Origin of the sequence: Candidatus Halocynthiibacter alkanivorans, from assembly GCF_003333265.1 — a bacterium.
Lineage (GTDB): Bacteria > Pseudomonadota > Alphaproteobacteria > Rhodobacterales > Rhodobacteraceae > Halocyntiibacter_A > Halocyntiibacter_A alkanivorans.
This window is the reverse complement of record NZ_QOLB01000032.1, coordinates 56757-114427: the sequence shown is the minus strand read 5'-3', so window position 1 is coordinate 114427 and position 57671 is coordinate 56757. Positions and strand designations below refer to the sequence as shown.

The following is a 57671-nucleotide window of genomic DNA, read 5'->3' as shown; positions in this document are numbered from 1 at the left end:
CACCGCCCCTACGATTTCGTCGTATTGGTCGGGGCCATAGTTGGTCGGCACATAACCAAGATTGAGCAGTTTTTCCTGCACATCGTCGCGGGCCAGTGCCGCCGCCATGGCAGTACGAAGGGTTTCGACCACATCCGCCGGTGTGTCCTTGCGCACAAGCCACCAATTCCAGCCCATCGGGGACAGGCCGCTCATGCCAAGATCATACCCATAGTCCTGAACACGCGGTGCACCGTCATAAATTGCGACAACCTCTTCCAGTTCACTCAGCACGGCAAGAACACGAACATTGTCTTTGTTTGCCTTATAGGTGCCGGGATTTGTGATAATGAAATCAAACACGCCACCGCGCAGGTCTTTCATCGCCTGCTCGCTTTCATCGAACGGAATCACGGTTCCATAGACATCAGCAGTCTGCAGCACCTTGGCCAGCACCATATGCGGCAAGTTGTTGACGGCGCCGGTTGAGTAGCGCGCTTTACCCGGGTTTGCTCTCATATAGTCAAACAAGGCCGGAAGGTCCGGAAAGCGATTGTCATCGGGGCGCACTATGATGGCAAACGAGTTGGATGTGGCTGAGTAAAGCGGCGTGAAATCTTTATATGACCAGTCGGCATTCCCGAGCAGGGGGGCAAGCACAAGCGGCGCAACATAGCCATCGAAAATCGTGTATCCGTCCGCTGGTTTTTCCAGCGCGGTTTTGAAGGCTTTCACACCGCTGGCGCCAGGTGTCGATACAACCGGAATCGAAACATCCAGCTCGTTGCCCATAGCATCGGCGATGATCTGGCTGATGGCCATGGTGGTGCCCGGCCCCCAGGGGTAGATATTTTCAATGTTTCGATCTGGAAACTCAGTCGCTCCCGATGCAGTGACCGAGACTGCCAAGACAGCCAGGCCCTTTGTGATGGATCTGAATAGGGTCATATTGTTCTCCTGTTGGTTTTTTTTCTTGAGTTATGCGATCTCAATGCGCCACCGGCAACGCTTGGGCCTGGCGCAAGCCCGAAGTGTGCGTAGAGTTCCTTTGGTGCGTCGTGCTGTGCGAAGTGACCGGAAATTTGTGCGGTAAGGCGATCAACCGTTGTGGGGTCGGACAGCGGCGTTTCCTGCGCTGGATCAGCGTCAAGATCAAACAGCACACTCTCGCATTCCGCCAGCGAAGTGCCATCCGCCCCGACCTGGCTGTTTTTGGGATCCATGCGAATTTTCAGAAGTGGCACACCTTTGGTAAAGTCAAAGGGTTCGACAAGCTCGCTGGTTTTCAGCTCATCAATGTCGAAATGGGACGTCATATGTGTCGGCATCAGCGTATAAAGGTTAAGCCCTTCCCTCGCCGGGTTGTCGGGATAGCGGAAGTAGCTGTAATGCCCGTCAGTGACACAAACCGGGCCTGCGAACATTCCAAGTGCAAGACTTTCATGCACGGTCACCTCATCGGCCAGCAGCGGCAGCAAAGAAGCGCCCGTTACGCTTGTGGGAACCTTGCAGCCGTGGAAGTCCAGAAACGTTGGCATCAGATCAGGGGTCTGGGTGAGGCCGGAGCGGCGTGAACCGGCGGCCCCACCGTGATCAGGATGCCGGATCATCAGCGGAATATGAGAAATCTCCTCATAATACGGCGTCCGGTTCTTGCCCCACCACTCGTGTTCAGACAACAGAAATCCATGGTCGGTCGTCAGTACCAGAGCGGTGTCTTTCCACAGGTCATGGGCGTCGAAATAATCGAGCAACTTGCCGAAATATTCATCACACATTGCGATCAAAGCCGCATAATTTCCGCGAATTTCAGCAATTTCTTCAGCGGAGTTTGTCACCTTTTCATAGACCGGCCAGTCCAGTATTTTACCGCTGTAGCCGCTGTCATAAGCCGCGCGGAACCGCTCCGGCGCGACAAAGGGCTCGTGCGGGTCAAAACACTCCAGTTGCAAAAACCAATCGTCTGCTGCCGCATTCAGATCAAGGAATTCGAAAGCGGAGGCGAAACACTTGGCAGTTGGAAAATCCGCTTCCTCTTTCAGAAAGTCACGGTTGACCGCGGCGCGGGACTTTTTCCACGCCATTTTTTCGGAATTGTGACGGGTCATGGTCTTGCCCGGCTTCAGCCCGGCGAACGGATAATGCCGTTCGTCATATTTCTCAATGATGCGGTCGACAGGCGGAACGACAAGCGCTTTGACCGGATCGTACTCCTGCCCTCTGATAAAATCCCAGCTGTCGAACGCGTTGGCATATCCCCAGCCGCCGTCTTCAAAATAATGCAGATGATCAGAAATAAGATGGGTGTAGACGCCGTTTTGGCTGAGCGTCCGGGCAAAGGATTCATCAAATGGCTCGAGCGGCCCCCAGGACCGGTGCATGAAATTCAGACGGCCCGTATGCAAATCCCGCCGCGCCGGCATGCAAGGAAGACTGCCAACGTAATGTTTGTCAAACGTCACAGCCAGTTTTGCAAACCGGTCAAAATTCGGCGTTTCAATCGCAGTGCCACCATAGGCGCCGAGTGCAAGGCGATTAAGCGAGTCAAACAGAACAAATACGGTTTTCATGGTTCCCTTTCATCCGGCCCGGTGCAGGTCAGCTTGTCGTGCTAACTTGATCATTCGTTATCATTCTGTAAAATTGATTTATTGAAGAGTCCCATTTAAAAAAGGAATGCCAAATGGACCGGAATCTGGATGCATTCCTCGCGGTTGCCCGGGCTGAAAACCTGACACAGGCGGCAGAACGTCTCAATTTAACGCAGCCGTCGGTGACCAAACGCATTGCGAATCTGGAAGCAGAGCTTGGCAGCGCTTTGTTTGAGCGGCACCGGCGCGGCATGACGCTGACACCAGCGGGAAAGCTGTTCTATGCGCGCGCAAAACGGATTGAGTCAGAGTATAACCAGGCGCGCGAAGAGGTCGCTGCGATCAGCGCGGCAGGGCTGTCGGTGCTGCGCGTCGGGGCGGGTCCGCTTTATCACCTCAACTACGTCGCCGGTCTTTTCAAAACACTGAAACTGCAATTTCCAAACCTCAGGCTGGAACTGATAACAGATTCAACCAGCCGGGCCCTGCCGATGCTGGTCGAGCAAAAACTGGATGTTTATCTTGGCAGAATGGACTCTGAAATATTTGGCGACGAACTTTGTTTCAAATATGTGACAAGCGTCGAACACGGCATTGTCCTGGCGCCAGACGATCCGTATGCCAGCCTGGACAAAGTCGACCCGGCGCTGCTGTCGGGCTACAGCTGGATCATCTACACCGATGACTCTGAAATGGAACGGAAAATTCACGGTTATTATCTGCCAAAAGAAGCGATTTCGCCGACGGTTGATGTGCGCCCAACCTCGTTCGCCGCGGGTCTGCAACTCGTCAGTCAGGGCAATTTCGTGATGTCTGCGCCCCTGCAGCTTGCTCGGGTGATTGAAAAGGAAGGGCTGAAAATCCGGCCATCACTGAACGGTATGCCGAAGCGGAAAACCGGAATTCACCTGAGAAAAAGCTCGCTGCAATACCCGGTGATTCAGAGCCTGCTGAGCTTTTTCAACGAAGTGGGGCCTGGCATTCAACGCTGACAAATTTCTCAATACCGGTTGAAAACTGAACCGGACCTGTGGTGGTATTGTTCCGCACTTGAAGTGTGAACCGGCATCCAAGATTGGCCCACAAAGGTGGGTAGTGAGCCTTTAAAACTGGCCCGTCTGCGTCTGGTGTCAGCGTGCACAGGTCAGCTTTGTCCCTGAACAAACCGGATGAAAATACAGCTGACGTACACGCAGGAAAACGAGGATCCTGGTGGGCACTCGAATGCAAGAGTATGCCGCACTCTACTTCTACTCAGGCCGGAGAATGTCAGGCAAAACATTGGATAACAGAGTGCATGCGCTCAGCGCGGAAACCGGCCCGTCATTCGTTTCAGATGTCCGCTGCCACGACGCGCGGAAAGACGTCTCAGAGAACACTCTCGCAGACCGCATCCGCGCGACGCGAACTGCAATCGGCACCCCGGAGCCGACAGATGAGAGGGCGGATATTATTTTGAGACCCAATCACTGACCTTTGGTGGCCCTGGTCAGGCCTCGCGGGCGGCATCGATCTGCTTCTCCCGCCCGGTATCGGCCTTGTTGCCAGTTGCGGCCAGACGTTCACAGCTCGCCGTTGGATCCGGGTTCTTGAACAGGCTGTTGGCCACGGGCGCCTTGTCAGTCTGCTCCCACACCGCCCCTAAGAGCGGAGACCCGCCGCTGTCTGTGCTTTGGCGTTGGTGAACTTTCCGCAGTGTCCAGGGGCAGGCATCGCGCAATTCACCAAGGGTGAAATAGCGGAACCAGTGACCACGCCACTTTTCAGATGCGCGCCCGCGACAGGGCAATATGATGATCGGGCGGCAGATCCATCCGACCTCAGAACCAGAATAACTGGTTGTCGATCAACTCTGTCTTTCCAGTTCAAAATTCAGCCGGAACCGGTTCTCAGGATGAATGGAACAGGTCACCAGGTAGATTTCACCCTTGGCGTTACTGTAGCGGCGTATGATCCCCAGCGCCGGCGCGTCTTGCGGCACCCCAAGCTGCGCAGAACGTTTCTGATCAATGCGAGTGACGAAAACCTCAACCCGCGCCAGCGCTGCGTGTTGGTCATGGGTCTGTTCAATCTGCTTCAGAAGCGATGCTCCGGTGGGATTGGGCAGATCCAGCACATTTGCAAATGCAGGTAAAATATAGGCATCCAGCCAGCTGAGCGGCGCCTCTGAATGCCGGGTCAGCCGCATGGCCTGCAGCCAGACCCATGGCTGCCCGCGCGCGCATTGCAACATCGCAGCCAGCTCTGCTGTTGCCGTGATGTTTTCTGTTTCCAATTGCTTCCGGAACGTCTCTGCCGGGTATTGCAGCAACTCCTCAAAAGAAGTCAGCGTCTGGGTGATCCTCGATTGCGGCTGATTTGAAATCACAATCGTACCGACGCCGGAGCGCGCCTCAACGAGGCCGATTTCACGCAACCCGCTTATGGCTTTTCGGATGGTGAACCGGCTGGCGGAAAACCGGTCGCAGAGTGCGTGCTCAGTCGGCAGGCACTGGCCCGGCCGGTGCAGACCGTCGGCTATTTCCTGCTGCAACGCGGTTTTGATTTCCTGATAACGCGTTGTTTTTTTGGCGACTGGCGACCTGGTCATATTCAGCTTCCGATCTTGCAGTCAGCATGTTGTGGACATCAGCGCCGCAGCAGGCCGTCACTGTGACTCCGGGTGAAGTTAGGCCTCTGCTCGCGCCCGGGCAATGGCCAAAATGATCGCGGAATTGTCGAAATCACCCTCTGCATGGTCCAGACAGTCCTTAAGCATGTCCTGATAGATCTCGGCAAACGGCAGACGCTGGTTTTTGCTCTGCGCCAGGTTCTGAATAATGGCGAAATCTTTCAGCGATTGGCTGACACGGCCCTGGGCCTCAAACGATCCGGCGACCATCAGCGGCCCTTTGGTAGCCATGACCTGTGAATGTGCCGCGGAGTTTTGTGCCAGGTGCAGCACTGCGGCGGGATCAAGACCCAACCGCTCTGCGAACACCAGGCCCTCAGCCAGCGCGGCCCGGTTCAGCCCCAGGATCAGATTGATCACCAGTTTGGCGCGGTTGCCATTGCCGATGGCGCCCAGATCAAAATGAGCCCGCCCCAGCGCGGCGAAAAGCGGCGACAACCGTTTTGTCGCCGCCGCATCACCGGCGATAAAAAACACCGCTTCACCGCTGGCCAGTTGCGCACTGGTGCCGGACACCGGCGCTTCGCACAGGATCCAGCCTTTCTGCTTTGCCCTGGCCTCCAGCGCGGCCATCCGCTCCGGGTCACAGGTGCTCATGGACACAAGTATGCCGCCGGTGCCGTGTGGCGCCGCGTCAATCAGGCGTTCCAGCTGGTCGGTGTCAAACACCGCAGAAAAGACAATATCAGAACGCCAGACTGCGCCCGGATCCACCGCGACGCCGCCGCCCTCCTCAAACAGGGACACACGCCCGGCATCCGGGTCATAACCGCGCACGGCGTTGCCCGCCGCCAGCAGCCGCCCCGCCAAAGAGGCGCCGATCAGCCCAAGGCCGAATATTCCGATACTGTCGGTCATGAACTCTCCTTATCAGCCGTTTGCTTCCAATGCCTCACACCGCGTTCCGCCCGCGCATCACCCCGAAGTATCGCCGTGGTTTTTCGCATTCATATCTGCCAGCTTCGCCAATGCCAGATTGGACAGCGGCAGACTGACAGGGTCATTGGTCTCAGCCGAAATATCTGCGGCCGTATAGGTTTCCATCACAGTGCGGGCGTGTTCCGGCGAGACCATAACATCCCGGTCCAGCAGCACCGCTTCGAGGAAATGAAGCGTCTCCGGCCCCATCTGTCCGGCAAAAACATGATCGACCTGTTCCCCGGGCATCGTTGACATTGGATACTGAGTGCCCTCGGCCACGGTGTTCAGCCAGTTGTCCCGGCTGGTATCATCCAGCATGAGCGCGCCATCGGTGCCGGTGATTTCGATCCAGGTGCCACAATAGTTCGGATAGCTTGGCGGCAGGTTCCAACCGCCACCGACCACGACCAGAGTGCCATCATCCATGGTGATGGTGCTCCACATACAGTCATAAGACCCGTTCAGCTCCTCCATGTACCCGTAGGCGCCCTGGGAATACACCCGCACAGGTTTGGCGGGCTCCAGCAGCCAGAAGACAAAGTCCAGGTCATGGGTTGATTCCATCGCTGCCGGCGACAGTTTGACCCGGTTGGCGATCTTTTTGCCCAGATTGCGCGACAGGTGCCGGCTGACCATGACATTGACCACCTTGCCCAGAGTTCCGTCTTTGATTGCTTTTTTGGCGTAAGCAATCTTGGGGTTAAAGCGCTGGGAATAGCCGATGGTGAATTTGACGTTATTTGAGTGCGACAGCGCGATCAGCTCGTCGGCCTGTGCCAGTTCCAGCGCGATTGGTTTTTCCAGCAACACGTTTTTACCGGCTTTCAGACACGCTCGTGCAATCAGGTAATGGCTCTGTTCCGGCGTGGTCGAAATATAGACCACTTCGATCGCCGGGTTGTTGACGATATCCATATAGTCTGCGGTTGCTGTCGCCGGGTTGGTTTCCTGGCGGACCTCAGCCAACCGTTCAGGACGGATTTCACATATGTGCAGCTTATCGACCAGCGCTGATCTGGACAGGGTGACCGCCCGAATGCCGCCACACCAACCTGCCCCGATAACCGCAACTTCAACTTGTCTCATCTGACTGCCCCTTTAGCGTCTCATTGTCAGGGCAATTATCTGTATATGTCCGGACATTTGTCAATGCTTGTCAGAAACTCACCGCACTTAATGTGATAAACACCCTTTTATTAAGACTCTATCACTCAGATACGGCGAATTTCAACACAGAGGGAAAACAGTTCATTTGTCCGGACATGCTAAATCAATGCGTTTCGAATCGACCCCAGACACCTCACGGCAGCGGTATGTCGCCCACATCTTTTGGCTGCCGGTAGCCGCGCTGAACCGCCGGGCGCTCCGCGATACGGAGATACCAGTCAAGCACATTGGGATAGGCCTTCAGGTCAACTTGCTGCCAGTCAAAACGCGACACCCAGGGCCAGATCGCCATATCAGCAATGGTGTATTGCCCCTGCCAGCGACCGGCGACATAGTCCCGCCCGCTCAAGCGCGTCTCCAGCACTTTGTAGAGCCGGTGCGCCTCGGTGGAAAACCGCTCCTCAGCATAAGCAGATTTGCCCGGGTTGTATTTGACGAAGTGATGCACCTGACCAAACATCGGCCCCAAGCCGCCCATCTGCCACATCAGCCATTCCACCATGCGCCAGTGCTCCTCCCCTTCACAGCCAAAGCGCTGATATTTGTCGGAGAGATACATCATGATCGCCCCGGTCTCCATCAGGCGCATGCCGGTCTCATTGTCCACAATCGCCGGTATACGGTTGTTGGGCGCGATTTCCAGAAACGCCGGCGCGAACTGCTCGCCTTTGCTGATGTCGATGGAATGGGCCACATAGTCCACCCCCAGCTCTTCCAGCAGAATAGAAACTTTGCGCCCGTTTGGCGTCGTCCAACTGTACAGATCAATCATTCTTTTTCCTCAAATCCTGACGGCCGGCTTTTCAGCCGCCTGCGGTCATCGCCGCGATTGTTGATTTCAAATGCGCCGACATTGCCGCCCGGGCCCCTGTATGATCCCGGCGCTCCAGGGCGGAGACGATGTCATCATGTTCTTTAAAGGAGTGATAGCCGCCCTGAGGCGCCCCGTCTGACGGGTTCAGACGTTGCCAGACGACGATCCTGCGCACCCCGTTCACGATCCGGTGCAGATCGTATAGCAGGGGATTGCCGGCGCTTTTGGCGATCAGATCATGAAACGCCGCGTCCAGATCCTCATAAACACTCCAGTCCGGCGCCGCGCGCATCTCGCGTTCCAGCCGGCGCAGCTCCAGCAACTGTTTCGGGGACGCATGCAGCGCCGCCATCTGCGCCAGTTCAGGCTCCAGCGCCACCCGCGCTGCCATCGCCTCCAGCGGACCGGTCCGGCCGGCCAGCACATTCACATCAGTGCTGACGGAGGTGGCGAGTTCAACATCTGAGGCCTGCCGCAGATAGGTTCCGCTGCCAACTTTCCGCTCCAGCCGCCCCTCGGCCTCCAGAACCAGAAGCGCTTTGCGCAGCTCCGCGCGACTGAGCCCCAGCTGCGGCGCAAGTATCCGCTCTGGCGGCAGCCTGAAATCTTCAGCCCGCCGCTCTGATGCCAACCAGCTGCGCACCCTGGACAATGCACCGCCGCTCATTGGTCAACCTCTTGAACCGCAGGCACCCCATCAAGAAATGTGATTATCATGTGCATTTATTCGCTATATACAAACCTGAAACCTTTGCGTAACACTTTCATCAGAGATTGGTTGCACACTTGCCGCAATTGGTCAACCAAATTTTTGAAAGATGTCAGCATGGATCATACGACAATGGAGCAGGCTTCGGACTGGGACAAGGTCACCACTTCCCCCGCGATGCCGGTGCCAGAGGTAATGAACGCCTGGGTATTAGGCGATCCGGAACAACTTACCCTGTCAACAAAGCCAGTCCCCGCCCCCGGCCGGGCAGAGGCACTGGTGCGGATTGATGCGGTTGCTATTTGCGCCACCGATCTGGAAATCCTGAAATATGGCACACCGGCGCTGATCGAAGGCGGCGCACCGTTCAACAAAGATTTCACCCCCGGCCACGAATATATGGGCACCATTGCAGCGCTGGGGCCAGGCGTTGACGAGTTTGAAATCGGCGACCGGGTTACCGTGGAGATCCACGCCGGCTGTGGTCAGTGCAAACGCTGCCGCATGGGCATGTACACCTCCTGCCACAATTATGGCATGAACTACGGCGCGCACGATAAAGGCCACCGCGCCAACGGGTTCACCACCAATGGCGGCTTCGCCGAATATGCGGTGAACAACATCAATACAATGATCCGCGTGCCCGACACGATGACAGATGAAGAAGCCACCCTGGTGGTGACCGCAGGCACATCGATGTACGGGCTGACCGAGCTTGGTGGCCTGGTCGCCGGTGAAAGTGTCGTTGTCATTGGCCCCGGCCCGATCGGCCTGCTGGCGGTGGCGGTGGCAAAAGCGCTTGGCGCGTCCCCGGTTATCCTGGTCGGAACGCGCAAGAACCGAAACGACATCGGGCTGAAACTTGGCGCCGACATCACCATCAACCCGAATGACGAAGACGTGGTCGCGCGCGTCAAAGAACTGACCGGCAAAGGCGCCGATTATGTTGTCGATTGTGCCGGCAATGAAACCACGGTGAATCAAGCGGTTCAGATGACCAACCGCGGCGGTAAAATCTGCCTGGCAGCCTTTCCCAAGACGGCGGTCAAATTTGACCTTGGCGCCCTCGCCGTCAACAATATCTACCTCTATGGCATTCGCGGCGAAGGCCGCTCCGCCACCCACCGGGCAATGGCCTTCATGGCGGAAAAACGCTTTGATGCCAGCCTGATCCACACCCATACATTTGCGATGGAAGAGTTGCCAACCGCGCTGAAATACGCGCGCGAACGCATTGATGACGCGATCAAAGTCGTGGTGACAACACGAAGCCCCCAAAGCAAAACAGACAATTCTGAAGAAAGCAGCACCTCATGAGCAAAGCAAAACGCGGCATCTACGCAGCGGCAATCTCCCCCCTGAACGCGGACGGCTCTCTTAACGCCGCCAAACTGGTGACCTACTGCCAGCACCTGGTAACGGACGGCGGTTGTGATGGTGTCGCCCCCACCGGCACCACCGGCGAAGGCACCTCGCACGCGATGCAGGACCGGCTGGCGCTGCCAGCTGCGTTCCAGCAGGCCGGATTCGCCGCCGACCGGGTGATTTTTGGAACCGGCGCTCCGGCAGCAGGCGACTGTGTCGCGCTGACACGCGCGGCAGTGGAAGCCGGCTATAACAATGTGCTGGTGCTGCCGCCCTATTATTACAAAAACGTCTCTGACGAAGGGCTGTTTGCCTATTACGCCAACCTGGTCGAACAGATCGGCCGCGATGATCTGCGTGTCTACCTGTATCATTTCCCACAAATGTCCCAGACGCCCCTGTCGCCAACACTGGTGACACGTTTGCGTCGCGAATTTGGCGCCATCATCGCCGGGCTGAAAGACAGCAGCGGTGACTTTGAACAAAGCCGCGCCATTGTCGAGGCAACCGGCGGCATTGCGGAGGACTTCGACGTCTACCCATCCTCGGAATCCATGCTGTGGGACGGGCTTGCAATCGGCACCGCCGGCATTATTTCCGGCTCCACCAATGCGTTCGGCGCCCGGGCCCGGGCCGCTCTTCATACGGCTGAAGGCCCCGAGCGGGATGCCGCGATGGACGAAGTCAGATCCACGCGCGACCTTGCCTCCAAATACCCTATGATGGCCGCCATGAAGCAGATTGAAGCCTGGCGCAGCGGCGATGACGACTGGACGCGTATGGCGCCACCTCTGGTCGGCCTGAGCGCGGCGCAGAAGACCGCACTCAGAGCCGATCTGGACGCTTTAGCCCAGGCCGACGTGTAAATCAGCGGCCGGATGCCGTACTTTCAGGAGAATACCCATGGCTGAAACCACATCAGTAACTCATGGCCCGGATCATGTTGAAATGGCGCAGGACGCCGCAGCATTTGCCCACTGGCCCGACGGCATGCGGGACGAAATGCTGCAATATCAGAACAACGGCGTTGTCGGATCAGTTCTGGTATCGGAAACGGACAATGTCCGGGTCTGGCACCTGCATATCGCGCCCGGCAAACGCTGTGCGTTCCACCGCCACGTGAATGCCTATTTCTGGTCTTCACTGGCCGATGGCAAAGCGCGCGGATATTTTGCCTCAGGCGAAATCCGTGACGTGAGCCATTATTTCGGTGAAACCAAACACTTCGCCTATGGCAGCGAGGACTCTATGGTGCATTCGGTGGAAAACATCGGCGACACCGACCTGCGGTTTTGTACCGTCGAGTTTCTTGACGGACCCAATTCGCCGCTGCCAATCCCCGACGAGTACCGGTTGGAAAATCAACCCGCTTCGTGATCCCCCTCATCGCCTTCACCCGTCACTCAGGTGAAGGCGGTTCTGCCTGTTTGTCCTGGTCACCCCGGGCGAAATCAACTCAGCGACAGGATATGATATGAAAATTGAAGTGATTGAAATTGCCCGGCAGGGTGCGCCCGAAGTTATGTCACTGACCCACGCCGAGCTGGATCCGCCCGCGCCCGGTGAAGCGCAGATCAAACATACGGCGATCGGGCTGAACTACATGGATGTGTATCAGCGGTCAGGTCATTATCCGCTTGCCCTGCCCAGCCGCCTGGGGCTTGAAGCTGCCGGTCAGGTGACGGCTGTTGGCGAGGGGGTCACCGGTCTGGCTGTCGGGGACCGGGTCGCATATGCCGCTGTCCTTGGCGCCTATGCCAGCCACCGGAATGTTCCCGCATCCCGCCTGATCTCCCTGCCCGACGACATTTCAGACGACGTCGCCGCGGCTGTGCTGATGAAAGGCATGACGGTAGAGTATCTGCTCAACCGGACCCGCAAAGTGTCTGCACAGGACACGGTCTTGTTCTGGGCAGCATCCGGTGGTGTGGGCCAAATCGCAGGTCAGTGGGGCAAACACCTGGGTGCACGCATGATCGGCGTGACCTCCGGCGCGAAAAACTGCGCTGAGATTCAGTCTCTGGGCTATGACGCTGCCATTGACCGCACTCGCGAGGATGTCGCTGCCCGGGTCGGGGAATTGACCGGTGGCAAAGGCGTTCAGGTCGTTTACGACAGCATTGGTGCGGCGACATTTGACGCTTCGATCAACAGCCTGGCGACTTATGGCCTGTTTGTTTCTTTTGGCGCCACAACCGGGGAAGCCCCGGCGGTCGCCCCGTCCCTGTTGCAAAAAGGTGGCTCGCTCTATTTCACCCGCCCAACCCTGGGCGATTATGTGAAACAGAGCGAAGACCTGCAACATTCTGCTTCTGAAGTGTTCCGGCTGGTGCGGGAAGGCGTCCTGTCTGCCAATATCAACCAGCGCTTCAAATTGTCCGAGGCCGCATTGGCACACGCGGCGATTGAGCGAGGCACGACCACAGGCTCAACGATCCTGATCCCCTGATGCCAGCCGCCGGTACCAGCGGTGCGGCGGTATCGTCGCGCGTCAGTTTATACCTGATCGCGCGGCGACATATGCGGCACCGTTTCGCCGGTTTCAGTAAAGGTGCGGGTGACATCCTGCGCCCCGTAGATCCAGAGAATGACAAGCGGCTCATTGCCGGTATTGCGGAAATAATGCGGCGCGTTGGCGGGCACAAAAGACGTGTCCAGCGCGCCGAGCTGAATGGTTTTTCCGTTGATCATTGCCTCGGCAGTCCCCGAAAGTATGGTCACCTGTTCCGCGCAATTGTGAGAATGCAGCGGCGCGGCGCATCCCTTTGGAAAAACCGTGGTGCCCGTGGTGAAGGGCGTATCTGCGGCATTGCCTTTGCCCACCAGCAGGCGGGTCTCGACCCCGTCCCCGCGGCTGAACACTGCTACGTCACTGTATTTAATCGATATTCCGTCCGACATGTCTCACCTCTTGTCAGTTCTGTTTTCTGTTCAATGTGTTTCTCTTCAGAAAGGTAACAATAATGCCCCCTTCAACTGCACCTGTGTCTTTTGATGACCTGCGCGCCTTCATCGAGCGCAGTTTTATCTCTTGTGGCATGCCGGGTCCCGACGCGCAGAAAGCGTCCGCACTGATGGCGCGCGCCGACCTGATCGGCCAGGACGGGCACGGCGTCTTCCGCCTGCCCCAGTACATCCGCCGCATCCGCGCGGGTGGGATGAACGTTGCGGCGCAGATCCGCACCGTCAGCGATCGGGCCGCAACGGCGCTGATTGACGGCGACAATGGGCTGGGCCATCTGGTGATGCGACATGCCACCGAACTTGCGATGGAAAAGGCCGCCACAACCGGCGTGGCCTGGGTCGGGGCGCGCAATTCCAACCATGCGGGTCCTGGCTCGCTTTATGCGGCGATGCCGGCACAGAAGGACATGATCGGGATCTATATCGCAGTGGGCAGTGCCAACCACATGCCACCCTGGGGCGGCAGTGAAATGCTGCTCAGCACCAACCCGATTGCGGTGGCCATTCCTTCGGCCAACAGGTCCCCCATTATCCTGGACATGGCGACCACCGTGGCCGCCTATGGCAAGGTGAAAACCGCTGCACAGCGCGGCCAACAGATGCCTGAGGGCTGGATGATCGACAAAGAGGGCCGGCCATTGACCGATCCCCAAAGGGCGTCTGAAGGCTTTTTGCTGCCCATAGGCGGCGCCAAAGGATATGGGCTGTCGCTGATCTTCGGCATTCTGGCTGGCACGCTGAACGGGGCCGCATTTGGCCGCGATGTGATTGATTTTAACGCCGACAGCAGCACCACCACCAACACGGGTCACATGATTATTGCGCTTGATATCAAGGCCTTTACGGACCCGGAGACGTTTAAGTCGGGGATTGACCGGATCTGGGAACAAATGAAGTCCTCGCCACGTTTGCCGGGGTTTGATGAGATCCGCCTGCCGGGGGAACGTCTGGCCCGGGTCACTCAGGAACGGTCGGAAAACGGCATTCCGTTGCCGCAGACTTTGCGCAAAGCGTTGAATGATCTCGCAGATGAACTTGCGATTGCGCCGTTGTGATTGCAGTTGCGGCACTGTGTCTCTTATAGCGGGCGCCCGGCAGGTCCTGCCGGGCGCGTGCGACAAGGCAGGGGGCGCGGCGCGAAATCGCGCCGCGCCCCCTGCCGCCCCGCCTTATTGTGAGGTCAGCTGTTTGACCAGTTCTTTATACGCGACGTTCTGCTGTTCGCGCAGCTTCTGGTATTCAGGTCCATCCATCAGGTCGATGGTTTCATTCAGACGGCCCATCATGCGGGTGAAGGTTTTGTCCTCAACCAGGTTTGCGAAAGCTTCGGTCAGCTTGGCAACCACGTCATCCGGGGTGCCGGCAGGTGCCAGTACGATGCGGTGCATGAAGCCTACATCGCCCTCAACGCCAACTTCGGCGAAGGTGGGAACGTCGTCAAACATACGCTCTGCCCCGGCAGTTGCCAGAACACGTACCTTGCCCGAGTCGATCAGCGGCCCAAGCGTGGACGGGAAACCCATCGTCACGTCAGCGTCGCCATTGAGCAGCGCCTGCAGAGCTGGTCCGCCACCTTTGTAAGGCACCAGGTTCAGGCTGATATCGCGCGCCTTCATGATCTGAGCCGCCGGGACAAACAACGCGCCCCAGTTGCCGGAGTGGGACATACGGATGCTGTTTGGATCTGCCTTGGCAGCCGCGACCAGGTCTTCAAACGTCTGGTAAGGGCTGTCAGCCGGCACAACGACACCGATCTGCGCATAGTTGATCCGGGCGATTGGAATAAAGTCTTCATTCGGATCATAGGGCAGATTTTCAACGTGCTGTTGCAGCATGTCGATGTAGTTGTGGGTGAACAACAGGGTGTAGCCATCCGCAGGTGAATTGGCGACTTCCTGGGTTCCCTTTTGCCCGCCGGCACCTGGAGTCAGGCGCACAATCATCGCCTGGTTCAGATACGTTGGAATGATCGATGTAATCACACGGGCGTTCAGGTCATGCGACCCGCCAGCACCCAGCGGAATGACCATCGTGATTGGCTTTTCCGGGTAATTATCGCCGCCTTCTGCAGTGGCCATTCCCAGCGAAAGCGCGACGGCTACACCGGCAGCGGCTGCCGTTGTCGCGGCCCGTTTGAAAGTATTAATGAACATTTGTATCCTCCCTTTGCATCGTAAAGTTATTTAAAACCAGACGGGTGATGCCCCCCGTGCAGATATCAGTCGGACGGAACAGTCTGCATCCGCCTCCAAAGTATGAATCCTATGACCGGTGTCGCGGCCAGCAAGCCGAGGGCAAAGAGCCGCTCGTTGAACAGAAATCCGATTGAATCGCCGTTGCCCATCGCGATGGTCTGACCAAAGGCGTATTCCATCGGTGGCCCAAGAATGAAGCCCATCACCATCGGCATGACATCAAACTTGCCTGCCTTTGCGAGCAATCCGAAAATCCCGAAACCAACCAGCATCAGCAGGTCAAACGTGTCGGAACGGAAGACATAAGCCCCTGCAAAAGCGAACATAATCACCACCGGTATCAGGATCGAAGTCTTGATCATGACGAGGCGAGAGAAGAACGGGATCGACAGGTATCCGATCACCAGGAACATCAGGTTTGCAAAAACCATCGCAATCAGAATTGCGAAGACAGTTGCGCCCTGCTCTTCAAACAATTGCGGCCCCGGACGCAGCCCCTGGGCGACAAAGGCGCCCAGCAGGATCGCTGTCACATTGTCCCCCGGGATGCCCAGCGTCAGCAGCGGCACCATCGTCGGACCATTCACCGCATTGTTGGCGGCCTCAGCGGCGGCAACCCCCTCGAGGTCGCCTTCACCAAAGGTCTCGGGATGATCTGAAGCGTTCTTGGCGGCCGCATATCCCATCATGGCGGCAACCACCTGGCCCAGACCGGGAACAATACCGATGCCGGTACCAATTACGGTCGAGCGGCAAATCGTGCGGAAGGAACCAAAAAACTCCATCCGGGTCAGACGTTCCCCCATCAAAGTCGCCAGTTTCTGCGCTTTTTCATTGCGGATTACGACGCCGGCAATCTCGGGGATTGCGAACACACCAATCAGCATCGGCAGCAGCGGAATGCCTGATTTCAGATCGAACAAGCCAAAGGTAAAGCGCTCAACGCCCCCCATGGGATCGGTACCGATAAAGGACAGCCACAGGCCGACAGCCATCATGATCAGGCTTTTGACCGGACTGCTGCCCGAAGTTGCCGCGATGATAACGAGGCTAAGCAGGAGCACAGCAAACAGTTCCGGCGGGCCAAACTGCATCACCAGGAACGCGATCGGGAAAATCATGAAGATTGTGAAGATGTCGCTGGCGGTGTCGCCAAACACCGAGGAAAACAAAGCCATGTCGAGCGCTTTGCGCGACTTGCCCTGCTTGGTCAGCTGATAGCCGTCACGCGAGGTTGCGACCGCCGCACCCGTGCCTGGCATGGAAATCAGGATGGCGGGAATGCTGCCGCCAAAAATTCCACCCTTGTACACACCAAGCAGAAACGGAATGCCGACCACCGGATCAAGGAAAAACGAGATAGGAAGCAGGATGGCCATTGCCATGAGAGTAGTAAATCCAGGCAGAGCCCCGACCAACATGCCGCCAAACAGGCCAGCGCCCATCAGGAGAAATGTATCCAGTCGCATCGCCATACCGAACCCGGTGATGAACTGTTCAAACATGTGTTTTCCTTTTAGTTTTAGTTCTGGCGTTCATTGAAGTCTCAGCCTCCCAACATGCGGGCGTAAAAGAATTCGATGGCGCTTAGTTCAGGCAAAGACACTGCCAACAGGCGTGTCGCCGTCAGATACAAGAGAATGGGACCCGCCACAGACAGGAGCAGGATTTGCCAGACGGACCGGTTTCCGGCCAGCCACGAGATCAGGATCATCGCAATCGCCGAGGAAATCAGAAAGCCGAACGGCTGCATCGTCAGCGCATAAAAGGTCATCAGACCAAAGAGCATGATGCCGCGTTTCCAGCCCTCGATGGAGAAGCCGGCAGCATCATCCGGGTCGGCATTGCGGGAGCGCCAGAAAATGAATGTCCCACAAAGCAGCGCCAGCAACGACAAAGCGATCAGTGGGAACAGGCTGGGTGGAATAGCTGTCAGTGATCGGCCAAACAAAACCTTGGGCGGTGCCACCAGTGCGCCGATAAAAGCAACACTCAGAACAGCGAGCACCAGCAACGTGCCGATTACGGCCAGTTCAGCGGTGAATTTCAGTTTTCCGGTTTTCATTGGCGTCTCGAATTCATCGTGTTTTCCTTCGGCAATCATTGAGGCGCCCCGGTCCGGTGTGTTGCGCTCTGTTGCGCCTGCGCCGGGGCACCGGCCAGGTCTTGTTCAAACAGATCGAGCAATCCGGCGTCAAAACCGCGCCGCGTCACCGCGACTTCGCCCGCGGTCGCGGCGACAAACATGGCGCGCTCCGCCGCCGAGAGCTCAGTGATTTCGACCCCTTCACGGCGCATGGCATCCATGCATCTCACATCGTCTTCCGCTGCAAATCCGCGTTGCATTTCGGTGGCTTCGGCAACAGCGTCCAGAACCGCTCTCTGCACAAACGGCGGCCAGGAGTTGAAGGCCGCTTTGTTGAACAGCACAAGTGCAACGCCCAGAAGATGCCGGGTCAGGGTAATGTGCCGATGGGTCTTGTGCAGTTCAAAATTGAAGATATTGGTCAGCGGATTTTCCTGGGCATCCACCTGCAGGTTTTCCACCGCAGCGGGCAGATCGCGCACATCGATGGCCATCGGTTCAAAACCAAGCGTGCGGAAGATGCGCTTGTGATCCTCATTAGCCAGAGTGCGGATTTTCAGCCCCTGGCAATCTTCCGGCGTCCGGATCCTTCCGCGCGCAGAAGATATATGACGCAAACCGTTGTCCCAGTATCCCAGCACAGCAAAGCCGGTTTCCTCGGCAACCTTCTGTGCAAGGCGTTTTCCAAGCGCCCCGTCCAGAACCGCATAGGCCTGCTGGCGGTCAGGGACGACAAAATGCTGATCAAACAGGCCCAGATCCGGCACCCGCTTCACCAGATAGCTGGAGGAAAAATAACAGGCGTCCAGCTCACCGCTTTCGGTCAGTGACAGCAGATCAGACGCCTTGTGGCCATCGGCCACAATGTCCTGCGTGAATTGCACCGTGACCGCATCGCCGACGGACCGTTTCAACGCACTGCAAAAAGCGTTCACACCGCGGCTGTGGACCGATTGGGCGCCCTGATAACCACCGAACTTAAGAATGATGCTCATTGTTTCCGCTCCAGAGACGGGCGAAGCAGACCTGATAAACCCGCGCCATTCCAAACGCCCGCTTCAGTGGCCAACTGGCCGCCGGCCGGACAAACCGGACTGTATTTCCCCTGTTTCACATCTCACCCCTGGTAAATATCGTTTTTTTAAGGTTACGCTTTATCGCTGCGAGAACAAATTATGAGTTCTTATGTCTGCGTTCAGGAAAGATGATGGAGATTGGCCTTAGCTGCCACAACTTCACTCTCACGCTTCGCACAGGCAAGACAGACCGGGTCCCGCGCAAATTTGCCGGCAGATCAGCCCTTGTTTCACAGCAACGTGTTTTATTCCGGAACCGCCAACACCCTTGTGTTCATTGCCTCTGCCACCGAGATGCCAGGAGACGCTGTGGGCGCATCTCCGTCCCGGCCTGCGCCGCAGTCAAATGCTTCATTCCGACATCCTTTAGTTCATTGGTTGACCAATCGGGCTGGATCTAAACCAATATCCAATAAAAATGTTAAGCAAAAGAGCTGTCTTTGTATACAACTATTAAATATGGGGGATCAGAAATTACCGACCGGTCGAGTGCAGTCTAATTGGTTGACCAATTAAAAGCCTCGATAATTCGTGATTTCACCGGAAAAAATGGTCCCTGCACTGCTGGCAACTGCGACGGATTTCGTCACACAGCTCGTCGGCAAAAATCTGAGCAACTTTTGGCGGCGCTTTTGTCGCCGGCTCAATCAACAGATAGTCTACCGTCAGAAGCGGATCGAGAATCGGCGACAGGCTCATCTTTGGATCGTCCAGTTTCGACAGGCACAGGCAACCTGGCAGCACCGAACACCACTCGCCGCGGTCAAGCATATCCAAAGTCGTCATCATACTGTCCAGCTCCATAACCGAATGGGCAGACGCGCAAAAATTACTGAGATACTGATCTATCCTGGCCCGGCGGGCATTGCCCGGTCCGGGGAGCATAATCTTGAGTGGCGGCGCGGTGGCCAGACTAAACTGAGCGGCGGAGGCCTGGCCCTTTCCAAGCCGCCTTATCAGCACTTCAATATCCGTCTCAACATGTGAAGAACGGACGCCGGCAGGAAGATCGCCACCCGGGACCACGGCAAAATCAAGCTCGCCATTCGCCACCATTTCTGTAAGCGCCATGCTGTAGCCTTCGACAATCCTGACATCAACAAAGGGATTTTGATCGGAAAAGCGCATCAGGGCCGGAGCGAGCACCGATCTGGCAAAAGTGGGCATAATACCGGCGCGCACGCTGCCATAAAGCTCTCCGGAATGTGTTTCCACATCCTTTTGCAATTGATCAACTTCCAGGAGAATACGGGTCGCCCGCCAGTAAATCCGGTCCCCGGCTTTGGTCGGGGACACCCCGGTGGAGGCCCGCTCAAACAGTTTCAGCCCCAAAGTCGCTTCCAGGTCGCGGATTTGCATGCTGACGCCCGACTGAGTCGCGTTCACCCGGTTGGCCGCTGCGGTGATGGAATGCTCTTCATAAACAGCGACAAAGAAGCGCAAATGTTGAATCTTAACATTCTTCATACTGTAGGATGTCGCCTTATTGGGGGTATCAGATGTATCATTTGCGGCAAAGGCTAGCTTATTTTTGAATTAAAACAAGTCGTTCTCACAGAATTGCCAGTTGGCCCGCCCCCCAGAGCAGTACGGGCAAACAGAGAAAAGTGAGCAACGTCGAGGCCACGACGGCGCCGGCAATTTTGCCCGGGTCAGGACGGTACCTCTGCGCAAAGACATAGGTCACGATGGCTGTGGGCATCGTCGCCATCACAAAAACCGTCCCGGCGACAGGGCCCTCTAATGACAACAGGCGAATGATAATCAGCGCGCTCAGCACACCGATCACCAGCCGCGCGCAGGCGATAATGATCGCGGGCCTGAAATCAGCGATCGACAATCCGGCGAGCGAATTGCCCAGCATAATCAACATCGCCGGGATCATCATTCCGCCGAGAATATCCGTGGTTGTCAGGATGACTTCCGGGACTTCAATTCCGGTTGAAACCACCAGAACCACGCCAGCGACAGCATAGATAAGCGGTTGCTTCAGAAGATATACAATCCGGTAGCTGCCCGATGCGATCGAAAACCCGACCGAGTGCTGCAGCAGCGCAATGACAAAGAAATACGACACCCCCAGCCGGAGCCCCTCCTCGCCAAAAGCCAGCAGCACCAGCGGCAGCCCCATGTTCCCGGAATTCGGAAACATCAGGCTGGGCAGGTAAGTGCGCAGGGAAAACCCGCTCACTTTCACCACAATTAACCCAAGTACCGCGGCAATTGTCACACTCAGAAACGCCGATGCCGCCATATTCAGCAACATCTCGATACTGACGCCAATTGAGGTCAATGTTGAGAAAATCAGCGCCGGTGTCGCCACCAGTATGACCGTTGTACTGAGCGTGCCAGCATGCAGGTCGATTTTTGAACGCCCCATTAAAAACCCAATAAGCGTGATCAGGACCACAGGCCCGAGGACATTCAGCATCTCCATTATTCAAACACTCCTGCGAATTCTGTCACCGCACTGAAACGGTCCGGATAGGACTTCACGCGCCGCGTGCCGCCACTTTTCCTGCGGCGCGCGTCTCAGGACCGGTTTCGGAAATCAGCTCCCGGACCCGCGCAGCGTTGTCAACGGCGACTGAACCGTCCTGATTTAACAGGTTATTTTCAAATCCAATCCGCGCTTTCCCTCCCAGCCGGATCGCCTCTGCCAGACAGACGGTTTCCTGCTGCCCGAAGGCGCAGACCGCCCATTGTGCCCCGCTCAGTTTATTGGCCCTGCGGGCAACAAAAGGGGTAAGATCGCCGACAGAACTCTGCTGGTTTTCCGTGTATCGGCCCAGCACAAAAAGCACTTCCAGGTCAGTTTCCGGAATCACCTGCTCGCGCACCAATGTGGCCAGCTGCAGCACTTCTTCGGGGGCATAAAGGATATGCTGGACACCGATCCCGGCCTCATGCGCCCAATTGTAAAAGCGCTTCAGCTCCTGCTCCGGCTCACCGGCCACCATTTCCCGCAACGCAATGGACACAAAACCCGGCATCACATCCCGCACCAGCTGGCGCTGCTGCAAAGGCGTATAACGGCCGACAGCTTCGGTGGTGATCTGCGCCACAAACCCCGGGGTCTTGCGTGCGAGTTCGACAAGCAGTTCGCGATACAGGCCCGCATCCAGCACATGCGCCCCCTGCGCATCGCGCACATGCGCATGCATGCCACCGGCTCCGGCGCGCTGACAGGCAATCGCGTCTCTGACGATTTCGTCGATGTGAACCGGCAATGCAGGGTGGTCTTTTTGTGTGCGTCTGGCACCGTTCGGTGCCACCAGGATCTGAGGCAAGGCAGAAATTGACATTATGGCTCCAGGGTAAACAGCGCGTCCGCGCCCGGGTCAAACCGCTTGCGGCGACCCGGGCGCGGACCATATCGATGATAATATTGACGCCCACAGCGCCAGGCCGGGGCATTCCGTTGAGCGTTGTGATCAGGTCGTTTGGATTTTTTCACCATTCAGCACCCAGTTCTCGATCACACGAGTACCTGATTCCTGCAGCATTTTTGAGACGGCACAGTGATGTTTCAGATCCTCGGTCACCTGCACAGCGCCTTCCCTCGAGCCTTCATAGGTCACGGTAATATCCAGGATCACCTCCGGAAACGGAATGGCGACCGGGGAAATCAACCGTGTACCATGGCTGTCCATGGTGACGGAGATATCGATATCCATTTCGGTGAATTTGACCCCATATTTCTCGGCCAGCTTGTTGGAAATTACCTGGGTACAGCCCAACAGGCCCATGAACAGGTATTCCACCGGCATCGCCCCCTGATCGGTGCCACCGCGCATCACCGGCTCATCAATGATCACCGTTTTACCGCGCGCTGTCGCGGTGGAGCGGGTGGAGGTTTGCTGGCCGCCGTTGACGCTGAATTTCCAGATCGGTTTTTCTTTGATGGCACCCATTGTTCTGTCCTTTTTGGAGCGGCCGGGGAATATCAACATTCCTGGCGACCGGTATTGATAAACAAGTCCTGCGGCGCCCGGTCTTGCGCGCGCCGCTGGCGGTATGTCTCAGAGGATAAGGAAGCCCTTGATAGCAGCGCTAAACCGCGCGGGTTGTTCAAGGTTTGAGAGATGCGCCGCACCCTCGATCATTATGAACTCCGCGCCGGGCGTGGCCTCTGCCATGGCCTGCATCGCGTCAACAGGTGCCGCCGGATCGAACTCGCCGGTGACATAGAGTACCGGACAGGAAATTGTGGGCAGGTCTTTGAGCATATCCAGAGTTTGCAGGCATCTGGCCACCCCTTCATAGCCAACACCTGCAGTGGCATTGATCATCGCGCGCACCGTGGTCAATTGCGCTGCATTGGCCGGGTCCGCAACAAAGTCGGCGGTGAACCAGCGCCCGAGAGTGGGTTCGACCAGCGCCGCAATACCACCCTTCTGTAACACGGCGATATTGCCGTCCCACATGGCTTTATAGGCCTCAGGCGCCACAGCGCGTGCATCACAACAAACCAGACGGCCGATCCGGCCGGGACGGCTCAAAGCCAGTTTCAGCCCGGTCATTCCGCCGAGAGATATACCCATGAAATCAGCAGTTTCGATATCAAGATGGTCCATCAGGGCGATGACATCGCCTGCCAGTTGTTCGAACGTGTAGGGTGCAGTTCCCGGATCACTTGCGCCATGGCCGCGCCCGTCATACCGGAGCACCCGCCGACAGGCGGTCAAAGCGCTGATCTGAGGATCCCAGACCCGCCGGTCGGTCGCCAGAGAGTTAGACAGCACGATCCAGGGCGCGCCCTCAGGCCCCTCGACATGATAAGAAATACGCACCCCGTCCGGGGCGGTGACCTCACCGGTATTCAAGTTATTCATTGTTCACCTGCTCCTAATGCTGCGTTGATTTTGGGCAGCACCTGTTCCGCCATAAGGATCATCGAACGCCGTCCGAGATCATAGTCTGTCCAGTCATGCCCGGCGTAGACCAGCTTGCCAAACGGTCCGGTCTGCTCCTGAAACGCGATGACCTGATCTGCGACACTGGAAGCGTCACCAAAGATGACCAGCCGGTCCATCACATAGTCGAGCGTGACATCATCATCGCTCATATTCTGGTCTTCTTTGAACAGGTTCAGACGGCCACCGGCGCGCAGCTTGGTCAGCAGTTGCGAATAATACAGCACGTAGGGACTGTCGGGATCGCGGGCATAACTTTTGGCAGTGGCCATGTCATCGGCGACACAGATATTTTTTGCCACACTCCAGTTTTCAAACTTGGCTTCGCGCCCCCCCTGTGCACAGCCCTCTGCATAGTTCGGCCAATGGGTTGCGACCCATTTGGGCAGCAGGAAATTCGCTGAAATGGGTTCCCAGCCACGGGCGGCCATCGCCGTTACGCCTTTGGAGAAGGGGGCAACAACGGTGCCAACGATGGGCGGGTGCGGCGCCTGGAAGGGCTTCATAATCGCCCCCTGCCCGATCTCCGGCATCATCGTTTTCTCAGTGGTAATATTATAATAGTCGCCGGTCAGATTGTAGGGGGGCTCACCCTCCCAGATCTTCAGCACCATGTTAATGCATTCGATGAACATGGCGTTGCGGTCGCGGTCAAGATTGCCAAAAACCTCAGCATCCGACATCAGCCCGCCAGGTGATATGCCGAAGTTAAAACGTCCCTCCAGCATATGGTCCAGCATAGCGACTTCGGCTGCAACCCGCGCCGGGTGCGAATTCGGCATATTCACGGTGCCGGTGCCCAGACGGATGTTCTTGGTCTCGTAGGCGAGGCTGGCAAGGAAAGCCACCGTCGAGGTGATGATCTCAGCCTGATCGGTGGTATGTTCGCCGCAATAGCCTTCTACAAACCCCAATTCATCAGCCAGTATAAAGGCTTCACGATCCTCGCGCAGACTTTGGGACACGGGTTTTCCCAAAGGGTGAATCGGCATTGTAAAAAACGACAGTTGCATCTGTTTCTCCGGATATGTCACAGCGGTTGCGACGATTATGCCCGAGTGCTCAAAGCAGCGATAATGGTGGTTTCTCATGCCTGTTATCAGATTTTCAGATAGCCTGACGGGCGCGCGCATATCAGGATTTCTGAATGCCGGCATAAGAACTCATAGTTTGTTCATCTGAGGGAATTCCGGGATAAGTGGGATGAAACCGACATAAGGGATCGCAAAATGAACGCCATTGCTACAGATATAACGCAAACCGAAATCGACCCTCTGGCGCTTCGGGATGTCCTTGGGAAATATGCCACCGGTGTGACCGTGGTGACCACCCTCGGCGACAATGGAGCGCCGGTCGGACTGGCCGCGAACTCCTTCACCTCCGTGTCACTCGACCCACCGCTTATTCTTTGGTCTTTGGCGCTGAAGGCACCAAGTCTCGGCGCATTCCGCGAACATTCATCCTTCGTTATCAACATCATGTGCGAAGAGTCCAAGGATCTTGTAATGAATTTCTCCAGACCTTCCACCGACAAATTCGCTGGTGTGGACTGGCAGCCCGGCCTGGACGGCGCGCCGGTTCTCACCGCCGCATCTGCAACGCTGGAATGTGAAACAGTGGAGCGTATTTCCGGTGGGGATCACGAGATCTATATCGGCCGGGTCCGCCGCATCAGTAAGTCTGAAAAAGCACCACTCCTGTTCCACCAGGGTCAGTTTGCTCAGCTCGGTGAAAACCTGTGAGCGTGCGTCCTGAGCCCTGTAGCATTGTCATTGCCGGCTTTGGCTGGTGGGGAAAACACTTTGCGACCAGATTGCAAGACCATGAAACGATCCGCATCGCCGGCATTGTCGAGCCTTTTGAAGGCAACCACGCAAACATCCGCGCGATGGGGCTGGAGGTCATTACCGATCTGTCAGATGCCCTGCAGAGAGACGATGTGGAAGCGGTCGTTCTGACCACGCCCAATCTGCTGCATGAAGAACAGGTGATCGCCTGCGCCAAAGCCGGCAAACACGTCTTTTGCGAAAAACCACTGGGGCTGACCGCCGCCAGTGCGCGCCGCTCTGTCGCCGCCTGCAAGGCAGCAGGTGTGCAGCTGGGCGTCGGGCATGAGCGCCGGTTTGAGCCTGCAATGCAGGCGCTGAAAACCGCGATAAAGGCGCCGGAATTTGGCACCATCATGCATGCGGAAGCCGCCTTCAGCCATGACAAGCTTATTGGCACTCCGGCCGGCGACTGGCGCACCTCCAAGGAAGTCTGTCCCGCAGCGGGCATGACCGCCATGGGCATTCATCTGACCGATCTGTTCATTTCGTTCTTTGGCCGGGTGAAAACCGTTCAGGCGATGACCGCAAGCCGGTCTCTGGGCTGGGAAACTGGCGATCTGGTCACGGCGCAGCTGGGTTTTGAAGCGGGTATGACCGCGACACTCAGCGCTGTTTTGCACACACCTCACTTCATCCGGATGCATGTATTTGGCACTGACGAATGGATCGAGGTCCTGAACGACACCCATCCCGATACACCTGGTGGCAAAGTGCGCTACCAGAAATCCCGCACTGGCCAGCCTGTTGAGCAGACAACCTATGACTGGGCAGACTCTGTGTCTATGAACCTTGAGGCGTTCATAGATGCAGCGCAGGGCAATTCGGACTACCCGTTCACCATGGACGAAATGGTGCATAATATCGAAGTGCTGGAAGCTATCAAAATTTCGGCGGAAGAACAAAAAACCGTGTTCATCGCCGACCTCTGAACAGAGGACAGCCGGGATGTAAGGCAGCTTCGCCGATCCCGGCGCCTAACCTGTCCCCGCGCCCACTCGGATGGCTCCCGTCATCCAGGCGGCACAGGTCTCCCGAGCCGGACCGACTGGCCCATCCTGTCACATGACGTGTATGCGCTGGTCGGCCCGGTTTGGAGACCCGGCACCTGAACACAAGTGACAGTGATACGTGCGGGCGACCGACACATTTGCCGTCAGCCCCCCCAAAAAATGACCGACAGCAGAACAGGCCCTGGGACCCCGGGCGAAATCTGTATTCAGGGGCGCTGGTGTACTGCGGCATTTGGAAGGCCAATACCGGTTTGAGGCTTGAAGCACCGATGCGTGCTGGCGCCGCTTCTGTCGTTACATGAGAACCAGCACCTAGTCCGCGAACGGACCTACAGCCTCAGTGCAATAACCGCCCGTCTTAGTCGAACAGCAGGGCGAAACAGGGTGGGTTGCCCGGTGGTTTTATTGCCAATGGAATGCACGTGGTCCCAACAGGAAAAGGCAGGACCCGGGTCCTGCCTTTTCGATAATATACGCTTTGCGGCGCAGAGGCTGAAGGGGCGATGCCCCTGCCCCTTCAGCCTGCCAATGCCCTAGGCCATCAGCTGTTCCGGCGTCACCGGCAGCGAGATGACCTTGCCCTCACGCGCGGAAAGATCCATCGCCATGGTCAGCATCAGGTTCCGGTGCCCGTCCGCCGCTGTGGCGTGAGGGGTGGATTGCCCGGTATAGAGCCGCTGGAACCAGGAGTTGGTTTCTTCACGCATCGGCCCCCAGAGCTGGTCGTCATGCATGTCGCCCGGAGGGTAGCTTGTCAGGAAATCCACATGCCGTGGCGCACCGGGATCAAAGCCTTCGGGCGCATATCCTGCGCCTTGCGCTTTTTCCGATGCCAGCACCAGGTCGCGGTGGGTATCCTCAATGTCGATGATACCTTCTGTGCCAACGATACCCACTTCAATACCGTAGACCGAACCCGGCCAGACCGTGGGCAAAGCCCAGCTGATGTTCATGCTAAATATGGTGCCATCATCCATGGTAAAGACGCCAAATGTTCCGTCCTTGGTGCCGTATTTCCCAAGCGCCTTGTCACAAGACTGCGCATAGACAGAAACGGGTGATTTGCCTTCCATCAGCCACATACACATGTCCAGGCTGTGGGTGCCGGAAACCACCATAGGTGTCAGGTTGGCGCGGTCCTGTGTGCGGGCCAGCGTAGCGATCGGCACCATTCGGTTCATGAACGCCCGCGCCACGACGGAGGTCACATCCCCGACCTGACCGGTGATCAGCCGTTCTTTAACAGCCAGGAACCGGCGGCGGAATCGCTGGGTGTAGCCGACCACGGCGTCCACCCCTGCGTCCTCAATAGCGTCAAGGATACGTTTTGACTCAACCGCATTCGTGGCCAGCGGTTTCTCGATGAACAGATCAAGGCCGCGCTCTACAGCAAACAGCGTTGGATCCATGTGGTAGTTTTCATCGGTCGCAATGATAACGGCTGTCACCTCGGGCCTGGACAGCAGTTCCTTGTAGTCGGTTGTGAAGAAATCCGCGTCAGTATCCGTTTTCAGTTTCTCACCAAGGTCAGATTTTACGTCGCACAGCCCGATCCAGCCGACACCTGGGTAGTCGCGAGCAAGCTCGCCGCGAATGCGCCCAATGGTGCCGCAGCCGACAATCGCGAGGCCAATTTCTTTTTTCTTCTTAGTCATCATCAAATCCCAGGCTGTGGTTTGTTCCGGAAGGCACGTAAGATTCCTTCGGAAATAATTGCGATAAGTGCGATCAGCAGCACGGTGCCGACATACTGGCTGGCGACAAAGCCGATTGATTTGTCTTCAAACACCATCATGGCGCGGCGCAGGTTTTCATCGGCCAGTGGTCCGAGAATGACACCCAGCACGATCGGTGCAGTTGGAAATTTGAAGTAGTGCAGAACAAATCCGGCAAAACCTGATCCGAACATAATCCAGACGTCGAACATGCTCAGGCGCACGGCATAGGCACCGATAACGCAGATCGGAATGATCAGCGGCAGCAAGACACCACGTGGCAGGCTGAACAGTTTGACACAGGGTTTGATCAGGCCAATCGCGGCCACATACATCAACAGGTTCGCCACGATCAGTGCGGCGTAGATGTAATAGATCAGCCCCGGATGGTCGATTTCGATGGTCGGGCCGACCACGACGTTTTTCAGTGCCAGCGCCCCCAGAAGCGCAGCAGCAGCGGCGTTGCCGGGGATACCCAGCGCCAGCAGAGGCAACAGGGAGCCGCCGATGTTGGCGTTATTGGACACTTCGGCACTGACGATCGCCTCATAGCTGCCTTTGCCCCATTTCGCCCGTTCTTCGGGTTTGGCACGGCGTTTGGCAATATCATAGGACAGGAAGGACGCCACATTGGCCCCTGCCCCCGGAATGGCACCGATCAGTGTACCGATGACCCCGGAGCGCACCGCAGTCGGGGCGTATTTCATCAGCAGGCTGAAGGGCGGGATAACACTGCCAACGGCCTCGGGAATTTTATAGTGATCCTTTTGCGGCAAGACGCGCAGCACTTCTGCAAGACCAAACAGCCCGATCAGCACCGCCACATAGTTGACGCCGTCCTGAAGCTCCAGAACATCAAAGGTAAAGCGGGACACACCATGGATCGGGTCAATGCCGACAAAGGCAATCAACAGGCCGATCCAGCCGGCGATCCAGCCTTTGAGAGGCATGCTGCCGGCGGACATGGAGCCGCTGACGGTGATGCCGATCATGGCCAGAAGGAACATTTCCCAGGATTTGAAATTCAGCGCAAAAGACAGCACCAGCGGGATGAAACCGACCAGCAGAATAATACCGACCCAGTTGCCGATAAAGGAGGCGCCAATCGCAAGACCCAGCGCTTTGCCGCCCTCGCCTCTGCGCGCCAGCGCATGGCCTTCAATCATCGTTGGCACCGCATCCGGCGTGCCCGGGATATTAATCATCACCGCCGAGATTGCACCGCCGAAGACACTGCCGGTGTACACACCCAGCATAAAGGACAGCGCGGTGTTCTGATCCATACTGGCAGACAGCCCGATCAGCAGCGCCATCGCCATGGTAGTGGACAGCCCCGGCAGGGCTCCCCAGATGATCCCAAGTGACACACCCGTCAGGGTGATAAGGAGGATATAGGGCGATATCGCCTGTAAAATTGCATCCCAAATCATCAGAACGACCCCGGCAATGGAACTTCAAAAACGTAGCGGAACACCCCGGCCAGTGAGACGGTCCAGAGTGCACCGACGGCCAGCGCCTTCATCAACCCGGCGCGCCAGAAATAGGCCAGCAACAGGGTCAGGGTAATCGTCGTATGGGTCTCAAACGCGCCGACAACAAGTTGGGTGTCAAACAGGTCGAACCGGTAGGTGAACGGCACCAGATCCAGCGCCAGGATGTAACTGCCGATGAATGCAAACAGCAGCGCGGTACGGGTAAAGGAGACCTCTTCGTCGCCCTCGTCTGCGACCGTCTCAGTGCCGCGCCGTTTCCAGGCGAGGTAGCCCAGCATCCCTGCCATAATCAGCAATGACGCGGCGGTTACAATGGGCATCAGGCCTGGGAATGTGGACACATCTCCCGGCATCTTCAGCTGGAACGCCTCAAACATAATCCAGATCGACAGGATCGCCAGAAACGCGGCGGCTATTAAATCCAGCTTCGGAGACGCAAATCCGGCGTTTTCGTCCTCGCCGGCGAAGGATGTCTTGGCAGTCATATCAGATCCTGTGGTGACTTCAGTTTAGCGCATTCCGGGGGGACCTGTGCCCCCCCGGAAATTTGATTTATCCGACTGGAGTGTATCCTTTCGGCGGCCACCAACCTTCAAAATCAGCAGGGGCCGGAAGGCCAAGATCTGCTGCAGATTTCACTTCAGCACCAATTTGATCTGAGAACTTGTTGAACGTATCAACGGTGATCGTTTCAAGTTTCGCTGCGGCTTTGTCCGCCTCGGCGCCGGTGCGGATATCGATCTGGAAGAACTTCTTATCGATCATTTCCTTGAACCCGGGCGAATTTGCAGCCGCGACAAAGGCCTCTTCAACCTGCTGCTGGATCTCTACCGGCGTGTCACGTTTCATGATGAAGTTATAGGTGGCGCCAATAGGCAGGAAGGATTTGATCTCAGAAATCAGACCGCCAACCGAAGGCATGACTGCGCCGTTTTCCAGCACGATATCTTTGGTGCCCGTCTGTTGCAGGCAGCGCATTTTGCCAGCCCGGATCAGGTCCACATGTTCGTGAACACCACCACCGGCAATATCGACTTCGCCCTGCAAACCCGCAAGCGTGGCGTTTTTGCCGCCCTTGTACGGAATGTACTTCAGATTGATCCCGGCGAACGAGCCAACGATCATTGCCAGCTCATGCCACAGACCGCCGGTGCCGGAGGTTGAAATCGAAATTTTGCCAGGGTTTGCTTTGGCCGCAGCGACGACGTCGTCAAAGGTCTGGAACGGCGAGTCGATTGGCACGGACCAGCTGGCGTTTGCGCTTGCCGCCTGAAAGAAGCTCCACTCTTCCCATGGCACCAAATCAACATGGCCCATGACGCGCACGAATTTGTTATAGTTCGCACCGCCCAGAACGGTGTAGCCGTCCGGTTTTTGCGCGTAGACATATTTCGTGGCCACAGCACCGACGGCGCCAGGTTTGTTGTTAACCGTTACCTTCCAGCCTTTTGCAGCGGCCATTTCTGAGGCCAGTTTGCGCATGATCGTATCGGTTCCGCCACCGGCACCATACATGACAACGATGGTAACCGGGCGATCCGGATAACCTGCTGCAAACGCCTGCGACCCCGGAATTGTAATCGTCAGCGCACCCATTGCGGCGGCCCCGGTGGTCAGCAACTGTCTCCGGCTCAGGCCGGTATCTTTAGTATTTTTCATTTGTTCTCTCCCTGATTTAAGTAATTTAGCCCGGCTTAACCTGTCCCTTTTTCAACGTTAAAATCTGTTCCGCCCTCCCCACACTCACCGGCGGCAAATGCACCTCTCCGGCCCCGCAGTTGTCTCCACCGGCGCGATTGGTGGCAGCGATTTTTTGCAATATGCGCAGCGCTGAACCGCGTTGTTCAATGGCAATCTTACTGATGCCACGGCCCGGAGTTTTAACAGCACTAAACCGGTCGCCGCGCAGGTGCCTGAAAGGCACGGGGTACGACCGAATGACACTTGCAGTCGGTGTCGCGGCCCGGACTATTTGAGTGAAACATATATGCACACATTATTTATTCCCGTTCAGGCCCAACCTGAAAACTAATGTTTCCTGATACTGGCCATGAATAAAGCTGATTGCCGGCGCCTGGATCGCGTGGTTGTTCGACGCTTTTGCGCTGTGCGGGCCGGCCCCCTGTGTTCATTGCCTCTGCCACCGGGATGCCAGGTGACGCTGTGAGCGCACCTCTGTCCCAGCCCGCGCCGCAGTCAAATGCTTCATTCCGTCATCCCTCAATTCATTGGTTGACCAATTTAGCTGATTGTAAACCAATATTCAATAAAATTGTTAAGCAAAAGAACAGGCTTTGTATACAACTATTAAATCTGGAGAATTGGAAATTGCTGACCGGTCGAATTCAGCCGAATTGGTTGCCCAATTCAGAAATCCCCGATAACCCGTGATTTTACCGGAAAAAATGGTCCTTGCACTGCTGGCAACTGCGACGGATTTCACACAAAGGCACCCCGGACATTAAACATGTCCGGGGTGCTGATATCTTCGTCATTACATATCTTAACGCAACGGGTGATCCGCCGCGCCTAGTCCTCTGCCAGCAGCGCGCGGAATTTTTCAGGGATCTGATCTATGGTCAGTTTGGCCTGTTCGTCCTTGTCATGCGCAAACGCCACCAGATCGGCAAGCTCGTCGCCAGTCAGGCTGATAAACTCACCCAATTCGTCTTCCTGCATCACCACCATCGCCGGCGCCCCACGCCACATCCGCGCGGAAAACTCAAACACGTTCATCGGGCCGGGCATATCAATTGCGTCCAGTGTAGGCGCATCTTCACCACCAACGCCGTTAACGGAATGGCAGACCGCACAGCCTTTGGTGGCAAACAATTCCCGGCCCCGGCTTGAACTCATATTCGGCAAAACCAGACCCACGCCTGCCATAAATTCGTCCAGATGCTCTTGTTCCGCAGCGGTCAGTTCATCCATGGTGCCAAAATCATGCTCGTGCTGATCATGCCCCCCGCCGCCACCTGCGTCAGCGTCATCATCAGCGTGAGCGTCAGCTGCAGTGGCTTTAACGGCTTCGCTTTCGCTATGTCCCGCACCGGAAAAGGACGCGGACGGGGCAAGCGCAAACACAAGAGCGCCAGCGAGAAGCATTGGTGATTTAAATGTATCAAACATCTGCGGTTCCTTAGACAGATTCCTCCGGGTTGTGCCTCCGGTCAGAGGCGGCGTCCGGACGGCGCCATTCACTGTGGCGTCGGTGCAGATCTATCGCAGGTTGCGGGACCAGAATATGACCCAGATCAATATATGTATATTATCGTCACCTTTATCCGCTCAATCCTCCAGTTCGTCAAAAACCTTTTTCGCCGCACGGAAACACTCCAGCGCCTGCGGCACACCGCAGTAGATGCCTACTACGTGAATAATGGCGCGGATCTCCTCTTTCGACACGCCATTGTTGATCGCCCCGCGGCAATGCAATTCCCATTCGTGCATCTTGCCCAAAGCACCGATCATCGACAGGTTCATCATGCTGCGGGTTTTGGCGTCGATCGCATCGTCATCCCAGCCAAAGCCCCAGCACCACGCGGTCATCGCCTCCTGAAACGGGCGGGTGAAATCGTCGGCCGCCGCCAGGTTTTTCTCTACATATTCAGCGCCCAGAGTCGCTTTGCGCTGTGCCAGCCCTTTGGCAAAAAGATCGTCATCCATTGGTCTTCTCCTGTTTAACCTGACTGCGGCGTACCGCCACACGGCAAATACTTAATCCAGTGCACCTGTATTATTCCAGCGCACTGGTTTTGGCGCAGTTCCACACTTGCGTGCCTCACTGACACATTGCGCTACGGCCGGGTCCCGGCTCAGCTGAGCAGACCCGCTTCCAGATACACAATCCGGTCCATCCGCGCCGCCAGTTCCATATTATGGGTGGCGATCAGCGCCGCCAGCCCCTCGCCGCGCACCAGCGCCATCAGGCTGTCAAACACCACGTCAGAGGTGGCCGGATCCAGATTGCCGGTCGGCTCATCCGCCAGCAACAGGCGCGGCTGATTGGCCAGCGCCCGGCAGAATGCAACCCGCTGTTGCTCGCCCCCGGAAAGCGCTGCCGGCCGGTGCGCCGCGCGTGCGCCAACGCCGACACTTTCCAGAAGATCAGACGCGCGACGCTTTGCCTGGCCGGCGCCAATCCCGTTGGCCAGTTGAGGCAGCACAATGTTTTCTGCAGCCGAGAACTCCGGCAACAGGTGATGGAACTGATAAATAAAGCCGATATCGTTGCGTCGCGCAGCAGTTCGTTTGCGGTCCGAAAGCCGCGTCATGTCCTGCCCTCCGATGCGCACATGCCCCGTATCCGCGCTGTCCAGCAGCCCGGCAATATGCAGCAGGGTGGATTTGCCAGCCCCGGAAGGTGCCACCAGAGCCACAGCTTCACCGGCATGCAATGTCAGATCAACGCCGCGCAATACCATGACTTCATTGGGCTTGCCGCGGTTATAGGCCTTCTCGATCCCGGAAAGCTCTAACATCACATCATTCATAGCGCAGCGCCTCAACCGGGTTCATGCGCGCCGCCCGGCGTGCAGGGAATATTGTAATGCCAAAGCTCAGCAGCAGCGACAGTGCCACCGCCGACAGCACATCCGCCAATTGAAGCTTTGCCGGCAACCGGTAAATGCCGCGCACCGACGCATCCCACACTTCGCCGCCGGACGCGCCATTGATAAACGCCAGGATCGGATCGAAATACAGCGCGAACAAGCAGCCCAGAAGCACGCCAAATGCGGTGCCAATCAACCCGACCAGCGAGCCGCACAAAAAGAACACCCGCAGGATCGAGCCTTCGGTCAGCCCCATCGTGCGCAGAATGCCAATGTCGCGGCCTTTGTTTTTCACCAGCATCACCAGGCCCGAAATGATATTCAGCGAGGCAATCAGCACCAGCACCGACATCAGCACGAACATCACGGTGTCCTCGATCTCCAGTGCACGCAGAAAACTGCCGGAGGCATCCCGCCAGGTCCAGACCAGTGCACGTTCGCCGCCCGCCAGCATGATTTCCGGCGCGAGCTCATCGATCAGATCGGGTTCCTCCACCATCACCTCAATCTCATCGGCCGATCCGCTGCGATTGAAAAACACCTGTGCCTGCTCAAACGGCAGATAGGCGCGGGTTTTGTCTATGTCATAGCGACCGGCGGTGAAAATATATGTGACGGTAAAAGCCGAGATGCGCGGGCTGGTGCCAAAGGCGGTTTTCACCCCGTCCGGCGAAATCAGCTTGATGCGGTCCCCCACTGTGACCCCCAACTCGCGCGCCACACCGGATCCAATGGCAATGCCACCGGAAAAATCAGCGATATCGCCAACTTTGCTGACCGGCGCTGCAATGCGGGGAATGCCCTGCAGGTCCTCCGCACTGATGCCGTAGACCTCCACCCCGGCGTTGCGCCCGCGCGCCGAGGCCATCACCTGGCCGCGCACCAGAGGTGCTGCGCGGGTGACACCTGGCACCATTGCGATGCGGGCAGCAACCGCGTCATAATCTTCAAAACCACGCAAACTGCGCCCGTCCGCCGTCACATAAGTGGACGAATAAACCGTCACATGGGCATTGGTGCCCAGAATGGTATCAACAAATTCAGCGCGAAAGCCAGCGCGCACCGCCATAGTGATGATCAACGCCGCCACTGCAAGCGTGATGCCGATCAGCGAAATCCAGGTCATGACACTGACCCCGCCATCGGCGCGGCGCGCCCGCAGATATCGCCAGGCAATCATCCATTCAAAACGGGAAAAGGGGGCGGTTGTGCGGGCCAAAATTTCACTCCTGTGACGTCGCGCTGACCTTGGCGGCGCAGCCCGCAAAGGTCAAGAAGGCAACAAGAAACCGGCGACAACCGCCCTTCGCCCGCTCACCGGCACCGCCCGCGGCCGCTCACCACCGGCGCAAAGATAAAAAGGGCACCCGCAGGCGCCCTTTTCACTAAATCGCAAACGCTGACGCCTTAGTGCTGCGCATAGATCTCAGCCAGCCTTGCCGCCGCCAGTTCCGGTGTCAGCTCTTCGCTTTCGCCGGTGCGCCGGCTGGTCAGCTCCACAACGCCATTTTTCAGACCCCGCGGGCCCACGGTGATGCGCCAGGGCAGACCGATCAGATCCATGGTGGCGAATTTACCGCCGGCCCGTTCTTTACGGTCGTCATAGAGCGGCTCGAGGCCCAGCGCGGACACGCTTTTATAGAGAGCCTCACAGGCCGCGTCCGCCGCCTCATCACCCTGTTTCAGGTTGACGATACCCACATGGAACGGGGTGACGCCTTCCGGCCAGATAATGCCCTTGTCGTCATGGCTGGCTTCAATGATCGCGCCCAGCAGACGTGACACACCAATACCGTGGCTGCCCATATGGACCGGAACATGTTTCTGGTCGGCATTGACCACTGTGGCGCCCATGGATTCGGAATATTTGGTGCCAAAATAGAAGATCTGCCCCACCTCAATACCGCGTGCAGTGGCGCGGCGTTCTTCTGGCACCTCATTAAACAGCGCCTCGTCATGGGTTTCATCCGTGCGGGCATAACGCGAAGTGAACTCTTCCAGTACGGATGCACATTGTTCCACATTGTCGAAATCGATCTCACGATCACCAAAACTCAGTTCGGTGACCGCGCTGTCATAAAACACCTCGGATTCACCAGTTTCGGCCAGCACGAGGAATTCATGCGTGTAATCCCCGCCGACCGGGCCACCATCAGCCCGCATCGGAATCGCCTGCAGCCCCATTCGTTCATAGGTGCGCAGATAGGCCACCAGATGGCGGTTGTAGGCGTGCAGCGCGTCTTCTTTGGTCAGATCAAAGTTATAGCCGTCTTTCATCAGGAATTCGCGGCCCCGCATCACGCCAAAACGCGGACGGACTTCATCGCGGAATTTCCACTGGATCTGATACAGCGTCAGCGGCAGGTCTTTGTAACTGTTGATATGGCTGCGGAAAATATCGGTGATCTGCTCTTCATTGGTGGGACCATAGAGCATGTCGCGGCCATGGCGGTCGCTGAGACGCAGCATTTCATCGCCATAGTCATCATAGCGGCCGCTTTCACGCCACAGATCGGCCGATTGCAATGTTGGCATCAGCACCGGAATATGGCCCGCTTTGGCCTGTTCCTCGTGCACGATACGTTCGATGTTTTGCAGCACCTTCAACCCGAGGGGCAACCAGGAATAAATCCCGGCGGAGGCTTGCTTGATCATGCCTGCGCGCAGCATCAGGCGGTGGCTGACGATCTGGGCTTCAGAGGGCGTTTCTTTGAGAACCGGCAGGAAGTAGCGCGACAGACGCATGGGTGGCACCTTTGGTTGATGAATTATTGCCTGTTCGTCTAGGCCATCGCGCCCGCCCAGACAAGAGATTGATCGCATCCGCGCCCGCCAGCTGGCCCGCGTTTTAATTCTTGCTGTGCTGCGCCAAAGAAACACGCCCAGATCAGCGCCCGGCAACGCGATACGCGCGACACCGTCGTCAGACCGCTCCGCTGTGCCACAGAACAGCGCTCAGGATCGGCGCGCACAGTTCACCAGCATGCCCTCTCTGGCGTCGCGCGTTTCACAGATCGGCGCCTTCTGGCCTGCGCCGGAAGCAAAGATGCCGTTTTACATGGGTTTTCCCCAGGGTACTCCACAGCTGATTTCCGCCGCAGGGTTGAAACGCCGCCGCCCCCAGGTCAGAAGTGTGGCCAGAGAGGATATTATCCATGGCGTTACCCGTTCAGCAACAAGCGAAATACTGGGGCATTTCTGCTGCCGCATTGTTCGCCTTTCTCTATCTTCTAGGCGATGTGATCCTGCCCTTTGTTGTCGGCGCGGCGCTGGCCTATTGCCTCGACCCGATTGCAGACCGGCTGGAAACCTGGGGGCTGTCCCGCGCGATTTCGACCGTCGCGATCACCCTTACTGCCTCGGTTCTGTTTGTGCTGATTGCGCTGCTGATCCTGCCGACGCTCGTCAGCCAGGCCGTTGGTCTGGTGGAAACAGCGCCGCGGCTGATCACCAACCTGCAGGACAATCTCACCAACCGTTTTCCCGAATTGCTGGATGAAAACAGCCAGATCTATCAGTCGGTGATGGCGGTGGCAGAGACTCTGCGCTCCAAAGGCGGCGTCTTGCTGCAAACCGCGCTCGGCCAGGCGGCCAGCCTGATCAATGTTTTGGTTCTCATTATTCTTGTGCCGGTGATCACCTTTTATCTGTTGCTGGACTGGGACCGGATGGTGGCGGTTGTGGACAGGCTGTTGCCACGCGATCATGCGCCCCTGATCCGCCAGGTTGCCGGTGACATTGACCGCACCCTTGCGGCGTTCATCCGCGGCCAGGGCACGGTCTGCCTGGTGCTGGGCAGTTTTTACGCCACCGCGCTGATGCTGGTGGGTCTGCAATTTGGGCTGATTGTCGGCGCCCTCGCCGGTCTGATTTCGTTTATCCCCTATATCGGTGCGCTGGTCGGTGGTGTGCTGGCCATCGGGCTGGCAGTGTTTCAGTTCTGGGGCGAATGGAGCTGGATCGCCGCCGTGGCTGGTATCTTTGCAATCGGGCAATTTCTGGAAGGCAATATCCTGACACCAAAACTGGTCGGTCAGTCGGTCGGTTTGCACCCGGTCTGGCTTATTTTTGCCCTGTCGGCCTTTGGCACAATGTTTGGGTTTGTGGGCATGCTGGTCGCGGTTCCGGTTGCCGCTTCAATCGGCGTGGTGATGCGCTTTGCCCTGGGGCAGTACCAGGAGGGACGGCTCTATAAAGGCGAAGATCATGCGACCCCTGTCACCCACGTTCCAACTGCCAGCGCGACGGAGGCTGACTGCGATGATGAGTGAGCAACTGGCATTTGACCTGCCGCTGCGCCCGGCGCTGGGGCGCGAAAATTTCTTTGTCTCACCGTCCAACGCGCTGGCATTGGCGATTGTGGACGGATGGGAAAACTGGCCTTCGGGAAAACTGGTGCTGGTCGGCCCGGACGGGGCGGGCAAAACCCACCTTGCCCGCATGTGGGCGGATGAACATGACGCGGTGATCGTCAAAGCCCGCGATCTGCCCGGCGCGGTGATTGATGCGCTCGCCGCCTGCCGCTTTGTTGTGGTGGAAGACGCCGATCTGCTCTGTGACCCCGACTGCGGTTTCAGCGCCCAGGCCGCCCAGGACGCGCTGTTTCACCTACACAATCTGACGCTGGCGGAGGGGGGCTGTCTGTTGCTGACCGCCTCCTCCCCACCAAGCCGCTGGCCGCTGACACTGCCGGACCTGCGCAGCCGGATGGAAGCCACAACCGTGGCCCAGCTTGAATCGCCCGATGATACGCTGCTGACGGCCATGTTGTTGAAACTGTTCAGCGATCGTCAATTGGCGGTGACGCCAGGTCTGATAAGCTATATCGTGAGACGGATGACACGCAGCCATGCGGCGGCCTGCGATCTGGTTGCGGCGCTGGATGCGCTGGCACTGGCGCAGGGCAAACCGGTCAGCCAGACCATGGCCGCCTCATTGTTTGAAAGCGATATGGCCACTGCCGCGCCTATGTAAACGAGGCACTCGAAAAGGACGCCCATGACCCACGCAGACTTCCTCAAGGCCCCGTTTCCGACTGCAACCGAACTGCCTGCCGAAGACTTCGCAGGGCCGAAACGCTTTTTCAACCGGGAACTGAGCTGGCTCGCGTTTAACTGGCGCGTGCTTGAAGAAGCGAAAAACCGCAGGGTACCGCCGCTGGAACGGCTGCGCTTCGTGTCAATTTCTGCCACCAATCTGGATGAGTTTTACACCGTGCGTGTGGCTGGTCTGCGGGAATTGCAGCGCGAGGGCAATGTGACCCCGGCCGCCGACGGCCTGACCCCGTCCCAACAGCTGAAACTGATCAATGAGAATGCCCGTAACCTGTTACAGGAACAAAACAAAGTCTGGGGCGAATTGCGTGGCCATCTGGAGAGCAAGGGCATAACGCTTGAGAGCGATGCCTCCTTAAGTGACGCGGACCGGATTTTCCTCGACGAGCATTTTATGGAACAGGTGTTCCCGGTGCTGTCACCGCTGGCGATCGATCCGGCACACCCGTTCCCCTTTATCCCCAACCTTGGATTTGTACTGGCGCTGCATCTGGAACGGAAGAAGGACAAACGGGCGCTGCAGGCAATGCTGCCAATTCCGGCGCAGATTGACCGGTTCATCAAATTGCCGTCAGCCCCTGGCGACTTCCGGTTTTTGCCGCTCGAAGAGATGCTGCGGATCTACGCCAACCGGTTGTTTCCTGGCTACAAAGCCATCGGGCACTGCACCTTCCGGGTATTGCGTGACAGTGACCTGGAGGTCGAAGACGAAGCCGAAGACCTGGTGCGCGAATTTGAAGTGGCGCTTAAACGGCGCCGGCGCGGCGAAGTTGTCCGGCTGACAATATCCAGTGACGCCCCCGCCCTGTTGCGCAGCACAATTGAACGCGAACTGCATGTCACCGACGAAGATGTGGTGGAAATGGATGGGATGATCGGCCTGTCTGATCTGCGCAAACTGGTGCTGAAAGAACGCCCGGATCTGTTGTGGCCATCCTTCACCCCGCGGGTGCCGGAACGGGTTCAGGACCACGATGGCAATATGTTTGAGGCCATCAAACAAAAAGACATGTTGCTGCACCATCCTTATGAAACCTTTGATATGGTGATCCGGTTCCTGAAACAGGCGGCGCATGATCCCGATGTGGTGGCAATCAAACAGACATTGTACCGCACATCCCGCGACTCCCCGATTGTCGAAGCGCTGTGTGATGCGGCCGAGGCCGGCAAATCTGTCACCGCGCTGGTCGAACTGAAAGCGCGCTTTGATGAGGCCGCCAATATCCGGCAGTCCCGCCGGCTTGAGCGGTCCGGCGCCCATGTGGTCTACGGCTTTATCAACCTGAAAACACATGCAAAAATATCGACTGTGGTCCGCCGCGAAGGCAAACAACTGGTCACATACACCCATTATGGCACCGGAAACTACCATCCGATCACGGCACGTACCTACACCGACCTCAGCTTTTTCACCTGTGACAAGGGCCTTGGTCGTGACGCGACCAAAGTCTTCCATTTCCTCTCGGGATATGCCCAGCCGGAAGGCATGGTTAACCTCTCGATTTCGCCCCTGAACCTGAAAACGAAATTGCTGGCCAATATTGCCCGCGAGGGAAAACACGCCGCGAAGGGCAAGCCCGCCGAGATCTGGGCCAAAATGAACTCGCTGATTGATCCGGAGGTGATTGATGCGCTCTATGCCGCGAGCCAGGCCGGGGTGAAGATCAATCTGGTGATCCGGGGAATTTGTGGTTTGCGACCGGGCATCAAGGGCCTGTCAGACAATATCCGGGTGAAATCTATAGTTGGACGTTTTCTTGAGCACAGCCGCATCGTGTGTTTTGGCAATGGCCACGGCTTGCCGTCGCAGAAGGCGGAAGTGTTCATATCTTCCGCTGACTGGATGGGCCGCAACCTGAACCGGCGGGTGGAGACGATGATCAATTGCACCAACCCGACGGTAAAAGCACAGATCATGAGCCAGGTGATGGCGGCAAATATGGCCGATGAAGCCCAGAGCTGGGTGCTGGCGCCCGATGGCAGCTTTGAACGCCCGGTGCCGGAAAAAGACCGGCCCTTGTTCAACTGCCACCGCTTTTTTCTGGAAAACCCGTCGCTGTCCGGGCGCGGCTCCGCCGGCGCTGCAGATGTTCCGGAACTGACCCATTCAACAGATGACGCCACGCCCATCGATTGAGCAGTATCGATGACACCGCCAGACCAGCAGCAAAACCAGGGGGCTTGCCCGTGACCGTATCTCTGACTTCTCCGGACGAGTGGGGCCCCTTTGGCCGCCCCTTGTTTGATGACAAGACCGTACAGGCTCTGTCCCGTGTCGGCGTAGTAGATGTGGGCTCAAACTCGGTCCGGATGGTGATCTTTGACGGCGCGGCCCGCTCGCCCGCATATTTTTACAATGAAAAAATTCTCTGTGGCCTGGGTGCAGGCCTGCCGGAAACCGGCCATCTGAACCCCGAGGGCAAACGGCGGGCACTGGCGGCGCTAAAACGGTTTCAGGCCATTGCGCGGGGTTTAAAGATCAAACCGCTCACCGTCGTGGCCACCGCTGCCATGCGCGAAGCCCGCGACGGGCCGGAGTTTGCCCGCGAAATTGAACAGGAAACCGGCTTAAAACTCTGGGTGATTGACGGGCTCGAGGAGGCCCGTCTTTCGGCGCAGGGCGTGCTGCTGGGCTGGCCCGAAGCCGACGGTCTGGTCTGTGACATCGGCGGCTCCTCGATGGAGCTGGCGATCGTGCGCGACGGGGGCGTCGGCAAACGGATTTCCTCGGCTCTGGGCCCGCTAAAACTGCAGAATATTCCCGGCGGGCACAAAGGGCTGAAGAGCCATATTGCCGGTATTCTTGATGAGCTGGCCGAAGAAATGGGCACCGGCCACAAACGTATATATCTGGTTGGCGGCTCCTGGCGTGTCATCGCCCGGCTGGATATGGAACGGCGCAACTACCCGCTTCACGTGCTGCATGAATACCGAATGTCCCCCAAAGATATCAGCCAGACCGTGAAATGGATTGGCGAACAAGATCTGCAGGACATGCGCCACCGCACCGGCACTTCTGCCGCACGCATGGCCCTGGTTCCCGCCGCCTGCGAGGTTCTGCGCCAACTCACGCGCAGATTCAAACCCCGCGACGTTGCCGTCAGTTCCTACGGCATCCGGGAAGGCATGCTCTATGAACAGATGCCCGATGAACTTCGCCGCCGCGACCCGTTGATTGAAGCCTGCCGTTTTGCCGAGCACAGAGACGCCCGCACCCCCGGGACCGGCACAGCACTTTACCAATTTTTGAAACCACTGTTCGCTTCTGCCCCCAGCGCCGAGACGCGCCTGTTCAAAGCCGCTTGCCTGTTGCATGACGTCAGCTGGCGCGCGCATCCCGACTACCGGGCCGAGCTGTGTTTTGACAATGCCACACGGGCCAACCTGGGCGGGCTGACCCATCCGGAACGTATATTCCTCGGCCTGACCCTGATGCACCGCTACAAGAACAAACACGACGACAGCCGCTTTGCGCCCCTGTTTGAATTGCTGGATGACGGGGCGATGCGACGGGCAGAAACGCTCGGTAAAGCATTGCGGTTCGGGGCGATGTTCAGCGCAACAGACCCGGATAAACACGCGAGTCTGCGCTGGTTCCCCAAAAAGAAAAAACTGGAACTGGTGCTGAGAAAAGAAGCGGTGCCGCTGTTTGGCGAGGTGGCAGAGGCCCGGTTCAACGCGCTGGTCAAATCGCTTGCTGTCACGGCGTCGGTCCGGATCAGCCGCAGCTGAGCCAAGCCGGGGTGCCCCGCGGTATTACCCGCTTTTTCGACCGGCGGCTCTACAAATCGATTTCGCCGCCAGGCTCCTCGGGCTGCTGCGGTATCGGCGCCAGATCCTGACGCCGGCGGATGATGATGTCGCCATTTTCAAGAATTTCCGGCAGCTGATACAGCGACAGATCGATGATTTTGCCCTCAAATTTCAGCACCAGCTCATCTGCCCCCTTCAACAGGCTGCGCAACATCATCTGCGCCCCTTCTGATAGCAGCTCCAGGCCTTCTTCGAGTTCCGAGCCCGGGTCGGATTCAGTCTGGGACTGCGCAGAAAAGGGGGAAACTGTCAGAGACGCCAACAGAACATATGGGACAATACGTTTCATCGGGCCAATATAGGCCATTGTGGCTGGTTTGATAAGGGCTGCGGCCGTCAGATTGCTGCGCCATCAGTCGCTCGCGCCGTCAGATATCGATGTCCAGCGTCACCGGGAAATGATCAGACGCGGTCAGCAACGCTTCGCGCAGGTCCACAAGCTCATAACACCGGGCGTCTTCAAACGGATGCCAGATCCGCCAGTCCGGCGCGCGCGACATCAGATCCGGCGACAGCATAATGTAATCCAGCAGCGCCTGCAGATACCGCTTTTGCGGGTGAATATAGAAGCGCGCGGTGGTCGGCGTGGCGGCAAAGCGGTGACTGAGCTCCAGCCGGGCGTGGGGATCATACAGCTGCGGCCCCTGCGTTTCCCCCAGCACAATTTCAACGCTGGAGCGGCCAAACAGTTTTTCATATTCGTCCAGACCAGGCCCGTCGTTGAAATCGCCCAGCACGATCAAAGCGTCTCCGGCGTTCAGATGCTCGACCACCCGGCGCCGCACCCAGATGCACTGAGCCAGCTGTTTGCGCCGGTTTTCGATCGAAATTCGCACCTCGTCTGCGGCGTTGCGCGCGCCATGTGGCGCTTTGGATTTTACGTGGATGCCGATCATGCGCAGTTCAAAACCTGACGCGGTTTTCAGTGCCAGTTCCAGCGGCGGTTTGGAAAACACCACGTCTTCGGGCGCAGCATCAGTGTCGAGATCGATCAACAGGCTTTTGTCAAACCGCGGCGCAACGCCCTCAGTCCCCGATCCCGTCTCCCCCATGGGGTCATGCCAGGCGCTGATCTGATCCGGGTCATAGAGAAACGCGATTTCCTGCTGGGTGTTATTGCCAAAGCCGATCACAGCCCGGCGCGCCCGCAGCCCCGCCCATTGTGCAAAATTCTCAAGCGCCGCCACGGTCGAGCGGCGGCGGTTTTCGTCCGGCGCTTCGACGATCAGAATTCCGTCCGCATCAAGTGCGGTGAACACTTTGGCCAGCGCTTCCAGCTGCTGCAACCGGGTGACGTTGTACCGTGACGACCATGTACCATCCGCAAGCAGCCCGCCATCATCGTCAAACAATGCGGTGAACCATTCGACATTATAGGTGGCGAGACGCATCCGGGTTTCAGGCTCCGGCGTGTGCAGCGGAGATGGTTTCCCAAGCAGCATTCACCGCGATCAGACGGGCTTCCGCAAGCTTCACCGCCTCCTGGGGAACCCCACGCGCAATCATGCGATCAGGGTGGCATTCGCGCACCAGGGCGCGCCAGGCTTTGCGCAGCTCCTGATAGCTCATGTCCTCATTTACGCCCAGCACCATATAGGGATCCGGGCTGGCGTCCGGTACAAACCGGGCACGCAGCGAGGCAAACTGGGCTTCACTCATGCCAAAAATTTCAGCGACGCGGGCGAGGAATGTATCTTCGCCCGGATGATATTTACCGTCAGCGAGGGCGATATGAAAAAGCCCTTCCATCAGATCGCACAGCGGCGCGCGATCCTCAGCAAACATGCTTGCCACCCGCCTGGCATAATCCTCAAACCCCGCAACATCCTGGCGCGCAAGGTTGAAAATCCGCGCCGCGCTTGCTTCATGCGCCGGCGGAATGGTGAAAACTTCGCGAAAAGCCGTGACCTCGTCGCGGGTGACCAGACCATCCGCCTTGGCCATTTTTGCGCCAAGCGCGATCACCGCAATGGTAAAACCAGCACGACGCTCCGGTGCCGAGCGCAATTGCTCAAACACCCTGGACAGGCTTTCGCCACGGGACAGCGCGGATAACGCTTCAGATATACGGGACCAAACAGACATTTTCTCAGTCTAGCCTTTCAGGCAGCGGATGTCAGCCAGGCTGACGGTAACACACGGGGTTGTCACAAATATTTCACCAGCATCACCGCATCAAGCCAGCGGTCAAATTTTCGCCCGATCCGGCGCAGACGCCCCTGTTCTTCATAGCCCATTCGAAGGTGAAATCCGATGGAGCCTTCGTTGTCCGCGTCCATCACCCCAATCATCGCGTGCGCACCCGCTGCCCTGGCGTGTTCTTCCACCAACTGCAGCAACGCCCGCCCGGTGCCCTGGCCCTTGACCGCCGGATCCAGGTAAATTGTGTGTTCCATCGTGTGACGGTAGCCGTCATTGGGCCGGAACTGGTCATAGGTGGCAAAGCCAGTGATTTTGCCCGCCTCGCAGGCCACCCAAAATTCGCGCCCGGCAGCGCGGCGCGCCTGCAAGATGGCATGCCAGTCTGCCGCAGACTTTTCAAGTGCCGAAAAACTAACCGTCGAGGAGCGTACAAACGCTCCCATAATTGCGGCGATTGCCGGGGTATCATCAGAAGTCGCAGTGCGGATCATCACATCAGTCCTGTTCAAGTCAGCCCCAGCTTATGTGCCGCTTTGGCTGCGGCAAGTTTTCTCCCAGGTTTTGCGGATATTCAATGCCAATATTGTTGCGCGCCCTCAATTTGTTCACTAACAGCGCAAGCTGATTACAACATCGGCGACTTCAGCCTGATAACCCGGACTCTTCTCATGAAATCTCTGTTCCACCTTGCTTTTAACGTCACCGATCTGGATGCGACGCGCGCTTTTTACACGGATGTGCTGGGCTGCCGCCAAGGCCGCAGCACCGCGACCTGGGTGGATTACGATTTCTTCGGCCATCAGATCTCGCTGCACCTGGGCACGCCGTTTGCAACCCAGGCCACCGGCCATGTCGGCGATCACATGGTGCCGATGCCCCATCTGGGAGTGATCCTGCCATTGGCGGACTGGAACGCGCTGGCAGAGCGGTTGCGCAGCAAAAATGTCGTGTTTGAGCTGGAACCGTTCACCCGCTTTGCCGGTGAAGCGGGCGAGCAGAGCACCATGTTCTTCCGCGATCCCTCGGGCAACCCGATCGAGATCAAGGGGTTTGCGGAATTCGAAACCGTATTCGCAGCCTGATAAAATGACAGTCCCGGGTGCTCCGGGACCGTCTGTCTGCCTGTGTGTGGCCAGCGTTGGGACTATCGTGCGCTGCGCAGAAATTCCAGAATGTCACGGGCGGCATCCGGGATGTTGGTACCCGGGCCGAAAATCGCTTTCACGCCGGCCTCTTTCAGGAACGCATAGTCCTGTTTCGGGATCACCCCACCGCAGATCACGATGATTTCCCCGGCGCCTTGCGCACGCAGCGCTTCGATTAATTTGGGGGCGAGCGTTTTATGGCCCGCAGCCTGGGATGAGATGCCGACGATATGCACATCGTTGTCGATGGCGTCCTGAGCGGCCTCCTCCGGGGTCTGAAACAATGGCCCCACATCCACGTCAAAGCCGATATCAGCAAAGGCGGTGGCGATCACTTTGGCACCGCGGTCGTGGCCATCCTGGCCCATTTTCACCACCAGCATACGCGGCCGGCGGCCCTCTTCTTCGGCGAAATCTTCGATGTCACGCTGGATCCGGGCAAAACCTTCGTCCCCCTCATAGGCGGCGCCATAGACACCGGAGAGCATTTTAACTTCGGCGCGGTGGCGGCCAAACGCTTTTTCCATAGCCATTGAAATCTCCCCTACAGTTGCGCGGGCGCGGGCGGCTTCGACTGCCAGTTCCAGCAGGTTGCCTTTGCCAGTATTGGCCGCCGCTTCCAGCATGGAAAGCGCCGCGTCACAGGCGGCCTGATCGCGACTGGACTTGATGTCAGTCAGGCGTTTGATCTGACTTTTGCGCACAGCCACATTGTCCACATCCAGAATGTCGATCTCGTCTTCCTGTTCAAGACGGAACTTGTTGACGCCCACGATAACGTCTTCGCCCTTATCCACAGCAGCCTGACGGCGCGCGGCGGCTTCTTCAATGCGCAGTTTGGGCATGCCAGAGGCGACCGCTTTGGTCATGCCGCCCAATTCATCAATTTCCTCAATCAGCTTCCAGGCCTCCTCCGCCAGATCAGAGGTCAGTTTTTCAACATAATAGGAGCCGGCGAGCGGATCGACCACATTGGTGACGCCGGTTTCATTCTGCAGGATCAGCTGGGTATTGCGGGCAATGCGCGCCGAAAAATCCGTTGGCAGCGCGATGGCTTCGTCAAAAGCGTTGGTGTGCAGCGACTGGGTGCCGCCCAGCACCGCAGACATCGCCTCATAGGCGGTGCGCACCACGTTGTTATAGGGGTCTTGTTCCTGCAGCGACACGCCTGAGGTCTGGCAATGGGTGCGCAGCATCAGCGAGCCTGGTTTTTTGGGTTCAAACTCCGACATGATGCGGTGCCACAGGAAACGTGCTGCCCGCAGTTTGGCCGCTTCCATGAAGAAGTTCATACCGATGGCAAAGAAAAATGACAGACGCCCGGCAAAGACGTCGACATCCATGCCGCGTTCAATCGCCGCTTTGACGTATTCACGCCCGTCCGCCAGGGTAAAGGCCAGCTCCTGCACCAGGTTGGCACCGGCTTCCTGCATGTGATAGCCCGAGATCGAGATCGAGTTAAAGCGGGGCATTTCGGCTGACGTGTATTCGATAATATCAGCGATGATGCGCATAGAAGGTTCCGGCGGGTAGACATAGGTGTTGCGCACCATGAATTCTTTCAGAATGTCATTCTGAATGGTGCCCGACAGCTGCGCCCGGCTGTGCCCCTGCTCTTCGCCGGTGACGATGAAACTGGCCAGGATCGGGATCACCGCCCCGTTCATGGTCATTGAGACCGAAACCTTGTCCAGCGGGATGCCGTCAAACAGGATTTTCATGTCCTCAACGGAATCGATCGCGACCCCGGCTTTGCCAACATCACCTTCCACCCTGGGGTGGTCGCTGTCATAACCCCGGTGCGTGGCCAGATCAAAAGCGACCGAGACACCCTGTTGCCCGGCGGCAAGCGCTTTGCGGTAAAACGCATTGGATTCTTCTGCGGTGGAAAAACCAGCATATTGCCGGATCGTCCAGGGCCGTCCGGTGTACATCGTCGCCCGGGGCCCGCGGGTATAAGGACCAACGCCGGGCATGCCGCCCATATGCGCAAGCCCTTCTGTATCCTCAGCGGTATAGACGGGTTTGACCGTGATCCCCTCAGCGGTTTTCCAGTTCAGGTCTTCAAGCGGACGACCGCGCAATTCTTTTTCCGCCAGCGCACGCCATTTGCTTTTCTCGGTTGCCATGGTCAGGGGTTCCTTTTTAACTGCTTACAGATCTGTCTGGAAAAACAGGTCGTGAAGGGCTTCGTTTTTGCGCTGTCCGGCCCTATATGAAACTGGCAGGAGGTTGCATGAAAAACATTATTGTTGCGGGGCTTATAGCTCTGATCGGTGGAATGGCGGTTGCACAAGACGTGCCGGTTGCGGTGCAGAACGCGTTGATCGATGCGCCGGATGAGGCCGTGGTGGCGCCCGCCACAGACGCCGCTGAAGACATCGCGCCTGCTTTTGCGCCGGTGGAAGCGCTCGGGCGCTCGCTCGATGAATTCAAATGGGTCTCGCGTGTCGTCGTGGTGTTTGCCGACAGTGCTCAGGACCCGGCGTTTGCCAAACAAATGACGCTGTTGCAGGACCGTTCCGAAGAGCTTGTTATCCGCGATGTGGTGGTGCTGTTTGACACCGATCCTGCGGCCCGGGGCGAGATCCGCCAGGCCCTGCGCCCGCGCGGATTTTCCCTGGTGCTGATCAGCAAAGAAGGCCGAGTGGAACTGCGCAAACCCAAACCCTGGAGCGTGCGCGAACTCAAACGCAGCATCGACAAGATGCCGCTGCGCCAGCAGGAAATTCGCGACCGCTCTGCCGGCAACTGAACAGGGGGCGTGCAGGCGTTTCATCCCTGCCCCTCCGACACGGTTTCAACTGACAAGCCCTCTGGCCCCACTGCCGCCCAGGTCACCCGTGCAGTTTTGAACGCGGGCAAGTCTGCTGCGTCCACAGCTTTCACCCGGCCGCGCTTTGCCATCGGATCCCGGACGCGATCCAGGGGAAATTCAAGGCTTAACTGTTGCGGTGGTGTGGTTGCCAGCGACAACCAGATGCCGGTTTCCGCCAGGTTTTCACTCAGGTCCCAGCTCAGCAACGCCATCACAATCCCCACAGCGCCCAGCATTGAACGCGCCCGCGGCGCCTGGTCCCAGGTCAGCCCCGCCAACATCAGCAAAGTCGCCACGACAGAGCTGGTGGCATAGGATGCAGAACTGTTGAGCCAGCCGCTCTGGCCAAAAAGAAGTTGCGCCAGACCGGTTCCGCCAGCAAACAGCCCCATGACAATCACCAGGCGGCGCTTATCGCCCGTGACCCGCAGAACGGATGATGCGACAATTGCAAGGATCGAAAGCGCCAGCAGTGCCTGGCCGGCATCCGCCCGGATATTGCTTACGAAATTTGCCGCAATCAGATCAAAGCCACTGCCCGCCGCGGTAATGTCGCCAGTCATATTACCCCGGGTCCAGGCGGGCAGGACAGACAGGCCGGTCGCGCCGCCAAGTGCCGCGAAGCCAATGAGTGGCAGCAGCCCTAGCGACACCAGGCCCAGCGCTTGCTTCCAGTGCCCGAGCGCGGCGACAACAATGCCGCTCAGGATGACCATTGCAAGAGCTTCAGGGCGCAGCAGCGGTGCGAGCAAGATCGCCAGCATCAGCGTTGCCTCCAGGTGACCACTGCGCACAAAACGAAAGAGGCCCAAAACGATGGCAAGCGAGGCCGCGATATGCAGCGTGTGCTCCATCCCGGTAAGCGCCACCCCGGGCATGTTGAGCGCCGTCGGGGCTAAAGCCGCCAGCGCCAGCGACGCACGTGGCGCCGCCTGCGCCAGGCCGCTTTCCAGCAACAGCATGCCCCAGACCCCGGCCGCCAGTACGAGGCCAATGACATTCCAGATCAACGGAAACAGGCGCTGCAACTCAGCGCCCGGTGCCAACTGCATCAACAGCGGATACAACGGCGATGACGAGGCCAGGCCCGAACCACCGGTGTCGCCTGCGAACCCACCGCCTGCGGTCTGTTCGTCCGGCGCCAGACGCGTATTGGAGCCGTCCAGCGTGTAGCCAAGCCCTTGGCCCGCCTGCTCTGCCGCCAAAAGCCACAGCGCAAGAAAGCTCGCCAGCGCCGCAAAAACGGCCAGCGGCAGGATCAATCCGGATTTAGCCCCAGTTCGTGTCATTCAAATTCCATGATCACATCATCAACGGAAAGATTGTCGCCGGCTGCAGCATTGATCTTGCTTACAACGGACTTTTTCTCCGCGCGCAGAATGTTCTCCATTTTCATCGCCTCGACGGTACAGAGCGCCTGCCCTTCCTGCACTTCATCGCCCACTTCAACCGCCACTTTGACAATCAGCCCAGGCATCGGGCACAGCAGCAGCCGCGAGGTGTCCGGCGCGACTTTTTCCAGCATATACCCGGCAAGCTCGGCCTGGCGCGGGGTACGCACCAGCACCGCCAGATCGGCACCGCGACAGCGCAGACGGAAACCAGAAGTAATCTTGTCGACCTTCAGAACCAGTTCAGCGTCGGCCACCATCAGCGTGGCAAGGCTGTCGCCCGGGGTCCAGTCAGAGCTCACCCGCAAGGTACTGCCGTTATCAAATGCAATGGTAGAGCCGTCGTGATCGGCTTCAATGCGAACGGCAAAATCTTCACCCTGAAGGCTCACTACCCAGTCGCTGCCGACCTTGCGCTCGTGATTGTCCATCCGGCCAGAAACACGGGTGCGGCGGATTTCCGCAACGCGGTACATTGCCGCCGCCGCCGCCGCGATGCGTTTCAGCGTGGCGCCCGGTAGCGTCACGCCCTGAAAGCCTTCGGGAAATTCTTCTTCAATAAAGGCGGTGGTCATATTGCCCGAGGTGAATTTTTCATGGTCCATGACGGCGGACAGGAATGGCAGGTTGTGCCCGATACCTTCCACTTCAAAACGGTCAAGCGCCACCCGCATGCCTTCAATCGCCACCGCGCGCGTCGGCGCCCAGGTGCAGAGCTTGGCGATCATCGGATCATAGAACATTGAAATTTCGCCGCCGTCATAAACGCCGGTATCATTGCGCACTACATGGGTCTCGGTGGCCACTTCTTCTGGCGGGTTGTAACGTGACAGCCGGCCGATCGAGGGCAGGAAACCGCGATACGGGTCTTCGGCATACAGCCGGCTCTCAATGGCCCAGCCGTCCAGCTTCACATCGTCCTGTGTGATGGTCAGCGCTTCGCCATTGGCAACGCGGATCATCTGTTCCACCAGATCAACGCCGGTGATCAACTCTGTCACCGGATGCTCCACCTGCAGACGTGTGTTCATCTCGAGGAAATAGAAGTTCCGGTCGCCATCAACGATGAATTCCACCGTGCCCGCAGAGGCATAACCCACCGCTTTGGCCAGCGCGACGGACTGTTCGCCCATCGCTTTGCGGGTGGCCGCATCAAGGAAAGGGCTCGGCGCTTCTTCGATGACCTTCTGGTTGCGGCGCTGAATCGAACATTCCCGCTCGCCCAGATAAATACCGTTGCCATGGCTGTCAAAGAGCACCTGAATTTCGATATGGCGCGGCTGGGTGATAAATTTCTCAATAAAAATCCGGTCGTCGCCAAAACTGTTGGCCGCCTCGTTTTTGGAAGATTCAAACCCTTCCCGCGCCTCGGTGTCATTCCAGGCAATGCGCATGCCCTTGCCACCACCGCCGGCCGAGGCTTTGATCATCACAGGATAGCCGACCTGATTGGAGATTTTCACCGCATCTTCCGCGTCTTCAATCAGCCCCATGTAACCGGGAACCGTTGTGACACCAGCTTCCTGCGCGATCTTTTTGGAGGTGATTTTGTCGCCCATTTTTTCGATCGCCCCCACTGGAGGGCCGATAAAAGCAACGCCTTCTGCGGAGAGCGCTTCGGCGAAACGAGCATTTTCCGACAGGAAGCCATAGCCCGGATGCACCGCCTCAGCGCCGGACTGACGGATCGCCTCCATCAGCCGCTCAATCACGATATAAGACTGGTTGGCAGGCGAGGGCCCAATGTGGATCGCTTCGTCCGCCATCTGCACATGCAGCGCCTGACGATCCGCATCTGAATAGATCGCTACGGTTTTGATACCCATTTTCCGCGCGGTTTTAATCACCCGGCAAGCGATTTCTCCGCGGTTCGCGATCAGAATTTTTTCAAACATAGCACCCTCTTCCCTTTGACGTCGCAGTAAAAAACAGCGCGCCCATAGCAAAACACCGCACAAAGGCCTGGCCCTTGCACGGTGTTTCATATTTTTGACCAGGGCGCTGTGCCCCGGAAATTACGGCATCAGTTGCAGACCTGGAGGCCCATGTCGTCGCAAAGCGCGCCGGCTGCACCGCCGATGATTGCGCCGGTGACCGCATTGCCGCCAGTGACCGCTGCAATGGCAGCGCCACCAAGCGCACCGGCAGAAGCCCGGTCAAGATCATTGCTGAGGCAACCCGAAAGCGTAGTTGTGAGCGCGAGCGCGGCGGCGATTTTAGTGAAAACCATTGATGGAACCCTTTAATTGTCTGACGGTCGGAACATGTTTCGTCGCGGCCATATTCATCAAAACGACGGTCAGGATCAAAGCAATTCGCGCCCATGCGGAAACAATCGGCGAAACCTCGCGCGGATTGCGTCACTTTCCGGAACAAACCAGAAGAACGAGGCCCGGCTGGGAAAGAGCCAGACCTCGCAGAAGGGGAAGGGTAACGGTATTGTATTGTGACCCGCAGCTTGCTGGAACCACGCATCGCAATTGTAAGTTTGGCGCAAGAGCCGCTCAATCCAAAGCCAGAGCAGACAGAGCCTGGCGTTTCGGCCATTCCCTGCCCAATCGCCGGACGGGCGAGCGGTTTTGCGCCGACCGTCATGGATCAGACGCTTCGACGAAAGCTTCCGGGAACGCCGCGCGCGCCCGGTTCACGTCGATCTTCAGCAGCATCTGATAGCTTTCGGCGTCAAAGGGGTCTTCGACCGCAACCACTTCGCGGCCAAACAGCCAGGACAGGCGCCCGGCATCAAGATTGCCGCGCTCAAATTCTTCTTCGCCAAACAGCTCCCACAGCGCCAGCATAAAGGCACTGTCGGCCCGCCGGTCTGCCGGACGACGATCCCGGTGACGCTCGCGGGAAACCAATTCGGTCGCCCCTTTAGGGTTGGCCCGTCGCAAAGTGAACTGAAAATCGGTTCCGCTAAGACGGCCCGGAAATCCACGGTGTTTCAACATATCCCTGACTCCTTATCTGTGTCAGATCCGGGCATAGTGCCCCAGGAGCATTTCGCCAAGAGCATCCGCAGAGTGACGGGCGCACAGGGCTGAAAATATGCCCTTAGAGCACCGCCTTTTCGCAACCGCGTCAAAGCCGGACGCTGCCCGCCAGGCACCTTCGCCCTTCCCAAGGCCTCCATGCCTCGCCAGGCCGGCGCCGGATATGAATTCAGCACCCGCATTACAGATCCGCTTTGCGGGCATGGCGCAGCCAGCGGGCGCGTTTTCGCGGATTGCTCAGCAGCGCCGCCAGCTGATCGCGGGCGCGGGCTGGCAACACACCGTCTATCGCGCCGCCAGCATTCACACGCGCCAGCCCCCCGCTCACAGATACCTGCACGACCGGAGAAAAGCCGCGCAGGCCGCGCAGAAGCCGCCACATATCCTGACGGATCTGCCGCGCCAACCGCAGGCGCGACACCGCACCCGGCACCGAAAAATCAGCACTGATGCCAAAATCCATCTGCACCGGCAGGCGGCGCGCATGGGTCAGCACGTCATTTTCCACGGAATTATACCAGGTGTTACGGGTCATGATGCGGCCTTATAGCGGGATGTTGTCGTGTTTTTTCCATGGGTTTTGCAGCGATTTGCCACGCAGCGAGGCAAACGCGCGCGCCACCCGGCGCCGGGTTGAACGCGGCTGGATCACCTCGTCGATAAAACCACGTTCCGCCGCCACAAAAGGATTGGCAAACCGGCTTTCATAATTGGCGGTATGCTGTGCGGTCTTCTCCGGATCCTTCAGATCGGCACGGTGGATGATCTCGGTGGCCCCTTTGGCCCCCATCACCGCGATTTCGGCCGTGGGCCAGGCATAATTAAAATCGCCCCGCAGATGCTTGGACGACATCACGTCATAGGCTCCGCCATAGGCTTTGCGGGTGATGACAGTGACTTTGGGCACCGTGGCTTCACCATAAGCGAACAGCAGCTTGGCGCCGTGCTTAATCACACCGCCATATTCCTGGCTGGTGCCAGGCAGGAACCCCGGCACGTCCACCAGCGTCAGAATCGGAATTTCAAAAGCATCGCAGAAGCGCACGAACCGCGCCGCTTTGCGCGAACTGTCAATATCCAGACAGCCCGCCAGCACCAGCGGCTGGTTGGCCACAACGCCGACGGTCGAACCTTCAAGCCGGATAAAGCCGGTGATCATATTCTTGGCAAATTCTTCCTGGATCTCGTAGAAATCGCCCTCATCCGCCACTTTGGCGATCAGTTCCTTCATGTCATACGGCGTGTTGGCATTGTCCGGGATCAGCGTATCAAGGCTTCCTTCAATGCGCGCCACATCGTCAAAGAATGGCCGCACCGGCGGCTTTTCGCGGTTGCTCAGCGGCAGAAAATCGACGAGGCGGCGCACTTCCGTGAGCGCTTCGACATCATTTTCAAACGCGCCATCCGCGACTGATGATTTTTTGGTATGGGTCGTCGCACCGCCAAGTTCTTCGGCAGTCACCACCTCATTGGTCACGGTTTTCACCACATCCGGGCCGGTCACGAACATATAAGAGGTGTCTTTTACCATGAAAATAAAGTCGGTCATCGCTGGCGAATACACCGCGCCACCAGCGCAAGGCCCCATAATGACGGAGATCTGCGGCACCACGCCGGAGGCCATGACATTGCGCTGAAACACTTCAGCATACCCCGCAAGCGAAGCCACACCTTCCTGAATACGCGCACCACCGGAATCGTTCAGACCAATAATCGGCGCTCCGTTTCGCATCGCCATGTCCTGAATTTTGCAGATCTTTTGGGCATGTGTTTCCGACAGGGACCCCCCAAACACGGTGAAATCCTGCGAAAACACATAGACCATGCGACCGTTAATGGTGCCCCAGCCGGTGATGACACCGTCGCCGGAGGGCCTTTGCTGCTCCATGCCGAATTCGGTACAGCGATGCGCAACAAACATGTCAAACTCTTCAAATGAGCCTTCATCCAGCAACAGCTCGACCCGCTCCCGCGCTGTCAGCTTGCCCTTGGCATGCTGGGTATCAATGCGCTTCTGTCCCCCGCCAAGCCGGGCAGCAGCACGGCGGCGTTCGAGCTCGTTGTCGATGTCTTTCATGGCATATGCTCCTGCGGATTTGCGCTCAAATTAGCGGCAATTCAACCGGGATCAAAGCAGAACATCGCATATTTGCAAACCGTTCCGAGCCAATATGTCGCAAATTGCATAATTGCAAACCGACCGCATCACCCACATCGCGCCGCCCCCGTAGTTTTCCGCTATGGACTTGGAACACATCCCGTCATAGCGTCCCGAAATGCCCCAGCTTTCCTCAACGCGGTTCCTGAACCGCAACAGTCCGCCCCATATCGCCACCCTGCTGCTGATGACCATATTGTCAGCCATGAGCATGAACATCCTGCTGCCATCCCTGCCCGAGATGGCGCGCTATTTCGACACCGATTATTCAGTGATGCAATTGTCGGTGGCGCTTTATCTGGCGGTGAACGGCGTGTTGCAAATCGCCATCGGCCCGCTGTCAGACCGCTATGGCCGCCGGCCGGTGATCCTGTGGGGTTTTGCCATATTTGTGCTCGCCACCCTGGGCAGCCTCTATGCGCCGAACATCGAAATGTTTCTGTTTTTCCGCATGAGCCAGGGCGCCATCGTTGTGGCAATGGCACTTGGCCGCGCTGTAGTGCGGGACGTGCTGCCGGCGGATCAGGCCGCCTCGCAAATCGCCTATATCACCATGGGCACCGCGCTGGCGCCGATGTTGTCGCCCACCCTTGGCGGCGTGCTGTCGGAAAACTTTGGCTGGCAGGCGAATTTCTGGCTGATGCTGGTGCTGGGCGTGGCTTTCATGGCGCTGGTCTGGGCTGATCTGGGCGAAACCGCGCCAAAATCAGACCGCAGCATCCTGGCGCAGTTTGGCCAATACCCTGAATTGCTGACCTCAGTGCGGTTTTGGGGTTATGCCGGCACCAGCGCGCTCGCCTCGGGCGCGTTTTTTGCCTATCTCGGCGGCGCACCCTTTGTGGGCAGCGAGCTGTTTGGCCTGAGCCCAAGCGAGCTGGGCCTTTATTTTGGCGCGCCCGGGCTGGGCTATTTTTTCGGCAACTTTTTTGCCGGTCGTTATTCGGTCCGGGTCGGGCTGAACCGGATGATTGTGATTGGCACACTTATTGTTACCCTCTGCATGCTACTGACGCTGGTGATTTTTGAGACCGGCAATGGCAGCGCCTTCAGATTTTTCGCAATGATGACCGGGCTGGGTTTCGGCAATGGTTTGCTGCTCCCGAACGCCACTTCCGGCATGTTGTCGGTGCGCCCCCATATGGCCGGCACCGCCTCGGGACTTGGCGGCGCTCTGATGATCGGAGGCGGTGCGGCGCTTTCGGCCTGGGCTGGCAGCATGCTGAACATGGAAACCGGCGCCACACCACTGTTGTGGCTGATGTTCTCTGTGGCGGCCCTCTCGGTGCTCTGCATCACGATCGTCATCCGCCGCGAAAAGTCGCTTCCGGAAGAAATACGGCTCTGAGCCTTGCGCCACACAGTTTGCAAACGCTAGTGTAACATCAGCAAACTTGCAAAGGGCCCGCGATGGCACAGCAGAAACTTTACGCCGGCGCCAAGTTGCGTGAAACCCGCATGGGTCTGAAACTGACCCAGAAGGCCTTTGCCGCCAAACTGGGGGTGTCGCTGCCCTATCTGAACCAGATGGAAAACAACAACCGCCCGGTTTCCACCGGCGTTTTGTTGGCGCTGGCGCAGGAATTTGGCTTTGACGTCACCGAGCTTTCCACCGGCGAATCTGAGCGTATGGTCAGCGATATGCGCGAAGCGCTGGCTGATCCGGTGTTTGGCGACACCACCCCACCGCTTGCAGATTTACGACTTGCGGCCAGCAATGCGCCGGCACTGGCACGCGCCTTTCTTGAGCTGCATCGCGCCTATCGACAGACCCATGAGCGCCTTGCCTCGCTGGACGATGCGCTCGGACGCGGCGACCAGAAAACCAGACCGGGTGCCTGGGAAGAGGTGCGCGACTTCTTTCACTATTGCGACAATTACATCGATGCAGTGGACCGGGCTGCAGAACATTTCACCTGTCCGGGCGGGGTGCCGCGCGACCCGCAGATTGCCGCCCAGGAGGTGCTGGACCAGCTCGGGGTGGACAGCAGTTATGAGACCACAGACACGCTGCGTCACTATGATCCTGAGCTGCGCAAACTGGTGCTGTCGTCGCGTGCAGCGCCCGCAACCCAGCGGTTTCAAATGCTGCACCAGGTGGCTTTG

Annotated in this window: 54 protein-coding genes (2 of these 54 cut by a window edge); 16 read left to right on the top strand and 38 right to left on the bottom strand. The window is 57.8% G+C overall.

Translation table 11 applies throughout. The features are described 5' to 3' along the window. On the bottom strand, positions 1 to 927 hold the 5' portion of the coding sequence (locus tag DWA01_RS02245; RefSeq protein WP_114284016.1) for a Bug family tripartite tricarboxylate transporter substrate binding protein. 57 nt of this gene lie to the left of the window's left edge; only the first 927 of its 984 coding nucleotides appear in the window; it begins with the start codon at positions 925 to 927; the stop codon falls past the left edge of the window. Beyond that, positions 924 to 2549 carry a sulfatase gene (locus DWA01_RS02240; protein WP_114284015.1) on the bottom strand — a complete coding sequence of 542 codons (1626 nt, stop codon included), beginning with the start codon at positions 2547 to 2549 and terminating at the stop codon, positions 924 to 926. Before DWA01_RS02240 ends, DWA01_RS02245 begins: the two co-directional genes overlap by 4 nt. A gap of 113 nt (positions 2550 to 2662) precedes the next feature. Here DWA01_RS02240 and DWA01_RS02235 point away from each other — a divergent pair, with 113 nt between their 5' ends. After that, positions 2663 to 3562, top strand: coding sequence for a LysR family transcriptional regulator (locus DWA01_RS02235; RefSeq protein ID WP_114284014.1), 900 nt, complete (start codon positions 2663 to 2665; stop codon positions 3560 to 3562). Positions 3563 to 4416: 854 nt separating this feature from the next. On the opposite strand, the gene DWA01_RS02225 is transcribed toward DWA01_RS02235, so the two are convergent. The 5 genes from DWA01_RS02225 to DWA01_RS02205 all read right to left on the bottom strand — a co-directional run bounded on the left by DWA01_RS02225 (position 4417) and on the right by DWA01_RS02205 (position 8810). Next, positions 4417 to 5160 carry a GntR family transcriptional regulator gene (locus DWA01_RS02225; RefSeq protein ID WP_114284012.1) on the bottom strand — a complete coding sequence of 248 codons (744 nt, stop codon included), beginning with the start codon at positions 5158 to 5160 and terminating at the stop codon, positions 4417 to 4419. A 78-nt stretch (positions 5161 to 5238) separates the two neighbouring features. Next, positions 5239 to 6099: an NAD(P)-dependent oxidoreductase gene (locus DWA01_RS02220; protein WP_114284011.1), complete on the bottom strand. Its 861-nt coding sequence runs from the start codon at positions 6097 to 6099 to the stop codon at positions 5239 to 5241. A 57-nt stretch (positions 6100 to 6156) separates the two neighbouring features. Beyond that, complete coding sequence (locus DWA01_RS02215) at positions 6157 to 7248, bottom strand: Gfo/Idh/MocA family protein (RefSeq protein WP_114284010.1); 1092 nt, start codon at positions 7246 to 7248, stop codon at positions 6157 to 6159. A 214-nt stretch (positions 7249 to 7462) separates the two neighbouring features. Beyond that, positions 7463 to 8101 carry a glutathione S-transferase family protein gene (locus DWA01_RS02210; protein ID WP_114284009.1) on the bottom strand — a complete coding sequence of 213 codons (639 nt, stop codon included), beginning with the start codon at positions 8099 to 8101 and terminating at the stop codon, positions 7463 to 7465. Positions 8102 to 8132: 31 nt separating this feature from the next. Continuing rightward, positions 8133 to 8810, bottom strand: a complete 678-nt coding sequence (locus DWA01_RS02205) for a FadR/GntR family transcriptional regulator (RefSeq protein ID WP_114284008.1) — start codon at positions 8808 to 8810, stop codon at positions 8133 to 8135. 159 nt (positions 8811 to 8969) lie between these two features. Between DWA01_RS02205 and DWA01_RS02200 the strand changes: the two genes are divergently transcribed. From DWA01_RS02200 to DWA01_RS02185, 4 genes are all read left to right on the top strand, one after another. Then, positions 8970 to 10169, top strand: coding sequence for a zinc-dependent alcohol dehydrogenase (locus tag DWA01_RS02200; protein WP_235008398.1), 1200 nt, complete (start codon positions 8970 to 8972; stop codon positions 10167 to 10169). Beyond that, positions 10166 to 11083, top strand: a complete 918-nt coding sequence (locus DWA01_RS02195; RefSeq protein ID WP_114284007.1) for a dihydrodipicolinate synthase family protein — start codon at positions 10166 to 10168, stop codon at positions 11081 to 11083. The genes DWA01_RS02200 and DWA01_RS02195 overlap by 4 nt, the downstream gene beginning before the upstream one ends. Positions 11084 to 11120: 37 nt before the next feature. Next, positions 11121 to 11594 (top strand): cupin domain-containing protein, encoded by a 474-nt coding sequence (locus tag DWA01_RS02190; protein ID WP_114284006.1) that lies wholly within the window; start codon positions 11121 to 11123, stop codon positions 11592 to 11594. A gap of 97 nt (positions 11595 to 11691) precedes the next feature. After that, entirely contained in the window at positions 11692 to 12666 is a 975-nt protein-coding gene (locus tag DWA01_RS02185; RefSeq protein ID WP_114284005.1) for a quinone oxidoreductase family protein, read from the top strand. A 47-nt stretch (positions 12667 to 12713) separates the two neighbouring features. On the opposite strand, the gene DWA01_RS02180 is transcribed toward DWA01_RS02185, so the two are convergent. Beyond that, positions 12714 to 13118, bottom strand: a complete 405-nt coding sequence (locus DWA01_RS02180) for a cupin domain-containing protein (protein ID WP_114284004.1) — start codon at positions 13116 to 13118, stop codon at positions 12714 to 12716. Positions 13119 to 13180: 62 nt separating this feature from the next. On the opposite strand from DWA01_RS02180, the gene DWA01_RS02175 reads away from it, so the two are divergent. Then, positions 13181 to 14236 carry an Ldh family oxidoreductase gene (locus DWA01_RS02175; RefSeq protein ID WP_114284003.1) on the top strand — a complete coding sequence of 352 codons (1056 nt, stop codon included), beginning with the start codon at positions 13181 to 13183 and terminating at the stop codon, positions 14234 to 14236. Positions 14237 to 14350: 114 nt separating this feature from the next. Here the strand turns inward: DWA01_RS02175 and DWA01_RS02170 are convergent, their stop codons facing one another. From DWA01_RS02170 to DWA01_RS02125, 10 genes are all read right to left on the bottom strand, one after another. Then, positions 14351 to 15334, bottom strand: coding sequence for a tripartite tricarboxylate transporter substrate binding protein (locus tag DWA01_RS02170; protein WP_114284002.1), 984 nt, complete (start codon positions 15332 to 15334; stop codon positions 14351 to 14353). A gap of 65 nt (positions 15335 to 15399) precedes the next feature. Further along, positions 15400 to 16881 (bottom strand): tripartite tricarboxylate transporter permease, encoded by a 1482-nt coding sequence (locus DWA01_RS02165; protein ID WP_114284001.1) that lies wholly within the window; start codon positions 16879 to 16881, stop codon positions 15400 to 15402. Positions 16882 to 16922: 41 nt separating this feature from the next. Next, a complete protein-coding gene (locus DWA01_RS02160) occupies positions 16923 to 17480 on the bottom strand; it encodes a tripartite tricarboxylate transporter TctB family protein (protein ID WP_114284000.1) in 558 nt (185 codons plus the stop codon). Beyond that, positions 17477 to 18457, bottom strand: a complete 981-nt coding sequence (locus DWA01_RS02155; protein ID WP_114283999.1) for a TRAP transporter substrate-binding protein — start codon at positions 18455 to 18457, stop codon at positions 17477 to 17479. Before DWA01_RS02155 ends, DWA01_RS02160 begins: the two co-directional genes overlap by 4 nt. A 618-nt stretch (positions 18458 to 19075) precedes the next feature. After that, complete coding sequence (locus DWA01_RS02150) at positions 19076 to 20005, bottom strand: LysR family transcriptional regulator (protein ID WP_114283998.1); 930 nt, start codon at positions 20003 to 20005, stop codon at positions 19076 to 19078. Positions 20006 to 20090: 85 nt separating this feature from the next. After that, complete coding sequence (locus tag DWA01_RS02145; protein ID WP_114283997.1) at positions 20091 to 20975, bottom strand: AEC family transporter; 885 nt, start codon at positions 20973 to 20975, stop codon at positions 20091 to 20093. 55 nt (positions 20976 to 21030) lie between these two features. After that, positions 21031 to 21843, bottom strand: a complete 813-nt coding sequence (locus tag DWA01_RS02140; protein WP_419186976.1) for a beta-keto acid cleavage family enzyme — start codon at positions 21841 to 21843, stop codon at positions 21031 to 21033. A gap of 129 nt (positions 21844 to 21972) precedes the next feature. Next, complete coding sequence (locus tag DWA01_RS02135) at positions 21973 to 22452, bottom strand: OsmC family protein (protein ID WP_160115942.1); 480 nt, start codon at positions 22450 to 22452, stop codon at positions 21973 to 21975. Positions 22453 to 22560: 108 nt separating this feature from the next. Continuing rightward, on the bottom strand, positions 22561 to 23373 hold the full coding sequence (locus tag DWA01_RS02130; RefSeq protein WP_114283995.1) for an alpha/beta fold hydrolase: 813 nt from the start codon (positions 23371 to 23373) through the stop codon (positions 22561 to 22563). After that, on the bottom strand, positions 23370 to 24467 hold the full coding sequence (locus tag DWA01_RS02125) for an LLM class flavin-dependent oxidoreductase (RefSeq protein ID WP_114283994.1): 1098 nt from the start codon (positions 24465 to 24467) through the stop codon (positions 23370 to 23372). The genes DWA01_RS02130 and DWA01_RS02125 overlap by 4 nt, the downstream gene beginning before the upstream one ends. A gap of 216 nt (positions 24468 to 24683) precedes the next feature. Between DWA01_RS02125 and DWA01_RS02120 the strand changes: the two genes are divergently transcribed. Beyond that, positions 24684 to 25196, top strand: a complete 513-nt coding sequence (locus tag DWA01_RS02120; RefSeq protein WP_114283993.1) for a flavin reductase family protein — start codon at positions 24684 to 24686, stop codon at positions 25194 to 25196. Further along, positions 25193 to 26212, top strand: a complete 1020-nt coding sequence (locus tag DWA01_RS02115) for a Gfo/Idh/MocA family protein (RefSeq protein ID WP_114283992.1) — start codon at positions 25193 to 25195, stop codon at positions 26210 to 26212. The genes DWA01_RS02120 and DWA01_RS02115 overlap by 4 nt, the downstream gene beginning before the upstream one ends. Before the next feature lie 614 nt (positions 26213 to 26826). Here the strand turns inward: DWA01_RS02115 and DWA01_RS02110 are convergent. From DWA01_RS02110 to proS, 9 genes are all read right to left on the bottom strand, one after another. Next, complete coding sequence (locus DWA01_RS02110; protein ID WP_200832487.1) at positions 26827 to 27948, bottom strand: Gfo/Idh/MocA family protein; 1122 nt, start codon at positions 27946 to 27948, stop codon at positions 26827 to 26829. A gap of 2 nt (positions 27949 to 27950) precedes the next feature. After that, entirely contained in the window at positions 27951 to 29438 is a 1488-nt protein-coding gene (locus DWA01_RS02105; protein ID WP_114283990.1) for a tripartite tricarboxylate transporter permease, read from the bottom strand. Beyond that, on the bottom strand, positions 29438 to 29986 hold the full coding sequence (locus DWA01_RS02100; RefSeq protein ID WP_114283989.1) for a tripartite tricarboxylate transporter TctB family protein: 549 nt from the start codon (positions 29984 to 29986) through the stop codon (positions 29438 to 29440). The genes DWA01_RS02105 and DWA01_RS02100 overlap by 1 nt, the downstream gene beginning before the upstream one ends. A gap of 67 nt (positions 29987 to 30053) precedes the next feature. Continuing rightward, a complete protein-coding gene (locus DWA01_RS02095; RefSeq protein WP_114283988.1) occupies positions 30054 to 31160 on the bottom strand; it encodes a Bug family tripartite tricarboxylate transporter substrate binding protein in 1107 nt (368 codons plus the stop codon). Positions 31161 to 32030: 870 nt separating this feature from the next. After that, complete coding sequence (locus DWA01_RS02090; RefSeq protein WP_235008397.1) at positions 32031 to 32630, bottom strand: c-type cytochrome; 600 nt, start codon at positions 32628 to 32630, stop codon at positions 32031 to 32033. A 159-nt stretch (positions 32631 to 32789) separates the two neighbouring features. Further along, a complete protein-coding gene (locus DWA01_RS02085; RefSeq protein ID WP_114283987.1) occupies positions 32790 to 33167 on the bottom strand; it encodes a carboxymuconolactone decarboxylase family protein in 378 nt (125 codons plus the stop codon). A 149-nt stretch (positions 33168 to 33316) separates the two neighbouring features. After that, the gene (locus DWA01_RS02080) at positions 33317 to 33994 is read right to left on the bottom strand and encodes an ABC transporter ATP-binding protein (protein WP_114283986.1); all 678 of its coding nucleotides are present in this window, start codon (positions 33992 to 33994) and stop codon (positions 33317 to 33319) included. Next, on the bottom strand, positions 33987 to 35273 hold the full coding sequence (locus DWA01_RS02075; RefSeq protein WP_114283985.1) for a lipoprotein-releasing ABC transporter permease subunit: 1287 nt from the start codon (positions 35271 to 35273) through the stop codon (positions 33987 to 33989). The genes DWA01_RS02080 and DWA01_RS02075 overlap by 8 nt, the downstream gene beginning before the upstream one ends. A 188-nt stretch (positions 35274 to 35461) precedes the next feature. Further along, complete coding sequence (gene proS, locus DWA01_RS02070; RefSeq protein WP_114283984.1) at positions 35462 to 36799, bottom strand: proline--tRNA ligase; 1338 nt, start codon at positions 36797 to 36799, stop codon at positions 35462 to 35464. 410 nt (positions 36800 to 37209) lie between these two features. Between proS and DWA01_RS02065 the strand changes: the two genes are divergently transcribed. From DWA01_RS02065 to DWA01_RS02050, 4 genes are read left to right on the top strand one after another with little or no spacing between them, the layout of a single operon-like run. Then, on the top strand, positions 37210 to 38325 hold the full coding sequence (locus tag DWA01_RS02065; protein ID WP_114283983.1) for an AI-2E family transporter: 1116 nt from the start codon (positions 37210 to 37212) through the stop codon (positions 38323 to 38325). Continuing rightward, positions 38318 to 39028: a P-loop NTPase family protein gene (locus tag DWA01_RS02060; RefSeq protein WP_114284033.1), complete on the top strand. Its 711-nt coding sequence runs from the start codon at positions 38318 to 38320 to the stop codon at positions 39026 to 39028. The genes DWA01_RS02065 and DWA01_RS02060 overlap by 8 nt, the downstream gene beginning before the upstream one ends. Before the next feature lie 24 nt (positions 39029 to 39052). Continuing rightward, positions 39053 to 41245 (top strand): RNA degradosome polyphosphate kinase, encoded by a 2193-nt coding sequence (locus tag DWA01_RS02055; RefSeq protein ID WP_114283982.1) that lies wholly within the window; start codon positions 39053 to 39055, stop codon positions 41243 to 41245. A gap of 50 nt (positions 41246 to 41295) precedes the next feature. After that, a complete protein-coding gene (locus DWA01_RS02050) occupies positions 41296 to 42840 on the top strand; it encodes a Ppx/GppA family phosphatase (RefSeq protein ID WP_114283981.1) in 1545 nt (514 codons plus the stop codon). A gap of 49 nt (positions 42841 to 42889) precedes the next feature. On the opposite strand, the gene DWA01_RS02045 is transcribed toward DWA01_RS02050, so the two are convergent. From DWA01_RS02045 to DWA01_RS02030, 4 genes are all read right to left on the bottom strand, one after another. Then, positions 42890 to 43228, bottom strand: coding sequence for a hypothetical protein (locus DWA01_RS02045; RefSeq protein ID WP_114283980.1), 339 nt, complete (start codon positions 43226 to 43228; stop codon positions 42890 to 42892). 61 nt (positions 43229 to 43289) lie between these two features. Beyond that, a complete protein-coding gene (locus DWA01_RS02040; protein ID WP_114283979.1) occupies positions 43290 to 44312 on the bottom strand; it encodes an endonuclease/exonuclease/phosphatase family protein in 1023 nt (340 codons plus the stop codon). 7 nt (positions 44313 to 44319) lie between these two features. Beyond that, complete coding sequence (locus DWA01_RS02035) at positions 44320 to 45006, bottom strand: TerB family tellurite resistance protein (RefSeq protein ID WP_114283978.1); 687 nt, start codon at positions 45004 to 45006, stop codon at positions 44320 to 44322. 62 nt (positions 45007 to 45068) lie between these two features. Further along, positions 45069 to 45554: a GNAT family N-acetyltransferase gene (locus DWA01_RS02030; RefSeq protein WP_114283977.1), complete on the bottom strand. Its 486-nt coding sequence runs from the start codon at positions 45552 to 45554 to the stop codon at positions 45069 to 45071. 177 nt (positions 45555 to 45731) lie between these two features. On the opposite strand from DWA01_RS02030, the gene DWA01_RS02025 reads away from it, so the two are divergent. Next, positions 45732 to 46145, top strand: a complete 414-nt coding sequence (locus DWA01_RS02025; protein ID WP_114283976.1) for a VOC family protein — start codon at positions 45732 to 45734, stop codon at positions 46143 to 46145. Positions 46146 to 46207: 62 nt separating this feature from the next. On the opposite strand, the gene scpA is transcribed toward DWA01_RS02025, so the two are convergent. Then, on the bottom strand, positions 46208 to 48337 hold the full coding sequence (gene scpA, locus DWA01_RS02020; protein ID WP_114283975.1) for a methylmalonyl-CoA mutase: 2130 nt from the start codon (positions 48335 to 48337) through the stop codon (positions 46208 to 46210). A gap of 107 nt (positions 48338 to 48444) precedes the next feature. Between scpA and DWA01_RS02015 the strand changes: the two genes are divergently transcribed. After that, positions 48445 to 48963 (top strand): DUF4174 domain-containing protein, encoded by a 519-nt coding sequence (locus DWA01_RS02015; protein ID WP_114283974.1) that lies wholly within the window; start codon positions 48445 to 48447, stop codon positions 48961 to 48963. A 20-nt stretch (positions 48964 to 48983) separates the two neighbouring features. Here DWA01_RS02015 and DWA01_RS02010 read toward each other — a convergent pair whose 3' ends face one another. The 6 genes from DWA01_RS02010 to DWA01_RS01985 form a co-directional block, all read right to left on the bottom strand. After that, complete coding sequence (locus tag DWA01_RS02010) at positions 48984 to 50315, bottom strand: hypothetical protein (RefSeq protein WP_136057646.1); 1332 nt, start codon at positions 50313 to 50315, stop codon at positions 48984 to 48986. Then, positions 50312 to 52312, bottom strand: coding sequence for an acetyl-CoA carboxylase biotin carboxylase subunit (locus tag DWA01_RS02005; RefSeq protein WP_114283972.1), 2001 nt, complete (start codon positions 52310 to 52312; stop codon positions 50312 to 50314). Before DWA01_RS02005 ends, DWA01_RS02010 begins: the two co-directional genes overlap by 4 nt. A 128-nt stretch (positions 52313 to 52440) precedes the next feature. After that, positions 52441 to 52647, bottom strand: coding sequence for a hypothetical protein (locus DWA01_RS02000; RefSeq protein WP_114283971.1), 207 nt, complete (start codon positions 52645 to 52647; stop codon positions 52441 to 52443). Positions 52648 to 53008: 361 nt separating this feature from the next. Beyond that, positions 53009 to 53368: a hypothetical protein gene (locus DWA01_RS01995; protein ID WP_114283970.1), complete on the bottom strand. Its 360-nt coding sequence runs from the start codon at positions 53366 to 53368 to the stop codon at positions 53009 to 53011. A 223-nt stretch (positions 53369 to 53591) separates the two neighbouring features. Further along, entirely contained in the window at positions 53592 to 53945 is a 354-nt protein-coding gene (locus tag DWA01_RS01990) for a hypothetical protein (RefSeq protein ID WP_114283969.1), read from the bottom strand. Positions 53946 to 53954: 9 nt separating this feature from the next. Further along, positions 53955 to 55487 carry an acyl-CoA carboxylase subunit beta gene (locus DWA01_RS01985; protein WP_114283968.1) on the bottom strand — a complete coding sequence of 511 codons (1533 nt, stop codon included), beginning with the start codon at positions 55485 to 55487 and terminating at the stop codon, positions 53955 to 53957. 199 nt (positions 55488 to 55686) lie between these two features. On the opposite strand from DWA01_RS01985, the gene DWA01_RS01980 reads away from it, so the two are divergent. Both DWA01_RS01980 and DWA01_RS01975 read left to right on the top strand, forming a co-directional pair. Further along, on the top strand, positions 55687 to 56913 hold the full coding sequence (locus DWA01_RS01980) for a multidrug effflux MFS transporter (RefSeq protein WP_114283967.1): 1227 nt from the start codon (positions 55687 to 55689) through the stop codon (positions 56911 to 56913). Between the two features lie 62 nt (positions 56914 to 56975). Continuing rightward, positions 56976 to 57671: the beginning of a helix-turn-helix domain-containing protein gene (locus tag DWA01_RS01975; protein WP_114283966.1), read on the top strand. Its footprint extends 705 nt past the window's final position; 696 of the gene's 1401 nt are visible here — the first part of the coding sequence; its start codon is at positions 56976 to 56978; the stop codon falls past the right edge of the window.

Bases quoted from the DNA above. Each gene is read 5' to 3' on its own strand.
- DWA01_RS02010 (WP_136057646.1), bottom strand. From the start codon at position 50,315: ATGACACGAACTGGGGCTAAATCCGGATTGATCCTGCCGCTGGCCGTT.
- DWA01_RS02055 (WP_114283982.1), top strand. From the start codon at position 39,053: ATGACCCACGCAGACTTCCTCAAGGCCCCGTTTCCGACTGCAACCGAA.
- DWA01_RS02205 (WP_114284008.1), bottom strand. From the start codon at position 8,810: ATGAGCGGCGGTGCATTGTCCAGGGTGCGCAGCTGGTTGGCATCAGAG.
- DWA01_RS02210 (WP_114284009.1), bottom strand. From the start codon at position 8,101: ATGATTGATCTGTACAGTTGGACGACGCCAAACGGGCGCAAAGTTTCT.
- DWA01_RS02000 (WP_114283971.1), bottom strand. From the start codon at position 52,647: ATGGTTTTCACTAAAATCGCCGCCGCGCTCGCGCTCACAACTACGCTT.
- DWA01_RS02005 (WP_114283972.1), bottom strand. From the start codon at position 52,312: ATGTTTGAAAAAATTCTGATCGCGAACCGCGGAGAAATCGCTTGCCGG.
- DWA01_RS02225 (WP_114284012.1), bottom strand. From the start codon at position 5,160: ATGACCAGGTCGCCAGTCGCCAAAAAAACAACGCGTTATCAGGAAATC.
- DWA01_RS02215 (WP_114284010.1), bottom strand. From the start codon at position 7,248: ATGAGACAAGTTGAAGTTGCGGTTATCGGGGCAGGTTGGTGTGGCGGC.
- DWA01_RS02200 (WP_235008398.1), top strand. From the start codon at position 8,970: ATGGATCATACGACAATGGAGCAGGCTTCGGACTGGGACAAGGTCACC.
- DWA01_RS02125 (WP_114283994.1), bottom strand. From the start codon at position 24,467: ATGCAACTGTCGTTTTTTACAATGCCGATTCACCCTTTGGGAAAACCC.
- DWA01_RS02035 (WP_114283978.1), bottom strand. From the start codon at position 45,006: ATGTCTGTTTGGTCCCGTATATCTGAAGCGTTATCCGCGCTGTCCCGT.
- DWA01_RS02220 (WP_114284011.1), bottom strand. From the start codon at position 6,099: ATGACCGACAGTATCGGAATATTCGGCCTTGGGCTGATCGGCGCCTCT.
- DWA01_RS02150 (WP_114283998.1), bottom strand. From the start codon at position 20,005: ATGAAGAATGTTAAGATTCAACATTTGCGCTTCTTTGTCGCTGTTTAT.
- DWA01_RS02140 (WP_419186976.1), bottom strand. From the start codon at position 21,843: ATGTCAATTTCTGCCTTGCCTCAGATCCTGGTGGCACCGAACGGTGCC.
- DWA01_RS02165 (WP_114284001.1), bottom strand. From the start codon at position 16,881: ATGTTTGAACAGTTCATCACCGGGTTCGGTATGGCGATGCGACTGGAT.
- DWA01_RS02180 (WP_114284004.1), bottom strand. From the start codon at position 13,118: ATGTCGGACGGAATATCGATTAAATACAGTGACGTAGCAGTGTTCAGC.
- scpA (WP_114283975.1), bottom strand. From the start codon at position 48,337: ATGGCAACCGAGAAAAGCAAATGGCGTGCGCTGGCGGAAAAAGAATTG.
- DWA01_RS02090 (WP_235008397.1), bottom strand. From the start codon at position 32,630: ATGTTTGATACATTTAAATCACCAATGCTTCTCGCTGGCGCTCTTGTG.
- DWA01_RS02060 (WP_114284033.1), top strand. From the start codon at position 38,318: ATGAGTGAGCAACTGGCATTTGACCTGCCGCTGCGCCCGGCGCTGGGG.
- DWA01_RS02025 (WP_114283976.1), top strand. From the start codon at position 45,732: ATGAAATCTCTGTTCCACCTTGCTTTTAACGTCACCGATCTGGATGCG.
- DWA01_RS02170 (WP_114284002.1), bottom strand. From the start codon at position 15,334: ATGTTCATTAATACTTTCAAACGGGCCGCGACAACGGCAGCCGCTGCC.
- DWA01_RS02160 (WP_114284000.1), bottom strand. From the start codon at position 17,480: ATGATTGCCGAAGGAAAACACGATGAATTCGAGACGCCAATGAAAACC.
- DWA01_RS02135 (WP_160115942.1), bottom strand. From the start codon at position 22,452: ATGGGTGCCATCAAAGAAAAACCGATCTGGAAATTCAGCGTCAACGGC.
- DWA01_RS02110 (WP_200832487.1), bottom strand. From the start codon at position 27,948: ATGACTAAGAAGAAAAAAGAAATTGGCCTCGCGATTGTCGGCTGCGGC.
- DWA01_RS02030 (WP_114283977.1), bottom strand. From the start codon at position 45,554: ATGATCCGCACTGCGACTTCTGATGATACCCCGGCAATCGCCGCAATT.
- DWA01_RS01980 (WP_114283967.1), top strand. From the start codon at position 55,687: ATGCCCCAGCTTTCCTCAACGCGGTTCCTGAACCGCAACAGTCCGCCC.
- DWA01_RS02130 (WP_114283995.1), bottom strand. From the start codon at position 23,373: ATGAATAACTTGAATACCGGTGAGGTCACCGCCCCGGACGGGGTGCGT.
- DWA01_RS02235 (WP_114284014.1), top strand. From the start codon at position 2,663: ATGGACCGGAATCTGGATGCATTCCTCGCGGTTGCCCGGGCTGAAAAC.
- DWA01_RS02015 (WP_114283974.1), top strand. From the start codon at position 48,445: ATGAAAAACATTATTGTTGCGGGGCTTATAGCTCTGATCGGTGGAATG.
- DWA01_RS02065 (WP_114283983.1), top strand. From the start codon at position 37,210: ATGGCGTTACCCGTTCAGCAACAAGCGAAATACTGGGGCATTTCTGCT.
- DWA01_RS02120 (WP_114283993.1), top strand. From the start codon at position 24,684: ATGAACGCCATTGCTACAGATATAACGCAAACCGAAATCGACCCTCTG.
- proS (WP_114283984.1), bottom strand. From the start codon at position 36,799: ATGCGTCTGTCGCGCTACTTCCTGCCGGTTCTCAAAGAAACGCCCTCT.
- DWA01_RS02045 (WP_114283980.1), bottom strand. From the start codon at position 43,228: ATGGCCTATATTGGCCCGATGAAACGTATTGTCCCATATGTTCTGTTG.
- DWA01_RS02095 (WP_114283988.1), bottom strand. From the start codon at position 31,160: ATGAAAAATACTAAAGATACCGGCCTGAGCCGGAGACAGTTGCTGACC.
- DWA01_RS02145 (WP_114283997.1), bottom strand. From the start codon at position 20,975: ATGGAGATGCTGAATGTCCTCGGGCCTGTGGTCCTGATCACGCTTATT.
- DWA01_RS02105 (WP_114283990.1), bottom strand. From the start codon at position 29,438: ATGATTTGGGATGCAATTTTACAGGCGATATCGCCCTATATCCTCCTT.
- DWA01_RS02085 (WP_114283987.1), bottom strand. From the start codon at position 33,167: ATGGATGACGATCTTTTTGCCAAAGGGCTGGCACAGCGCAAAGCGACT.
- DWA01_RS02100 (WP_114283989.1), bottom strand. From the start codon at position 29,986: ATGACTGCCAAGACATCCTTCGCCGGCGAGGACGAAAACGCCGGATTT.
- DWA01_RS01985 (WP_114283968.1), bottom strand. From the start codon at position 55,487: ATGAAAGACATCGACAACGAGCTCGAACGCCGCCGTGCTGCTGCCCGG.
- DWA01_RS02195 (WP_114284007.1), top strand. From the start codon at position 10,166: ATGAGCAAAGCAAAACGCGGCATCTACGCAGCGGCAATCTCCCCCCTG.
- DWA01_RS01995 (WP_114283970.1), bottom strand. From the start codon at position 53,368: ATGTTGAAACACCGTGGATTTCCGGGCCGTCTTAGCGGAACCGATTTT.
- DWA01_RS01990 (WP_114283969.1), bottom strand. From the start codon at position 53,945: ATGACCCGTAACACCTGGTATAATTCCGTGGAAAATGACGTGCTGACC.
- DWA01_RS02040 (WP_114283979.1), bottom strand. From the start codon at position 44,312: ATGCGTCTCGCCACCTATAATGTCGAATGGTTCACCGCATTGTTTGAC.
- DWA01_RS02185 (WP_114284005.1), top strand. From the start codon at position 11,692: ATGAAAATTGAAGTGATTGAAATTGCCCGGCAGGGTGCGCCCGAAGTT.
- DWA01_RS02080 (WP_114283986.1), bottom strand. From the start codon at position 33,994: ATGAATGATGTGATGTTAGAGCTTTCCGGGATCGAGAAGGCCTATAAC.
- DWA01_RS02240 (WP_114284015.1), bottom strand. From the start codon at position 2,549: ATGAAAACCGTATTTGTTCTGTTTGACTCGCTTAATCGCCTTGCACTC.
- DWA01_RS02155 (WP_114283999.1), bottom strand. From the start codon at position 18,457: ATGAGCATCATTCTTAAGTTCGGTGGTTATCAGGGCGCCCAATCGGTC.
- DWA01_RS02175 (WP_114284003.1), top strand. From the start codon at position 13,181: ATGCCCCCTTCAACTGCACCTGTGTCTTTTGATGACCTGCGCGCCTTC.
- DWA01_RS02190 (WP_114284006.1), top strand. From the start codon at position 11,121: ATGGCTGAAACCACATCAGTAACTCATGGCCCGGATCATGTTGAAATG.